Below are 57,671 nucleotides of genomic sequence, written 5' to 3'. Positions count from 1 at the left end.
AGCTCGCGCATAGAAACAAGCGCTACTTCTTGCGGATACTCCAATATGTGTCGAGCAGCTTGTTGCAACTGCTCAGACATCTCGTCGAACCGCTCAATGATTAAAGCGTGCAATGGACCTTTTTGCAACATTTGCCTCACATACGATGTCATAATTCACCCGGACCATCTCTCTCGGGAACAAAAAAGTCAAACAGTTGAAGGCCAATCCTTAGCAAAGACGCTTCAGAAACACGGCTGGAGAACGTTGAAAACAAATGCGTCAAAACCTATTGTATAAAACGGTTGTTGCATATTTTGGTGAAACCTGCAAATCAATGGTTGGAAACGTACGAAAGCCGAACGGATAAGCACCGAGATCACCATGACCAAAATTCTCCATCGAACGATCGGCACAATTCTGCCCACCGCGGCAGCAGGGGAAGGCATCTTCATCGTGGACCGCGACGGACGGAGCTACCTGGACGGATCGGGTGGCGCCGCGGTCAGTTGCCTGGGGCACAATCATCCAGAAGTCCTGGATGCGATGAAGGTGCAGATGGGCCGGATCAGCTATGCCCATACGTCGTTCTTCACGACCGATGTCGCCGAGCGGTTGGCAGGGCAATTGATTGAACTCGCACCGGAAGGTCTAGATTATGTCTACCTGGTTTCGGGCGGTTCAGAAGCTGTCGAGGCTGCGCTCAAAATGGCGCGCCAGTATTTCGTCGAAATCGGTCAAGCGCAACGACGCCACATCATAGCGCGTCGGCAGAGCTATCACGGCAACACTATCGGTGCTCTCGCCACGGGTGGCAATGCTTGGCGCCGCGCACAATTCAAACCAATTCTGCCTGAGACACATCACGTTTCTCCCTGCTATGCTTACCGCGACCTGCAGTTAGGCGAAACGCTGGAGGCTTATGCCGAGCGGCTTGCGGCGGAGCTGGAAGTTAAAGTCCTTGAACTCGGAGAGGACGAGGTAATGGCGTTCGTCGCCGAGCCGGTCGTGGGAGCGACGCTCGGCGCAGTGGGGCCGGTTGCTGACTATTTCAAACTGGTTCGGCAGGTGTGCGACAAGTATGGCATCTTGCTGATCCTCGACGAAGTCATGTGCGGAATGGGGCGTACCGGCACGATCTTCGCTTTGGAACAGGAGGGGATTGTCGCGGATCTAGTGACCATTGCAAAGGGCCTGGGCGGCGGCTTTCAGCCGATCGGAGCCGTGTTGCTCTCCGAGAAGATCTACCGTGCGTTCGCAGACGGATCGGGTATGTTCCAGCATGGGCATACCTACATCGGACATCCGATCGCAGCGGCGGCAGCAAGTAAGGTGGTTGAAATAATCACGCGCCCCGAGATGATGACAAACGTTCTCAAAATGGGTGATCGCCTGCAGGCCGGACTCGACGAGGCGCTGGGACAATCGCCGTATGTCGGTGACATCCGTGGCCGCGGTCTGTTCCGAGGCGTGGAGATCGTATCGGACAAAGACACCAAGCAACCTTTCGATCCAGCCCGCAAGATGCATTCACGGATCAGGAAGGAAGCAATGCTCCGTGGTCTGATGTGTTACCCAATGGGCGGCACAATCGACGGCGTACATGGCGACCATGTGCTGCTTGCCCCCCCTTATATTATTAAGCCTGATGAGGTGGATCTGATCGTTGAACGGCTTTCCGACGCGATCCGCGCCGCAGTAGCGGACTGAGTTTCAGTGAAATGATGAGATCGTCCTGCCCGCCTATTACTGATGACAACTGGCCTGCAGATATTGCGGATATGAAAACTGGTTTTGCCGGGGCGCTCAACGTCTATCGCACCATGGCTCATCATCCCGCGCTCCTCCGAGCGTGGGCCCCTTTACGGCAGCACATCGTCAAAGACAGCGCGTTGGGTGCGGTCCGCTCCGAGCTCGTGATTCTGCGGGCGGCTCATCGGATGGGTTCCGCCTATGAGTGGGCACATCACGTGAGCCGCGCTCGTGCGCTTGGTATTTCCGATGCACGAATACTTGCGATGGCTGGCACTCCGGATGGAGAGGATGGATTGATTGCGGGCGCCGTCGATGCGCTTTTTGATGAAGCGCGCCTGCCTTCGCATCTCGAACGAGCAATTTCTGCCGCCATGGGCCAGCAAGCCGTATTCGATCTCATGGTCACGGTCGGCTTCTATTCGGTGCTCGGTTACGTGTTGCTGACTTTCGACACACCCATTGACCAAGGCGTTGCTGACGAGATTGCCAAGCATCCTCTATGAGAAGCCAATTTCCGCGAATCCCTGCTGAATTGTCAGTCTTGGGATAGGGAGCCCGCGCAACCTCTGCGATACATTTGTATCATTTCAAATAATATAAAACATTTGTTGCAAAATGCCGCAGTTTGATGTAGATGTGCTAATTTAACGCACATTGCTCACTGGGCGATTTGCTAGAGTTCCAAAATGAATCTGCGGGCAGTGACGTGCTCGCGGTTAAAAAGCAGGGGAACATCGCATGAAAAAGATAAACACCCATATCGCAGCCGGCTTGTCCTTGGCTCTGGCCCCTGTCGCCTTCTCTGCATCGGCGTATGCCGGCGAAGTTCTTGATCGCGTGCTTTCGAACAAGACGTTGACAGTCGCGGTCGGGACCGACTGGGGACCAATCTCGCACCTGGACGAGAAGCACGAACTTGTCGGATACGACGTGGACGTCGCCAAGGGCATCGCAAAATATCTTGGCACGCGAACCACTTTCGTCACTCCCGGCTGGGATATCATTACAGGCGGCAAATGGCAGGGACGTTGGCACGTCGCCATGGGTCAAATGATACCGACAAAGGCACGGGCGGAAGTATTCGATTTCCCGGCACTCTATATCTGGGGGCCGAACGTCGCCGTCGTCCACAAGGACAGTAAGGCGACCAAGCTTTCCGACCTCGATGGGAAGGTGATTGGCGTTGCGTCCGGCACTGGCGCGGAGGCCTATGCCAATCAGAAGTTCCAGCCGGCTTGGGAAAACGCTAAGCCTGTGGAATATCCCTTCAAGGCGGGCCAGGTAAAGACCTACACGAGTACCAATATTGCGTTCGATGATCTGCGTCTCGGTGACGGCGTGCGCATCGATGGGGTCTTAACTGACGAAACGATTGCCCGGGACGCGATCAAGGCTGGCTATCCATTGAAAGTCCTGGAGCCTGCTCTGTTCTCCTCTCCGGCAGCCATCGCGATCCTGCCTGGTGACAAGGACTTTCACGACAAGGTCGCGGCAGCCTTGAAGGAGATGAAGGCAGATGGCACGCTCTCGAAGCTTTCGATGAAGTGGTACGGCGTCGACTATACCGTCGAGAAGTAGGTCGGAAAAGCGTGAGCGGCCCAGGGATGCTTGGGCCGCAATAACGTGGAGGATTCCCCATGCTTTATCAGGATACTGTCGAATCCGAGGTGCTCGTCCATAAGCCTTGGTTTGTGGCGTCGATCTTCGCACTCGTGCTCGCGTGTTTTTTCGCGTTCAATCTAACAGGCACCGCAATGGGCGATCTCATGCGCCCAGTTATTGGCGATCCAGCACAAAGCGGGCTTTATGGCCGTTTTGCCATCGCCTTTCTGATCGCAGTTCTCTTCTGCCTGAACATTGTGCTGATCGGGTTTGCTTCCTTAGCTTTTCAGATCGCAATTGTTTGGTTCCAACTGCTGCTGCTGTTCCTCGCCTTCTTTAAGTCGTTTAACCTCAGTATGCCGTTCATCTGGGAGAACTTGCCCTATTTGATCACGCAAGGGGTCGTGACCACGATCTATGTCTCGACGGTTTCGCTGATCTTCGCGTCGATCCTCGCGATCCTCGCGGCAATTGCCAAGCTTTCGAGCAATGGTTTCGCCTACGCCATTGCCAGCTTCTATACATCCTTCTTTCGCGGCCTGCCTCTTCTCATGCAGATCTATCTGATCTATCTCGGGCTGCCGCAGTTGGGCATCGTCCTCGACGCGGTTCCTTCCGGCATCCTTGCTCTGTCATTGTGCGTTGGCGCCTACATGACGGAAATCTTCCGCGCGGGCATCCAAAGCATTGACCGCGGTCAATGGGAAGCATCTCGATCCATCGGGTTCGGATTTGGCCTCACCATGCGCAGGATCATCTTGCCGCAGGCGCTGCCCGTCATCATCCCTCCCATGGGAAACACGTTCATCTCGATGCTGAAGGACAGCTCGCTCGTTTCAGTGCTCGGTGTGTGGGAGCTAACCTTCCTCGCTCGCACGATCGGTCAGCCAACCTTCCATCACATGGAGATGCTCATAACGGCGTCGCTGATCTACTGGATCATGTCGGCATGCCTCGAAGTCCTGCAATCGCGCCTCGAGCGCCACTTTGCCAGGAGTAAAGTACGATGACCGCAAGCAATCTACTGCACGCGCAGCGACTTTCCCCTCAAGCGTATTCCAATCAGAAGCAGGTCCCAATGAGTGCGGACAAGATTATCGAAGCGACGAACGTTTCCAAGTGGTACGGCTCCTTCCAGGTCTTGTGCAACATTAATCTCACGGTCCGAAAGGGCGAGCGCATCGTCATCTGCGGCCCGTCGGGCTCGGGTAAGTCGACGCTTATCCGCTGCTTCAACCGATTGGAGGCACATCAAGAGGGCGAGATAACCGTCAATGGAATCTCGCTGCATAACAAAATGCGCAACGTCACCGAAGTCCGCAAAAACGTCGGCATGGTGTTCCAGCACTTCAACCTTTTTCCACACATGACGGTCCTGATGAATTGCATGGCCGGCCCAATGTGGATCAAAGGCGTGCCGGAGGCCGAAGCGAAGAAGACGGCCCTGAGATTTCTTGAACGTGTGCGCATTCCCGAACAGGCCAATAAATTTCCCGTTCAGCTCTCCGGTGGGCAGCAGCAACGCGTCGCGATCGCCCGATCACTATGCATGGAGCCTGCCGTGATGTTGTTCGACGAGCCCACCTCCGCGCTCGACCCGGAAATGGTCTCCGAGGTGCTCGAAACGATGACAGGCTTAGCGCGCGACGGCATGACCATGGTCTGTGTCACCCATGAAATGGGTTTTGCCCGGGCCGTGGCTGACAGGGTGATCTTCATGGATGCCGGCCGGATCGTTGAAGAAGCTGCACCGAACGAGTTTTTCACAAACCCGCAGCACGACCGTACCAAGCTCTTTCTCAGTCAAATCCTGAAACATTAGGGGCTCAGTTTCGTACGCAACCCAATTCAGGCTGCGTCAAGCTGACTTGCTCAAGAATACAGGACATTTGTTGATGGCAAAACTACCGACTAGCTTTCCAGATTTCGGACTTACGCCGGAGGAGAGGCAGTTCGCGCAGCGGCAACACTTCTACGAATTCGCCGGCATGGACAGCGCGCGAGGCGAGATCTGGTGCTACAGCGATAAGTTCTCCTATCAACCGGGCGAAACCGTCCGATTGCATGTCAGCTCGACGGCGTCGTCATTCGCCATCGAGGTCATTCGCGACGGCGGCTCTTGCGTGACATTTCTCGAGAAGACAGGGATTTCCGCTCGCTGGCAGGACACTCCGGAGCATTGCTCCGTCGAAGGCTGCCGATGGGACACTGCCTATGAATTCGAAATCGGCGCGGATTGGCCGTCGGGCGGTTATCGCGTGAAGCTTGCGGCCGAAGGGCGGGACGGCCGGCCGATACATTGCTACCACATCGTCATTGTGCTCCCGAAGACCGGCCGCAAGCCGGGGCGAATCCTGCAGGTGGCGGCAACAGGGACATGGCTTGCCTACAACACGTGGGGCGGCTCCAATCATTACGATGGCATAACCGGACCAGACCGGAACCTTTGGTCGCCTATCGTTTCAACCCAGCGGCCGTGGGGACGCGGCTTCGTTGTCCTGCCGCCGACTGCACCCCGTGTGCCGCTCGAAATGATGATGCCGCCCAAGACAGCGCCGCGCCATCCCCACAAGGAATGGGCCTATGCAACCGGCCATTCGAAGAAGTATGCCTCTGCCGGCTGGGCAACCTACGACAGCCACTTCTTTCGTTTCGCCGAGCGTGCCGGTTACAGCGTTGATCTTGCCAGTCAGCACGAACTGCACTTCTCTCCCGAGATATTGTCCGACTATGACTGTGTCGTGTTCGTCGGCCATGACGAGTATTGGACTTGGGAGATGCGCGACGCCGTCGACGCCTATGTCGATCAGGGCGGTCGAGTGGCGCGTTTTGCGGGCAACTTTTGTTGGCAGACGAGGCTCGAAGACGAAGGGCGGCGGCAGGTTTGCTACAAAGCTCGTGCCCGCGCAGAGGATCCGGTCTACAAGACCAGCGACACCAGCCGTACGGCGACCCTATGGGAAACGCCGGAGGTAGGCCGGCCGGAAGCCTATACGTTTGGCCTCAATTCCACCAAGGGCATTTATGCCGGATGGTTGGGCTGTGCACCACGCGGCGCCCGTGGCTTCCCCATCTATAGACCGGAGCATTGGGCATTCGCCGACACCGGCCTTTTCTACGGTGACGTGCTCGGTGCCGAGAGCCACATCTTTGGCTACGAGGTGGACGGCCTGGACTATGAGATTCGCGACGGGTTGCCATACCCTACAGCGACAAGCAGGGCGCCGGAAGGAACGGACATCCTCGCGATCGGAATGGCGGCACAGATGGAGTGGAGCGCCGACTTGACGCGTGAAGAGTTGGCGCTGGACGACTCCGAGGTGCGCCAGACCGCGGAATTGCTTTTCGGCGAGGCAACAAGAGAAAATATCGAAAAGCTCAAGCGCGGCAATGGAATGATCATAAATTTCAAGCGCAACGAGGGTGAGGTGTTTCATGCCGGAAGTTGCGAATGGGTTGCCGGATTGCTGAGAAACGATCCGATGGTCGAGCAGGTCACCCGCAACGTGATCAACCGGTACCTGTACCCTAAATAGGCGTCGCGCGGCGCATCTGAAACACACTCGAAAAGCCCGCGCGTTGGCAGACATCGTCCGCGCGCTCCGATCAAAGCTTCGCAGCAGTCGAACGTCTTACGTGGAGAACAAGGTGATAAAGGAACTACACTTCGAACTTGGCGAGTTCGAAACTCGTCTGGCGGCAGTCAAAAAGGAAATGGCGAAGAGAGGGATCGATATCCTCCTCCTCTCGGAACCGCCCAACCAGAACTACCTTACCGGCTACAATGCCTATTCCTTCTACACGCCCCAAATGGTGATTGTGGCACAAAACCACGCAGAGCCGATCTGGATTGGACGTTTCATGGACCGAGTTTCCGCCTCCATGACCACCTATCTTGCCGAGGACAACATCCGGGCCTATCCGGACACCTATGTTCAATCTGCAACGCTCTCGGCCTATACTTTCATGGCCGATATCGTGAAGGAGCTCGGAGGGGAAAAGGCGCGTATCGGCGTCGAGATGGGGGGATATTACTATCCGGCCCGCGGCCACGCAGATCTCACGCGAGCCTTGCCGCATGCCGAGTTCGTCGACGCCGATCTCATTGTTGGATGGATCCGGCTCGTAAAGAGCCCAGCCGAGGTGGCCATTATGCGTCAAGCTGGCCAGCTTGCGGACGCCGCCATGACGCGCGTCATCAATATGGTGAAAGCCGGGGTCCGTGAGTGCGATATTGCTGCTGCGATCTATCATCAGCAGATTTCGGGCACGTCCGAGTTCGGTGGCGACTATCCTTGTTGCCCTCCCGATTTATGCATTGGCGAACGCTCAATCGCGCCGCATGCCGCCTGGACGGACGATCCCCTGCCGGAGTCCACCATTGTCAACCTGGAACTGAACGGTTGCCGGCATCGCTACCAGGTCAACCTTGCGCGCACGATCGTCGTCGGCCAGCCTTCATCCGCTTTCCTGAACCTGTCGGAAATCGCTGTTGAGGCCTTGAATGCCGGGCTGGAAGCAGTTCGACCCGGGCGAACCTGCTCAGAGGTCGATGGCGACTTCCGGAAGGCCCTTGCGCGGAACGGGATCGAGAAAGAGTCTCGCATCGGTTATCCGACCGGCATTGGGTTCCCTCCGGCCTCTGGCGAACGCACTGCGAGCATTCGCAAGGGCGACGAGACCATGCTTGAGCCCGGCATGGTGTTCCACATGATGCCCGGCCTGTGGCTCGACAATGTCGGCATCACCATCACACAGAGCTTCGCGGTCTCCGATACGGGTTACGAGCCACTGACAATGACCCCGCGTAAGTTGTTCGTGAAATAGAGACTAAATTCGGTGCATACTCATCTGATTCCAGCATGTCTGCTTCGCTCTCGAAATGGCGTGACCAAGTCGGATGACTATCTGCGCCGCAGACCGAGGAGCGACAGAAGTTTGCGAGGCCTCATTGGCCTCGCAGGCGTCCGCGGCGCCTCCCCAGTTTGCATCCTTGGGGAGGGCAGATGATGGTCGAACTCGATCGCGCGGACATCGCACTTCTCCAAGCGGTTCAAAAGAATAACCGGCTGACCTCGGAGGAACTCGCGGGCGTCGTTCATCTCTCTCCAACGGCTTGCCAACGACGCTTGAGGCGGTTGCGCAACGAGGGTGTGATCGAGGGCGATGTTTCCATTGTCTCACCTAAAGCCGTCGGACGCCATATTACCATGATCGTCATGGTGTCCCTTGAGCGAGAAAGGGCTGACATCGTCGACAGATTCAAAACGGCGATACGAAATACCCGTGAGGTGATGATGGGCTTCTATGTAACGGGGGATGCCGACTTCATGCTCGTCGTCACCGCCAAGGACATGGAGGATTACGAACATTTCACGCGGCGGTTCTTCTATGAAAATGCAGATATCAAAGGCTTCAAGACCATGGTGGTGATGGATCGCCTCAAGGCGAGCTTCGCGATCCCTATCGAGGCGTAGCAATGGTGATCCTTTCCAAATCGCGCGCCACCGCCGTTTTGCAGGAACACTGCGAGATCTGCATTCAAATCGACGGGTTTTGCCGCTCACATGCTGCTAGCCTCGATGCCAGACAACCATGAAAAGACCATGAGATCACGATGAGCAACGCCACCAACAACTTACTCTCTGAAGTCGAACGTAATGCGGTTGTCGAAATGCGACACGCCATGCATCGCGAGCCCGAACTTTCCAACAACGAGTGGAAGACCCAGAAGCGGATCATCGAAACCTTGGCCGGCTTCGGATTGACCGAAGTGGCGACCTTCCACAAGACTGGTGTCTATGTGGATATCCAGGGCTTGGCCCCAGGCCCAAATCGGTCCATCGCACTGCGTGGCGACATTGACGCCCTTCCCATACAGGAAGCCCGCGAGGATCTGCCGTACAGGTCACAAGTGCCAGGCATCATGCATGCGTGCGGTCATGACATGCACGGATCAATCGCCTTGGGAACGGCGCTGGCCTTCCATCGCATGAGCGAAAATTTCTCAGGAAAGCTGCGGGTCTTCTTCCAGCCAGCCGAAGAAGCGGAGCCGCTTGGCGGCAGGACCGTTGTCGATGAAAAGTTGCTCGAAGGATTTGATGCAGCCGTCGGATTTCATGTCCGCACCGACATTCCAGTCGGCTCATACGGCGCTCGTGCGGGCGCTGTAACGAAATCTGCCGACCAGTTCTCGCTCGAATTCACCGGGACCATGGCGCATGGCGCCAAACCGCATCTCGGCGTGGACGCAATTGCGATCGCCGGCGCCTTCATCAATGAAGTGCAGAAAGTCGTGTCGCGTGAAATGCCGGTAGACGACGGCGCAATCGTCACCATCGGAACCATCCGTGGCGGGGAAGCGACGAACATCATCTGCCAGACCGTCACGATGACCGGAACGATCCGGACAAGCAGCCCCGAGCGGAGAAAGCTGTTGGTCCAGCGTGTTCGCGAAATCGCCGAAGGGGTTGCTGCCATGCACCGCGGACGGGCGGAGTTCAGTTCGCATGCCGGTGAACCTCCTGTGGTTAACGACAGCGCAATGGTCGCGCTGTTTAAGCACATCGTGGTGCAGACTGACGGTGAGGACAGGTATGTTGAAGGCTCGGCGAGTTCCGGCAGCGACGACTTCGGCTTCTATGCCAGCTGCCTGCCATCGATTTATTTCTGGTTCGGCAGCAAGGAAGCCGGAAACGAGTCCGGTGTGCACACGCCCATCTTCGCCGTCTCGGACAAGACGCTAATCCCGACAACGGAACTGGCTATCCGTTACTGCTGGGAGCTGTTCCAAAACGCGTGATGACTGGTTTCGCGCCGAGGCTGACCCGAATCCTTCTCAAGGCGGTAACAGCCGTTTTAACCAATGGAGCTTCATCTTATGTCTTTGCAAACCAACCTCACTCTCGGAATTCTTGAACTCGATGAAGGCCTGACGGCAGACAGCCCGCCTTTCGCTCCACGGGAAGGATCGCTCTTCCACCCGGGGACTTTCAACCGACCCGTGATCACAGAAATGGTTGAAGGCGCTCTGGCGGAGGTGATCATTCCTGGCGCTGCATCGCTCGAAAGTGCCTGTATAGCCGCCGCCGAGCGGCTGGTCGCCCGAGGTGCTGGCGTGATTACCGCAGACTGCGGTTTTTTTATCCGTCACCAGCAAGCAATCTCAGCGGCCGTCAATGTGCCGGTGGTGACTTCCAGCTTGCTCCTTATTCCGGCTCTGCTGCGGCAACTCGCGCCTCAAAAGAAACTTGCTGTTTTGACCGCCGACTCTCGACATTGCAGTGAAGACCTACTGGGCATCGAAAATCCCGCGGATCGAAAGCGCGTGGTCGTCGGGGGAATCGAAGGTGGCGTTTACGTGCGCAATGCTTTGGCTCGCCCCTTCGTCCGCACCGACGTTGGCCAGATTGAGAGGGAAGTTGGTGACCGCATAGTCCAACTTCGCGGAGACCATCCCGATATCGCAATGATACTCTTCGAGTGCACAGGCTTTTCCACCGTTGCAAGTGCCCTGCGATCGAAGACAGGGCTGCCCATCTACGACATCACGGACCTCTGCCGGCTGACTCTCGCCGCAGCGACCAGCCGCATTTGACGTAAATTTCGACTTCAATGGGAGGATCTGACGTGGACGGCGAAACGCTACGGTTCGAGTTGTTCGAATACAAAAATCGCCTCGAAAAGGCCCGCGGGGCAATGGAGCAGGCCGGCATCGACTTGTTGGTCGTAACCGATCCTGCAATATGGGCTGGCTGACGGGTTACGATGGCTGCTCCTACTATGTGCCTCAATGCGCCGTGGTGTCCAAGGACAAGGATCCGCTCTGGTTCGGCCGGCGCATGGACGCCAACGGTTGCCGCAGGACGGCCTATATCGGCGAAGACCGCATCAAATGGTACGGTGACGAATATGTCCAGTCCGATACCTCGCACGCAATGTCGGCCCTGGGGCAGATCATTGCAGACGAGGGTCATGGCTCGGCAACGATCGGTGTCGAAAAGGATAGTGCCTGCCTGTCGGCCCGATCTTTTGAGGCGCTGTCCGCGTCGCTCCCCAATGCAAAATTCAGGAATGCCGACAGACTGATCAACGGGCAGCGCTTGGTTAAGTCCCGGCGAGAAATCGAGTACATGCGCGGCGCTGGCAAGATCGTCGAAGCGATGTATCAGTGTGTCGGCGAAGTGCTGCGACCGGGAATAAAGCAATCTGACGTGATTGCCGAACTCACATATCTCGGCACCCGCGGCGTCGATGTCTATTGGGAAGATTATCCGGCCTGCTTCCCGAACCTTGGCGCCGGGGCAGATGCGTCAGCCCCGCATCTGACCTGGACGGACCGGCCTATACGCGCCGACGAGAGCATTTTCTTCGAGCTTGCCGGCGTTCACAAGCGGTATCACTGCCCCTTGTCGCGCACCTATTACCTCGGGCGACCTACGCAGCGGATATTGGACGCGGAAAAGGCCGTTCTCGACGGCATGCACGCAGGGCTCGAAAAAGCCGTTGCCGGTAACCTCTTCGAGGATATCGCCAGAGCCTATTCAGGAACTTTGGCGCGATACGGCTTTGAGAAGACAAGTCGCTCAGGCTACCCGATTGGATGGGTTATCCGCCAGCATGGGGCGAGAACTCGGCGAGCTTCCGGGAGGGCGACAAGACGGAGCTCCGCCCGGGAATGACGTTCCATTTCATGTCCGGTCTCTGGTACGGCGATTGGGGCATCGAAATCACCGAGAGCATCCTAATCACCGATGGCCAAGTCGAATTTTTGTGGAACGTTCCCCGGAAGTTGTTGGTCATCGACTGACCAACACCGGGAACTGCGAAATCTCATGTCTCGTGGGCGATGTGTCGTTGGAGCTTGCAGATTTCAGCTACTGCAAGCGGGGTTAGAACGGTCTGATCCCCGCTTTGTCTTTTCACTCACGTGTCGGCAACCGCAACTGCTTCACAAGCCGACCGTTACGGTAAATCTGCAAGCCCGCACACCTAATAGCGAAATACTGCATTAAGCAGAAAAGTTTGCAGGAAGGCTGCGCCATCCCGGAGCGAAATGGTGCGATTTAGCTCGCACTTGAAGGCACTATCATCGGAGCGGGTCGGGCAAGCGAAGCTGTCCTAAACTCAAGTTTTGTACTCCTGCTCGATCTGGCCCAGTTCACAAATACAAAAATTCACAGCCGAGATGCGGCGGTGGAAGGGATTGAAATGACCATCAACATCAAAGACATCGCTGAGAAAGATCGCAACTCGGTCCTGCATCCGTTCACGCAGTTGAAGGATTTCGCAACCGGCAAGCTCGGCGAACCGACGATCGTCGAGACGGGCAAGGGGATCCGCATCCAGGATGCGCATGGCAACCAGCTGATCGACGGTTTTGCCGGTCTCTATTGCGTCAACGTCGGTTACGGCCGTACCGAGGTCGCCGAGGCGATTTCGCGCCAGGCGTATCGCCTCGCCTATTACCATTCCTATGCGGCACACACCACCGATGAGCTTGCGATCCTTTCTGACCGCCTGGTGAAGATGACGCCCGGAAAGATGAGCAAGGTGTTCTACGGCATGTCCGGTTCGGACGCCAACGAGACCCAGGCCAAGCTCGTCTGGTACTACAATAACCTGCGCGGCAAGCCGACGAAGAAGAAGATCATCTCGCGTGAACGTGGCTATCACGGCTGCAGCGTGGTGTCCGGCTCGATGACCGGAATGAGCTTCTATCACGACCACATGGATCTGCCGCTGCCGCAGATTGATCATGCCGGTGTTCCGCACCACTATTGGGGTGCCAACCCCGGCGAAACCGAACGCGAATTCTCTGCACGCCGCGCCGCCGAGCTCGACGAGATGATCGAGACGCTCGGACCGGACAATGTCGGCGCCTTCATCGCCGAGCCGGTGCTTGGCACCGGTGGCATCACACCGCCGCCGGAAGGCTATTGGGAGGCAATCCAGGCTGTGCTCAAGAAGCACGACGTGCTTCTGATCGCCGACGAAGTCATCACCGGCTTCGGCCGCACCGGCTCGATGTTCGGCTCGCAGCATTATGGGATCGAACCCGACCTGATCACCGTCGCCAAGGGCCTGACTTCGGCGTATTTCCCGCTGTCGGCAGCCATCGTCGGCGAGAAGGTCTACAAGGTCATGGAAGAGGGGGCCGACAAGGTCGGTGCTTTCTCGCATGGCTACACCTATTCCGGCCACCCGATCGGCGCGGCTGCCGCCAATGCGGTGCTCGATATCGTCGAGAAGGAAAACCTGCCGGGCAACGCCCGCGAAGTCGGCGCCTATTTCCAGGCCCAGCTCAAGGAAAAGTTCGCACAGCTGCCGATCGTCGGTGAAGTGCGTGGTGTCGGCCTGATGGGCGCGATCGAATTTGTTGGCGATCGGGAGAACAAGAAGCGCTTTGACCCGTCCCTGAAGGTCGGGGCCCGCGTTTCCAAGGCTGCTCGCGACCGCGGCCTCATCGCCCGGGCCATGCCGCATGGCGACATCCTCGGCTTTGCGCCGCCGCTCGTGACCACCAAGGCGGAAATCGATGAGATCGTCTCGATCGCCGAAAAGGCCGTGCGCTCGGTGATGGACGACCTCGTCCGCGACGGTCAGAAGGTCTGACGAAAAGGCGGTCGACGGTACCGACCGCAACCAATCACATCGATCGAATTGAGAGCAGGGCAGGGATTTTTTCCTTGCCCTGACCGACAAACTCAACCGTCGCGCAGATGGCGCATCCATCAGGGAAGAGGAAGCCGGCCAATGACCGCCGCCAAACTTCATATCACCACCAGCTTGGCTCCGATCACTGTTCACAGCCCCTATGACGGGTCTGTGCTGGGAACGATTGAGGCCACTGATGCAAGCGAAATCGGCGAACTCCTCGCTCGCGCCCGTCGCGGGGCTGAGCTTTCAGCCAAGCTGCCGAGACATGAGCGCGCCAGCATCCTGGAAGGGGCCGCGCAAATCATCGAGAGCCGTAGTGAAGCGTTTGCCGAAACCATCGTGCGCGAAGCCGGCAAGACGATCGTCCAGGCGCGCAAGGAGGTGCTTCGTTGCGTCAACACGCTGAAGCTGTCTGCCGAAGAGGCAAAGCGCAATGCCGGTGAGATCGTGCCTTTCGATGCCTATGTGGGATCGGAACAGCGCCAGGGCTGGTTCACGCGCGAGCCGCTCGGCATCATCACCGCCATTACCCCCTACAACGATCCGCTGAACTTGGTGGCCCACAAGCTCGGTCCAGCGATTGCCGGCGGCAATTCAGTGCTGCTGAAACCATCGAACCTGACGCCGTTCTCCTCGATCAACCTAGTCGACGTGCTGAACGAAGCGGGGCTGCCACCGGAGATCATTACCGTCATTCACGGCGATCGCGAGATCGTCACAGCTTTGATCTCTGCGCGGGACGTCCGTATGGTCTCCTTCACCGGTGGCTTTGCTACCGGAGAAGCCATAAGCCGTAAAGCGGGCCTGAAGAAACTCGCGATGGAGTTGGGTGGCAATGCGCCGGTCATCGTCATGAACGACTGCGACTTCGACAAGGCGGTTGAAGGCTGCGTCTCCGGCGCCTTCTGGGCCGCCGGCCAAAACTGCATCGGCGCCCAGCGCGTTCTGGTGCAGGCGGAGCTTTATGAACGCTTTCGAGATGCCGTTGTGGCCGCCACGAAGAAACTCACCGCCGGCGATCCGCTGAAGGAGGAGACAGATGTCGGCCCGATGATCTCGAAGGAGGTCGCCCAACGCACCGAAGCAGCGGTCAATGACGCGATTGATGTTGGCGCGAAGCTGCTTTGCGGTCACAGGCGCGAGGGGTCGCTCTATCACCCGACGGTGCTGGAGGGCACGCCGGTCACCTGCCGCCTGTGGCACGAGGAGGTGTTTGCGCCTGTGGTCATGCTTGCGCCATTTGCCACGCTCGATGAAGCGATCGAGCTGGCCAACGAACCCGAATACAGCCTGCACGCGGGCATCTTCACCAGCAACCTCAATGTCGCACTTGAAGCCGCAGGCAGGATCGAAGCCGGCGGAGTGATGATCAACGACTCCTCGGACTATCGCTTCGATGCCATGCCGTTCGGCGGTTCCAAATACGGCAGCATGGGCCGGGAAGGCGTGCGCTTCGCCTATGAAGAGATGACCCAGCCGAAGGTCGTTTGCATCAATCGTGGGTGAAGAGACCTAGCAGCCGTTTGGTACCGCTGCCGGACTTTGGAACCCAAGTGAATGAATCCAGGCGGCGCCTCGTCGCCGCAACAGACGAACCTAACGGGGGGAGAATGAACAAAATCTTCGACAATCCGCCGTCGGCGCTTGAGGGCTTGCTGTTCGACGGCATGTTCATCGCGGCGGGTGGCTTTGGCCTTTGCGGCATTCCGGAACTGCTGATCGATGCGATCCGCCAGGCCGGCACCAAGGACCTGACGATCGCCTCGAACAACTGTGGCGTCGATGACTTCGGCCTCGGCGTGCTGCTCAAGACCAAGCAGATCAAGAAGATGATCTCCTCATATGTTGGCGAGAACGCCGAGTTTATGCGGCAATATCTCAGCGGCGAACTCGAGCTCGAGTTCAATCCGCAGGGAACACTCGCCGAACGCATGCGCGCCGGCGGCGCCGGCATTGCTGGCTTCTATACCAAGACCGGCGTCGGCACCGTCGTTGCGAAAGGAAAGGAACTGAAAATCTTTGATGGAGAGGTCTTCGTTCTGGAGACCGGCATTGTCGCCGACCTGTCGATCGTAAAGGCCTGGAAAGCCGACTCGTCGGGAAATCTCGTCTTCCGCAAGACCGCCCGCAACTTCAATCCGCCAGCCGCCACCTGCGGCAAGATCTGCGTCGCCGAAGTCGAGGAGATCGTGCCGGTCGGCACCCTCGATCCCGATCACATCCATGTGCCGGGGATCTATGTGCATCGCCTGATCCAAGGGCAACACGAGAAACGCATCGAACAGCGCACGACGCGCGTGGCTGCTTGAGGGAAGGGGACGAGACATGGCCTGGGACAGAAACCAGATGGCGGCACGTGCTGCCCGCGAACTCGAAGACGGCACCTACGTCAATCTCGGCATAGGCATTCCGACGCTGGTTGCCAATTATATCCCTGAAGGCGTCCATGTGACGCTGCAGTCGGAGAACGGTCTGCTCGGCATCGGCCCATTCCCGACGGAGGATCAGATCGATGCCGACCTTATCAATGCCGGCAAGCAAACGGTAACGGCATTGGCGCATTCGGCCTTCTTCGATTCAGCGCAGAGCTTCGCGATGATCCGCGGCGGCAAGATCGCCATGGCGATCCTCGGCGCCATGGAAGTGGCCGAGAATGGCGACCTCGCCAACTGGATGATCCCCGGCAAGCTCGTCAAGGGCATGGGCGGCGCGATGGATCTGGTTGCCGGCGTCAAGCGTGTGGTCGTCGTCATGGACCACACCAACAAGTCCGGCGAATCCAAGGTGCTGAAGGCCTGCACCTTGCCGCTGACCGGAAAGGGCGTCGTCGATCGGATCATCACCAATCTCGGTGTGCTCGACGTCGTCGATGGCGGACTGAAGGTGGTCGAGCTTGCCGAGGGGGTCACTGACGGCGAGATCCGCAGCGCCACAGAGGCGACCATCGTCAACTAGGCCCGAAGGCTTATTGTCGAAACGCTGGAGCCGGCCTTTGCCGGCTTACCAGGACCATAGAGGAGACTACTATGAGCACCCCATCGATCGTCATCGCCAGCGCCGCCCGCACTGCGGTCGGCTCCTTCAACGGCGCGTTCGCCAATACGCCGGCGCACGAGCTCGGCGCTGCCGTCATCAAGGGCGCGCTCGAGCGCGCCGGCGTCGAAGCGGGTGAAGTCGACGAAGTGATCCTGGGCCAGGTTCTGCAGGCCGGCGAGGGCCAGAACCCGGCGCGCCAGGCGGCGATGAAGGCAGGTGTCCCACAGGAAAAGACCGCCTGGGGCATGAACCAACTTTGCGGTTCCGGTCTTCGCGCCGTCGCACTCGGCATGCAGCAGATTGCCACCGGTGATGCGAAGATCATCGTTGCCGGCGGCATGGAATCCATGTCGATGGCGCCGCATTGCTCACATCTTCGCGGCGGCGTGAAGATGGGCGACTTCAAGATGATCGACACGATGATCAAGGACGGCCTGACCGACGCCTTCTACGGCTATCACATGGGCGTCACCGCCGAGAACGTCGCTCGCCAGTGGCAGCTCAGCCGTGAGGAACAGGACCAGTTCGCGCTCGCCTCGCAGAACAAGGCCGCGGCTGCACAGAAGGCCGGGCGGTTCGTCGACGAAATCATTCCCTTCATCGTCAAGACCCGCAAGGGCGACGTCACCGTCGACCAGGACGAATATATCCGCCATGGCGCAACGCTCGACCAGGTGACCAAGCTGCGGCCCGCCTTCGACAAGGAAGGCACGGTGACGGCCGGAAATGCCTCCGGCCTTAACGACGGCGCCGCCGCGACCCTGCTGATGACCGAAGCACAGGCATCGAAGCGCGGCATCCAGCCGCTCGCCCGGATCGTCTCCTGGGCGACGGCAGGCGTCGATCCGCAGGTCATGGGCACCGGCCCGATCCCGGCGTCGCGCAAGGCGCTGGCGAAAGCCGGCTGGGCGATCGGTGATGTGGAACTCGTCGAAGCCAACGAGGCCTTCGCCGCCCAGGCCTGCGCGGTCAATAAGGACCTCGGCTGGGATCCCAGCATCGTCAACGTCAATGGCGGCGCGATCGCCATCGGCCATCCGATCGGCGCTTCCGGTGCCCGCGTGCTCAACACGCTGCTGTTCGAAATGAAGCGCCGTGGCGTTTCTAGGGGCCTTGCAACGCTCTGCATCGGCGGCGGCATGGGTGTCGCCATGTGCGTAGAAACGCTTTGAGGGGAGGGCAGGGTCATGACCTCCGCCGAGTACCGTCTCTGCGACGTATCGGTCGACCGGTCCTTCGGTGGCCGGGACGCAAGAATTGAACGGGAGCAAGCGCTCGCGGTCATCGACCTCTTGGAATCCAATACATTCATGCCAGTCGGTCACGACGGCGGACCTTATCGCCTCAGGATCGAAGCGGTTGACGGACGCCTGGCACTGCATGTCACCGCCGACCATGGCGAACATGTTGTCAGTCATTACCTGTCGCTAACGCCCTTCCGCCGACTGCTCAAGGATTACACCCGCATCTGCGAGAGCTACTACGAGGCCGTCCGGCACCCTGGGCCTGAGCGCCTTGAGGCAATCGATATGGGTCGGCGTGGCCTCCACAACGAGGCTGCCGAACTGCTGAGAAGCCGATTGTCAGCGAAAGTGAACATCGACAACGACACCGCCCGCCGGCTGTTCACGCTGATCTATGCTTTGCTTGTGCGCAATGCGGACCAAAGAATTTTGTTGAGCTGAGACAGCACAGCGCCTGAGCTACTCGAGCAAGGAGAACCTCCAGTGAATGCAATACCACAACGCAACGTACAGGACGGGGAAACCAGCTCCGCTGGCTTTCTGGACAGCGTTGACCAGAACTTCCGCCATGCCATGACTTTCCTCGACCTGCCGGAAGGACTGTCAGAGCGGATCATGCAGTGCAACTCGACCTATACGGTTCGTTTCGGCGTCCGCCTGCGCGGCCGCATGTACAGTTTCATCGGCTGGCGTTCGGTCCACAGCGAGCACTGCGAACCGGTGAAGGGTGGCATTCGCTATGCATCGAATGCCGATGCCGAAGAGGTCGAGGCGCTGGCAGCGCTGATGACGCTCAAATGCTCGCTGGTCGATGTGCCGTTCGGCGGCTCGAAGGGGGCGCTGAAGATCGATCCGCGCGAATGGACGCCGCAGGAGCTCGAGCGCATCACGCGCCGCTTCACCCAGGAGCTCAACAAACGTGGCCTGATCGGCCCCGGCGTCAACGTTCCGGCGCCCGACATCGGCACGGGCGAGCGGGAGATGGCCTGGATGATGGACGAGTTCCGCCGTGCCAATCCGACCGATGTCATCAACGCCCGCGCTTGCGTGACCGGCAAGCCATTGTCGAAGGGCGGCATTGCCGGGCGCACCGAAGCAACCGGCCGAGGCGTCCAGTTCGCCATCCAGAGCTATCTCCGCGATCCGCGCACTGCCGGTCTGAACGGCAAGCGCGATCTGAAGGGTACTGCGGTTATCGTTCAGGGCTTCGGCAATGTCGGCTACCATGCGGCAAAGTTTCTCTCCGAAGAAGACGGCGCCCGGGTTACCGTCGTCGCTGAACGGGACGGTTATATTGCCAACGCCGATGGTCTGGCGATCGAGGCGCTGAAGCAGCATCAAATCAAAACCGGCAGCATCCTCGGCTTCGTAGGCGCCACCTCGTTTCCCGGCGATATGACGGGCATCGAGCAGCCATGTGACGTCCTTATTCCGGCGGCGATGGAAAATGCCATCCATGCGGGGAATGCGAAACGCATCGAGGCAAACCTGGTGGTCGAAGCGGCCAACGGCCCGGTGACCTTCGAGGCCGACAAGGTTCTGCGCACCCGTGGGCTCACCATCCTTCCCGATCTCTACGTCAATGCCGGCGGTGTCGTCGTCAGTTACTTCGAGTGGGTGAAGAACCTGACGCATATTCCCTTCGGCCTGATGGAACGGCGTCGGCGTGAGCGGCGTAACCAGACGATCGCCGCAGCACTCGAACGCATGACCGGCAAGGATTTTCCGGCGGACATGCGCGAGGAGTTCCTCGAAGGCGGGGCGGAGATCGATCTCGTTCGCTCCGGACTGGAAGACGTCATGCGAAGCACCTGGGGGCGCATTGCTGACCTGATGGAGCAGCAACCGGAACTCGCTGACTACCGAACCGCCGCCTATGTCGCGTCAATCCGACAGATCGCCGATGCCTATGAAGCGATAGGTATCTGATCGGCGACACGTACGAAAAGGGCTTCGTTTAGGGGATCAGTCGCTTCAGCTTTGAATTCGCCTCCCAAGCGACGTGGCTGCCGCCGAACAAGTTTCGACGGCAGCCTCTTTTTTGTGAGAGACTGGTATCAACAGCGTCAAATCGCGGGAGGTCGTAATCCGCGTCAGAGGCCACCCAGGCAAAGGTACTTCATTTCAAGATAATCCTCGAGGCCGTGACGAGACCCCTCACGTCCAATGCCTGACTGCTTGATCCCTCCGAAGGGTGCAGCCTCCGACGACATGCGGCCGGTGTTGATGCCGACTATCCCGTATTCCAGCGCTTCGGCCACACGTCAGACCCGCTTGAGGTTCGAAGCATAGAAATAGGCGGCGAGGCAGTAGATCGTATCGTTAGCGTCTCGCACGACTTGCTCAGGGTCGTCGAAATGGATGATTGGTGCCAGAGGACCGAAAGTCTCTTCCTGGGCGATGCGCATTGAGCTGACGACATTTGTAATCACGGTCGGCTCAAAAAATGTTCCGGACGTGCCGATCTGGCGCCCACCACATCGCACTATTGCCCCTTTTTTGACAGCGTCGTCGACATGCGCTTCGATCTTTGTCAGAGCATGATTGTCGATCAGAGGCCCGATCGCGGTGTCCGGTTCAAAGCCGTCGCCAATGCGAAGTCTTCGCGCGTGCGCGGTGAACTTTTCAGCAAATTCGTCATAGACGCGTTTTTGGACGTACAGCCGATTGGCGGACACGCAGGTCTGCCCAGCATTGCGAAATTTGGCTTGGATCGCGCCATCGACGGCGGCGTCGATATCAGCGTCGTCGAAGACGATGAAAGGCGCGTTCCCGCCGAGTTCGAAGCTGATGCGCTTAATCTGGTCGGAGCACTGGCGCATCAGCAATCGGCCGACTTCGGTCGACCCGGTGAAACTGATCTTTCGCACCTTTGGGTTTGAACACAATTCACGACCGATAGCGTCACCCTCTGACGCATAGACCAAATTGACAACGCCCTCCGGGAAACCAGCTGCACGCGCGAGGGCGAACATGGCCCCGGCAACCAGGGGCGTTTGCTCGGCGGGCTTCAAGACAACGGTACAGCCAGCGGCAAGCGCCGGCGAAATCTTGCGCGCTACCATCGAGGCCGGAAAGTTCCAAGGGGTAATGGCGCCGACAACACCGATTGGTTGCTTGATCACCAGCATACGCCTGTCATTGGAGGGCGCTGAAATGGTCTCGCCGTAAATGCGGTTAGCCTCTTCGGCGTACCATTGAAGATATGCCGCCGCGTGCAAGACTTCCGACTTCGCCTCTCCGAGTGGCTTTCCCATCTCGGCCGTCAAGATCACCGCAAGATCGTCGCTATGTTCGAGGATCAGCCGATGCCAGTTCCACAGTATGTCGGAGCGCTCCCGGGCGGTGAGTCCAGCCCAACGCCCCTGGGCAGCATGCGCCTTGTCAATGGCGACGGAAACCTCTTCAGCGCTCATGTCCGGCACCTCGGCCAGCAGGTCACCGGTGGACGGGTTAAAGACTGCAAAGCGCTTCATGGATGTAGCCGTGTGCGTGCTCGGCTCGGAGGTTAGGCGGAGGAATTGCTCCGGATTTTTCAAATGCCTCGTTAATGCAGCAGTGAGCGTCATCTCCGTTTTTCCTCTTCCGATCGTCAACGTCTACAGCTTTGTTTATCTGAACGTTTATGCTGAACGGGGACGCCGGAGCAATGGTTGTTCATGATCGTTGCGGTCCAGGTGGCGCGCAGCTTGGCTGAGGGCAATCAAGGCATCGATTTCCACTTTTGCACCTTTCGGCAACTCCTCAGCCTACCAGCAGGGGTAGGGGGTCTCGAGGGGCAGCATGATACGATTGACGTCGGCGAAGTCGCTGAGTTCAAAGAGCAGAACGTGTGCTTTCAACGTCTTGGCATGCCAGCGCTAGACCTTCGCAATTGAAGCAAGATTCGTCAGGCACATTGGGCCAGTTCGACGACTTTTGCATTCGGCACTTGCTAGGTCGCGGCCAGCATTGGGGAGCCGGGCTTTCGCTTCGTCAAGGATGTCGTTCAGCGCTTGGAAACCGGAACGTATTCGCGCAGCGGTGCGCCGGTATAGAGCTGGCGCGGGCGGCCGATACGCTGATCCGGATCTTCGATCATCTCGTTCCACTGGGCAATCCAGCCGACGGTTCGGGCAAGCGCAAACAGTACCGTGAACATGGTCGTGGGGAAGCCGAGCGCCTTCAGCGTGATACCGGAATAGAAGTCGACATTCGGGTAAAGCTTCTTCTCGATGAAATAGTCATCGGTCAGCGCGATACGCTCCAGTTCGATCGCGATGTCGAGCAGCGGATCGTCCTTGATGCCGAGTTCGCCGAGGACCTCGTGCGCCGTCTTCTGCATGATCTTGGCGCGCGGATCGTAGTTCTTGTAAACGCGATGACCGAAGCCCATCAATCGGAACGGATCGTTCTTGTCCTTGGCGCGGGCGATATATTCCGGAATGCGGTCGACCGTGCCGATTTCCGTCAGCATGTTGAGCGCAGCTTCGTTGGCGCCGCCATGGGCCGGCCCCCAGAGGCATGCGATGCCGGCGGCGATGCAAGCAAAGGGATTGGCGCCGGAAGAGCCGGCAAGGCGAACCGTCGAGGTCGATGCGTTCTGCTCATGATCCGCGTGCAGGATGAAGATGCGGTCCATGGCGCGGGCAAGCACCGGATTGACCACATATTCCTCGCAGGGCACGGCAAAGCACATGCGCAGGAAGTTCGATGCATAGTCGAGATCGTTCTTCGGGTAAACGAAGGGCTGGCCGATATGGTACTTGTAGGCCATGGCGGCAAGCGTCGGCATCTTGGCGATCATGCGCAGGCTGGCGACCATGCGCTGGTGCGGATCGGTGATGTCGGTGGAGTCGTGATAGAAGGCCGACAGAGCGCCGACGCAGCCGCACATGACGGCCATCGGATGCGCATCGCGGCGGAAACCGGTGAAGAAGCGGGACATTTGTTCATGCACCATGGTGTGATGCACGACCCGATAGTCGAAGTCCTTCTTCTGGGCTGCGGTCGGCAATTCGCCGTAGAGCAGCAGGTAACAGACTTCGAGGAAGTCGCCGTGCTCGGCAAGCTGTTCGATCGGATAACCGCGATGCAGCAGAACGCCTTCGTCGCCATCAATAAAGGTGATGCTGGACTCGCACGACGCAGTCGAAGTGAAGCCAGGATCATAGGTGAACATCTTCGTCTGCTCGTAGAGGGATCCAATGTCGAGGACGTTCGGACCGATCGTGCTTGATCGAAGTTTCAATTCGGCACTATGGCCGTCGACTAAGACACAAGCATTGTTGTTATCCATGATATTTTTCCTCAGGGCTCGCTAGCTGGGAACTAACAGCTGCCGAATGAACTGATCGGTGTTCTCAATTGTCTTCCCGCAGAGGGGGTTCGGAACGCAACTCTTCGAGCGCAATTGCAACGCGCGATTACAAGAGCTGCGATCTTAAGATATCCGGCCGAGCCGGTGATGCAGGTTTGAGTATTTTACTGCCACTGGCTCGTTTTTCACCAGATGCAGATAGTGGGCGACAGCTACCCGGATGAGCTCAAAGTCCTCTTGCGAAAAGACAGCCCGCGGTCGCTCCAGCAAGATCGGTTTCTTTTTCTCTTCGTCGTTCGACATTTCTTCCTCCGATAAGGCAAAGGAACGCAGGCCTGCTGCAGGTCCCTTGCAAGGTAGGTCTGCATCAGGCCGCAAACTGGTTCATGGTGTTATTAGCTCCGCCGGCCTTAAGCGCCGCTTCGCCGGCAAAATACTCTTTGTGATCGTCGCCAATGTCAGAACCAGCCATGTTCTGGTGCTTCGCGCAGGCAATGCCCTGGCGGATTTCCTTTCGCTGGACGTTGGCGACGTAACCGAGCATGCCCTGCGCGCCGAAATATTCTTTGGCGAGATTGTCGGTCGAGAGCGCCGTGGTGTGATAGGTCGGCAGCGTGATCAGGTGATGGAAGATACCGGCGCGTTTGGAGGCGTCATGCTGGAAGGTCCTGATTTTTTCGTCTGCTTCGCGCGCCAAATCGCTGTCGTCATATTGTTCGCTCATCAGCTTGGCCCTGTCGAACCCGGAGATGTCCCTTCCTTCGCTCTGCCAACCATCAAAAACCTGCTGCCGGAAATTCAGCGTCCAGTTAAAAGAGGGCGAGTTGTTATAGACCAGCTTGGCATTGGGGATCACCTGCCGGATGCGGTCCATCATGCTCGCGATCTGTTCGACATGAGGCTTTTCGGTCTCGATCCACAGCAAGTCGGCGCCATTGTTAAGCGCATTGATGCAGTCAATGACGCAGCGGTCGGCGCCTGTGCCTTCACGAAACTGATAAAGGTTGGAACGCAGCCGCTTCGGCCGCAAGAGCTTCGAGCCGCGCGTAATCAACACGTCGCCGTTGGAGGGTGGCTGGCCGGTGACATCGTCGCAATCCAGGAAGCCGTTGTACTGGTCGGCGATGTCGCCTTCGCTGACGCTGAAGGCGATCTGCTTGGTAAGGCCTGCGCCGAGTGAATCGGTGCGAGCCACGATGATGCCGTCGTCGATGCCGAGCTCGAGAAACGCGTAGCGGCATGCGCGGATCTTGGCGACGAATTCCTCGTGCGGAATGGTCACCTTTCCGTCCTGATGGCCGCACTGCTTTTCATCGGAGACCTGGTTCTCGATCTGCAGCGCGCAGGCGCCGGCTTCAATCAACTTTTTCGCCAGCAGGTAGGTTGCTTCGGCATTTCCGAAACCTGCATCAATATCAGCAATGATGGGAATGACGTGGGTCTGATGATTGTCGACCGCCTGAACCAGCTGCTGTTCCCGCGCTTGGTCACCCTCCACCCGGGCTTTGTCGATTTCCCTGAACAACATGCCGAGTTCGCGTGAATCTGCCTGGCGCAAGAAGGTGTAGATCTCCTCGACAAGGGCCGGCACGCTCGTTTTTTCATGCATGGACTGGTCGGGGAGCGGACCGAACTGCGACCGCAGTGCCGCAACCATCCAACCTGAGAGATAGATGTAACGGCGTTCCGTCGTGCCGAAGTGCTTTTTCAGCGAGATGACTTTCTGTTGGGCAATAAACCCATGCCAGCATCCGAGCGACTGCGTATATTTGCTCGGGTCTTGATCATAGGCGCCCATGTCCCGACGCATGATCGCAGCGGTATAGCGCGCAATGTCTAGACCGGTTCTGAATCTGTTCTGAAGGCGCATGCGAGCGACAGCTTCGGCAGTGAGGCCGGACCATGCGTGGTTTTCGGCAATCAAGGTTTTGGCTCCTTCAACACTATCTGAATACGACATTTACTCCTCCAAGGGTCGGCCAGTTGTGTGCACTGCAATAGCGGGTCGCCGTTTTCTTTTCAGCCGGTGCCTTTGTGATGTTGTCAAACTTTACAGTGATCCTTTGTAATGTTGTAATCGGCGTATGGAAAAACTCGGCGTTTATCTCGGTCCGCGACTTCGACGGTTGCGGAAAAATCTTGGCCTCACTCAAGCCGACATGGCATCTGACCTCGATGTCTCCCCTTCTTATGTCGCGCTCATGGAGGGGAATCAGCGACCGGTTACGGCCGAGATTCTTCTGCGACTTGCGAAGACCTACAGGCTCGACATGTCGCTCTTTGCCGACGACGGCACGCCCGAAATCCTTGCGCGACTACAATCGACCATGAAGGATCCAATATTCAGTGGCATAGAGATATCACCGCTCGAAGTCGCAGACGTGCTCAGCAGCTTTCCGGGGTTTGCAGAAGCGATGCTGCGGCTCTACACCTCGTACAAGGAGGAACAAATTGTTCTTGCCGATCAACGACAGGCCGCCCTCGACGGAGGGATCGATGAAGGAGCAGATCCTGTTGCGGGCGTGCGACGGTTCCTCGCAGCTCGACGTAATTGCTTTCCTGGCCTTGATGTTGCGGCAGAAAAGTTGGCGGCGGCGGTGAAGGAGGCTGGCGGGCTTCCATTCTATCTTATGCAACGTCACAATCTTCGAGTGAGACGATTACCAACGGAGATCATGTCAGGATCGGTCCGCCGACTGGACCGACACAGGCATGAGGTTCTACTTGACGACTGCTTGGATCTGGCAAGCCAAAACTTTCAACTTGCACAGCAACTCGCCTATCTTGAATCCGAGGGCGATATTCAAAAGTTCATTCAAGAAGGCAATCTTGCGACAGAGAGTGGGCGACGATTAGCGTACCGGGCGCTCGCAGGCTACTTTGCAGCAGCCGTCGTCATGCCCTACACGCAATTTGCCAAAGCGGTTGAAGCGCGCCGCTATGATGTCGAAGCGCTCTCGCGTCAATTTGGCACCAGTTTCGAACAGACGGCACATCGGTTGACCACACTACAGAAGCCCGGACAAGAGCGGATCCCCTTCTTCTTTATCCGTGTGGATTCTGCAGGCAACGTGTCCAAGTGCCTCGACAGCGCAAATTTTCCCTTCGCACGACATGGCGGTGGTTGCCCCCTTTGGACGTTGCACCAGGTTTTTACAACGCCGAGGACGGTGGTAACGCAGTGGCTAGAGTTGCCGGATGGCCAACTATTTTTTTCGATCGCTCGAACCGTAAGTTCCGGGGGAGGTGCCTTTGGACTTCCGCGCGTCGATCGGGCCGTGGCGCTGGTTTGCGAAGCCAGCCACGTCGAACGTCTGGTCTATCATAAGGACAACACGTCCGTTGTGCCAACGCCGATCGGCATTACCTGTCGTCTTTGCCAACGCGATAGCTGCACATCCCGGTCGGAACCGCCAATCGGCCGACAGATCTTGCCTGATCATTACCGGCGCACGGACGCGCCATTTGGGTTTTCCGACTGAGGATGGGGCCGCAGGAGGTGCGCCCTCGTGTTGTATCGGCGCCAAGATGGAACGAATTCGGATCGGCTCCGCCGTTCAATCCGGGATCGTGGCATGTCACTCCTAAAGTGACGCTCTCTTAGTCCAAAAGCTTCCCGCCAAAGGGCGTCAACCTGTCTATTAATGCAGGTTTCCTGTTCATCAACGTTGTCGGCACCGCTGAATAAATCCTACGTTTCGCGCCATCTGGCCCGCCAATCAGTTCTCCAGTCTCGGCCGGCTAATACAAGCGGTTGCGATCAGTTGGCTGATGGCGACCCTTTCGACCTCGGATGTGATGGTCGCATTGGTCCAGGCGTCTTCAACGTCACCTGCATTCATTCTGGCCATTTTCGTCGGGGCGATCGCTGACAACTTTAGCTGACGTAAGGTGATGATCATTGGCCGAAGCCTTATGATGACCGCATCCGCCATGCTCACGCTTTCCGTTGCTTTCGGCGAAACTGATCCGTGGATCATTCTCGGTTTCAGTTTTCAGGCTGGCTGCGGCATTGCTCTCCACGATCCCGCCTGGTAGGCATCGGTCGGGGATATCGTCGAACGGTCCCACCTGCCGGGTGCGGTCACGCTTATTTCTGTCGGGTTCAATACTGTTCGCAGTGTCGGTCCCGCACTGGGAGGGATCGTCGTTGCCTCAGCGGGGCCCCTCTCTGCCTTTGCGATTGCGACATTTGGTTTTGCAGTTCCGCTGATCACCTTGTGGCAAAATAAATGGAAAACGCTTTCCTCATCCTTGCCGCGTCAGGCGATGTTTACAGCTATCTGTGATGGCTTCACCGCTGTGTCCTCAGAAATCAAGGGAACGGTTGCACAGAGCCACTCGCTTTCGGTCGCATTTGGCTGCTCCACGGGCTGGCTGAGTGCCGGGCCGAAATCAAGTGGATCGATACCTAAAGGAACTGGACGCTTTGAAAACGGCCAAGGCAGGAACCATAAACATGATGACCCAAGATCAAGAAATTGCCGTGCATCGCGTCGCCGAGGTTATGCGCGGTTCCAATTCGGCTGTGGGAGGCCTTGGCCGCTGGCCCGAAGGCTGTCGCCGCAGCTCAGCGTGGTTTGCAAAAAGCGCCGGCGTCTCCCATCATCCCCCAGCTCGACTTCAGCTGTTTGCAAGACATCGGTTCGCATCGGCAAATAGCGTATGGTAAATCAATCAGTGGTAGAGCTTCGTGCTACAGCTATTTCAAAGTGACCGTTGCAATATCAAAATTGCAATTCTACTATGGCTTAGGCGAATTTTCCTTTCATTCGCCAAAGGTGGCTGCACGAGCAGTCACCTTTGGGCCACCAATCGCCCCTTCGAGGCGGCCCTTCCTTTGTGAGACGTCAACGGCATTTCGAATATTGGAACGAAAAGGATTCACATCGGCAAAGTGTTAGCCGCCGTAACCGGCAAGGTCGCCATCAAACCACGCCTCCCTGGCTCCTCTGCGATTCGGTGCCAGACAAGGAATCACGAGCGTTTCCTGCTACGGCAAGAGGGCAAATCATGAAAGCACTCACTGGAATAAATGTGGTAATTGAGAACCTGGTCGAATGGATACTTGGTTTGGGATGTCGTGCGCCGGGGGCTCGAAAGCGAAATTCAGTGCAACCCTCTGGTGTTTGGATGCCAGCATGGCTACAATCTCAATCGTACGGAATGGGGAGGCTGCACTGACGTGAAACCGCAAAACTCTCACACCTCGTCCCCAGAGAAAACTCGCCGCAGTGCGATCGAGCTCGATCCGACATTCCGTCCATATCTCGCAGTGGCTATTGTTCGGTTCAGTGCGTCGCATCCAGATACAGAAATCGAAATATCGCAAACCATCAGCCTGTTGGATAACGGCGTAGCGCCGAGTGATCTGCTCGTTCGAGAGTTCCACCACTGTCTGTATCGCGAGAAAATTTATGCCGAGACGCTTCCGCTCAGGCGTGCCCTGGTCGACGGTGTCCTCGGGCGATGACCGTATTTCCCCTTAAGTTCAAACCGTTCGGCGCCGGCTATCTTTTTGCGGATGATGCGGGCGGTTACTTCAAAGCCGACGCTCACTTTCTCAATCGCTATGCGACCGGAAAGCTGACGGCACTGGATAGGGGCTTTTTTGAAGCAAATGGTCATGCGTTCAATGAGATCGACGATCCAGCCTATATGGGATTTGCCTACCGGTGGGCCCAACGGTTGCACCGTCCTCAAGAGCTGAATTACGTCATTCTCGTTCCGACCCTCCGTTGCAATTTGGCATGTGCCTATTGCCAGGTGTCTCGGGTGAACGAGAGCACTCCGGGCTTTGATTGGACGGATGAGACGCTTGAGCGCGTTCTCCGATTTCTCGATGCCATGACGTCCGCGAGCGTCAAAATCGAATTCCAGGGTGGCGAGCCACTGCTCCGATTAGACCTATTGGAGAAGGTTCGTGATTTCGCTCGCCGCAAGTTCCAAGAAGTTTTCTTTACGGTATGCACCAATCTGCAATCAGTATCGGAAGAAGCTTGGGATTTCCTGGATGCCTCGGACGTCTTCGTGAGTACGTCACTTGATGGCGAATTTTCGACGCATGAGCGGCAACGAACCGTAAACGCCAAAGACACGCAGCAATTCGTATCGAACCTCAGCTATGCCATCGAGCGCTTGGGGCAGGGAAAGGTCTCGGCTCTCCCGACGCTAGACATCAACCAGTTGCCGAGCGTTTCCGAGATCACTGATACGTTTGGTCGGTTCGGATTTCGGTCCATTTTCCTTCGACCAGTTAATCATCAGGGTTTTGCCAGAAAACGGTTTCAGACCACCGGTCTCGAAGACAAATGGAATGCCTACCATGCCGATTTTATCGACGCTCTGATCGAGCACAATTGGACCGCTAGGCAGCCGGTCGAGGAGTTCTATTTCACACACTGCCTGCGCCGGGTTCTGCGTGGCGGCCACAATCAGCAAGTCGACCTTCGTAATCCGAATATTCTCGGCCGAGACTACATCGTTATTGACTACGACGGCACCTTCTATCCGACGGATGAAGCCAGGATGGTCACGAGGGTCGGACAGGTCGATCTTAGCATTGGCAATCTTTGTGACGGCATCGACCAGTCCAAGCTAGACGTGCTAAACGAAAAGTCTTCCAATTCATTCCATCCCGACTGCATCCATTGTCCATACCAAGCCGCGTGTGGTGCGGACGTTGTTGACGATCTATCCCGTTATGGGCGCATCGATCTACCGAAGGCCGACACAGCCTTCTGTCGCCGTCATACCGCAATCTTCGACAAGATCTTCGAGCTGCTCTATTCGGCTGACGAGAAAGTCCAAAAGAGCCTTGCGATCTGGGCCGGAATTCCGGAGTTCGATCCGTCACTGGCGCCGGTACACACATGATCGATTTGCGGCTCAAGATCGATGACGTCCCGATCGACAATCCAAGTATCGTTCGCTTGCGCTCGGACGCGGTGGATAGTGAATATGATGCACTCCTGATCGACAGAGATCAGGAAAGTCAAACCTTCGATCTCGCGGGTTACTCGCTTCGCGTCCACTGCGGTCCCGAAACCGATCTTGACGGTGACGTCCTGCTTCTAGTTCCTGGGCGAAGGTCCGCGCATCGATTGGTGCGATCCCGGTCGAGACACAACACTTTCTTGGTCACCGAGCAATGCGACCAGCTCTGCGTCATGTGCTCGCAGCCTCCAAAGAAATATCACGCCGACCTCTTTGACCAGTTCACAGTCGCCGCCACCTTAGCGCCGGAAAACGCTCGAATCACCATATCTGGCGGCGAACCGCTGCTGCACAAAGGAAGGCTGTTTCAATTTCTTCTAGCAGCCGCGAAAGCCCGGCCGGATGTCTCATTTCATGTTCTGACCAACGGCCAGTTTTTCGAACCGGGCGACAGCGCGCTGCTTGATGAAATTGGACGAGATCGCGTGTTGTGGGGCATTCCACTGTATGCGCCTTATGCGGGACTTCACGACAGCATTGTTGGAAAATCCGGAGCCTTTGAAACGCTGTCGTTGAACTTGACGGCGCTGATGAGGGCGGGGGCAGCGGTCGAGCTTCGTACGGTTGTCCTCCAGCAGAACTGGGATGTGTTGCCACAGCTTGCGAACTATGTCTCGACTCGGCTTCCGTTCATTGACGTATGGGCGATCATGCAACTGGAAAATATTGGCTACGGCAGAATGAACTGGGCGCATTCGTTCAAGGATACGTCGCTGGATTTCGGCCAACTCCGCATGGCCATTAACCTCGCGATTGGGCGCGGTATTCAAACTCTTCTTTATAATTTCCCTCTTTGCAGTGTCCCTCCAGGGTACCGACATCTGGCACCAGGAACGATTTCAGATTGGAAGAACAAATTTTTGGAACAGTGCAGGGGATGTTCGCTGCGCTCTACTTGTGGTGGATTTTTTGAATGGTATAAAGCTGATCAGGGGTTTGGGGGACTCTCACCACAATGAAGAAGCGCAAGATCTACCTGGTGCCGTCGTTGATCGCGGCCGGTTTCATGCCATCGAAAGGTGACGCTGCGCCGATCACCGGCCTTACCGAAAAGAAGCCGGCCACCACCTTGTTCGAACGGTTGCGGGTCAAGCAGGTCTATACCCTTGCCGGCCATAGCTCGCATTCGAGCCACGCAAGCCATGCCAGTCACGCAAGCCACGCATCCTCAGCTGGAGGTGGATACGTCCCACGGGGCGATTATGACACTGCTTATCCATCGCCCGATCCGACACCGCGCTATCAGCCCAACCCGGGGCCGGTCATCAGAAGTCTCCCAACCACTCCAAACTTACCGGCGACGACGTCAACTGGCACCTATTCGACGCAATCCTCTTCGACGAGCGCGCAGCCAGTGCCACTGAAGACGTTGCCAGGCAACTCGGACAAATTTCGCCGTATCGTCATACAGGTCCAGACCGCTCTGATCGCCTTTGGTTATTTCGGCGGCCCGATAACAGGTCAAGTCGATGCCGCCACGAAGGGCGGGCTCAGTAAAATGCAGGACGCGTACGGTCTCAAAGTCACCGGCACCATAACTCCGCAGGTCCTGTCGGCCCTGGGGATCGCGACGAACTAAACCGCCATGCGAATGAAACGGCGTTTCCTTTATACGATTATCACAATTGTTTTGTCTGTTTCGGTTTCGATGGGCGCCGCGACTGCTGCGGTCTCCTACCGTCATCTCTCCACGACGAATGGGACCACGATCCTTCTTGTTGAGGGCAGCTTCGAGACTGGCGATGATCCTCAACGCATCGCCTTAGAACTTGCTGCGAGCCCGGCCAAATACATCGCGTTTAATTCGGCGGGTGGCGATCGATCAATCGCGATGGCTTTCGGGAAGGCAATCCGCAAGACCGGCCTTCCGACGCTCCAGACAAAAGGCTCCCCTTGTCTCGAAACCTGCCTTTTGGCTTTTATGGGTGGCCTTAATCGTTATGCCGAAGATGAGAGCATAGGCATATCTGTAGAGACGTTTGCGACATCTGCGGAATCTGACGGTCGTCTCAATCCCTTAGTGTCAGCAGCCCTCAAAGACTACCTCGGCACGATGGGTGTAAGCGCTTCGCTTCTGGACGCAGCGTTGTCAATGCCGCTGGGGCAATCGAAAGAATTGAATCTTGTCGATATGGCGGGCTATCAGCTGGTAACGGCGCAGCTCAATGGAGAAAGCGCTTCGGCAGATGAAGTGCAGGACATTCAGCCTACCGATCAAGCAGGGGCAGTGGAAGTGTTCAATGAGTTCCAGCGGGTATGGTCGGGCTCGAGCAGCGAGGCGGTAGCCTTTCTTCGCAACGTCTATGCCGACCGCATCCAGTACTACGGAAAAGACCTTTCGCGAGAAGATGTGCTTAAGGAGAAGAGCGCTTTCGTGGACCGATGGCCGACAAGAATCTACACAGCGCGGCCGGGTTCAGTTCATGCGCTTTGTGCAGACAAGTGTTCAGTCTTCGGCGTTGTCGACTGGTACGCGTTCAGTGCAACCAGAAAAAAGGGTGCTTCAGGCGCAGTCAACCTGGCGCTGACTTGGGACCCGGTTAGTCGAAGGATAGTCAGTGAGACGGGCAGGGTCATTGAGACCGACAAAGCAGTCGCCGGGCCCGATCGTATAATCCGCCGTTGGATTCTCGACGCTACCGCCTGCTCGATTGGGAACGCTGTCGACGCGGAAGTATGCAAATCGCGCTCGATCCTGGAGGCCGATTTGAATAGCTCTGGATGGTGTGATCAGCGGGGATTGGGCTGGAGGCAGTGCGCCAGCCCGTGATCAACTACAACTAGCGGCCGCCCTCGCGGCGTGGAGTTTCGACTGACCGTGCTGCAGGAGTCGGTTTGCGAGCAACAGAAAGCACGGGACTGGAGGAAATCGTCCCAGGAGGCACCCAGCCAATGGCGTCGCCGGCGCTAACGTGGGTCCAACCCGCTTCTTGCTCCATAAGAGATACAAGGGCGTTCTGCCCAAGACTGCCGACAACGATGTACTTAGGACCAGGGCCGTCTCTGAGTTCAAGAGGTAGCCGAATGTAAGCGAACCTCGCGGCAGGGGGCGGGGTGGCCTTATCGAAAGGATCGACTGCAGGCGCGATGGTGGTCGCCTCCGATTTCTCGATGGAGGCGATCAATCCATCGAAGACGTAGGAATCAGGTTCAGGGGCGCCGCTCGTGATTGGCTGCGTGATCGGAAGCCCAGGGCTCGAATCGGTGCTTTGAGGCGTAGGTGCGGAGAAAGACGGAGCCGCTTCCGAAACGGATGTCGCATTCGCTGTACTGGAAGATGTGGGCGACGGCTCTGCACTGGCAGGAGTCGCGGTTACCACCGAAGTTTGAGACGCAGGAAGCGCATTTTCCTGAGCGCGTGTTGGGGTAGTAACCGGCGCTGTCACGATCTGATTGCGAGAGGGAATAAGTGACGAAACAGGGGCGTGAGACGCCGTTCCCGGCTTTGACGTCGTATTCGCTGCGAAGACAGCGCCCCCGATCATTGCCAGCATTACCCAGAAGTCTCGGTATGCTCCGGCCACGCGCGTCACCGTTACCCTATATCCATTTGGACTTGCTTAAGTCGCACATACGCTTCAACCAATTGCGGGGGCGGGTTCCTTCGCAGTTCGGAGGCAGTATCCAGAAGTTCCTTGAGCTCATCCGGAGCACGCCTCAGCTCTCCTTCCAGGTCAGCCCTCTGACGCGCTATGTCCGTTTTGACCTCATTGATAGCCTGCGGATCGGTGGCAATGTGACTATTGAATACAAATTTCTTTTCAACAGACGACGACCAATTCGCAAGGGCGTCGGCTTTTTTGGGACCAATGCCGGGAACGGCTAAAACCGAGCGAGTCTTCACATCCCACGCGCTGTCAAAACCAAACGACGAGAGCGTTACCGTCCTGCTCTGTCCAATGCCAGCGATTTTTGCGCGGGAGATCAAGTGCCCCTGCATGTGGCTCCTGAATTGAAGGTCTCTTTTCTTTCGCTCGAGCTCGGCGAGCCGTTCGCGTTCCTGTTCCGGAAGTTTGCCATGAGCCGAGGCCAGGGACAGATAGTGGCTTTTTCGTTTCAGGAACACGGCAGGCCCGGCGTGCTCTTCCCAAATTTTCTTCTTCTCCTCCCATGCTGCGGTAGCCGCCTGCAGTTCGACCCTAAATTCTTCCGCAGGACGGCGGGATCGGATCATCATTATGATTGATGCGATAACCAGAGCTGCACCCCAGAAGCCATTCAACTGGTTTGCAAGGAAAATACCTATCAGCAGTCCCGCAACCGAGGCGAAAAACGCCAGCTGCTTTCCACGTGAGAAGGATACCGCCACAGGGCTGCGGGTGAGATACGGAACCGCAATGATGCTTTCAGGTGCTGGGGGTTGGTTTGGTGGAGCGGGACGGTTGATCAGAGCAATGAGGTCACCGATGTTCAGTGTGGAAACAGTGCTTGAAATCTTCGCGGCGAAGAGGCTCCTGCCCATCGATTTCTCGAGGCGGCACCAGGGACACGACGAGCTCCGAAAATACGCATGCGATTTGTCAGCAGAGCACTCCAGCAAACCCTTCTCGACCTTGCCGAGGATTTGGACCCACGAGGTCGCATTCGGTCGACCGCCCGGAAGATCACCACTCTTTCCGAAAGCGGATTCGAATGCGTCGGAAACCTCCTTACCAAAGTCACCCAGCGCTGGTGTTAGCGGCGGAGGTTCCATACGCGTCTCAGCCCTGCATGCGCTATAGGCGAAACGGTGGTCGCCTATAGCGGTCGGGATGTCTATGTCGCCAAGACCGAGATGCTTCCCAGCAAACGGATGTCTCCCAAGAAAAAGCAGCTGAAAGATGAGGACGGCTAGACCAAAGTTGTCGTGGTTCGCCATCCGAACCACTTTTTCGAAGTCCGCGCCTCTCAGCTCAGGCGGCGTGTAATCCGGCACGCCTACGGCGCAGCGATAGACCTCTGGCCCCTTATTGAACTGAAACGAGTCGCTATCGATCAGAGTTACCATAGCCTGGTTTGAAACGAGGATGCCGGAGTGGTTTACGTCGCCGACCACGCAGCCCGTGCTGTGGATTGCAGCAAACGCGTTCGCAAGATTGAACGCGCTGCGCACCAGGAACCGGGCGTCGGCAGAAGGAAATTCCGTCCGCCTGCTGCCAGGCCCATAGAGTTCATGGATATTCTTAAAACCTGCGACCTTCTTCATGGAAAACCCCATGAACATTCCGCTCTTGTCACTGACAGTGTCGATCGGGAAGGCGACGATGTCGGTTGTCTTGTGGAGTGCGGCCGACGTCATGGCAAGGATTTTTGCTTTCCTCTCGAAGGCCCTGCCGGGATTATAAATCTTCACCGCCAAATCGCCCGCCTCGTGGACGTGGTAGACCGCGCCTTCGCCGCCTTTTCCTAGCATCCCGCCAAGCGTCAGCTTCCTCCCATCCGATCCGAATACGATAGTGCTCATTTGCGCACACCGAGTACGAGCGTCTTGTCGTCATCGGTTCTTTCGCAAACGGACGGGCTTTCAAGATATTCTCGCAGCGCCATCGACAGAGGAAGGTTCCTGCCGGCTTCCTCCGAAAGAGTCAGCGGCGTCAGCATCCGATTGAAAAATGGCTCATGAGCCGAACGATTTGCGCTATTGAGGACTAGACGTTCGATGCCGTCGGAGAAGACTGCAAATCGATCGACACGACGGTCATTTCGAACGAAAGTGAGATGCGGTTGGGGATCATCGGTGATGAAGCTGGTTGTCGATGCATATTCGCCTTGATACGGCCAAGACGGCACATCCCAGGCTTCGTCTCCTTCGTAGCGTACGACAGCCGCGCCATCGCCGATGTGAAAGATCACAGTACCGTTTTCAGACATGAGAGCAGCAACGCTTGTGGCCGCGAAATCGCGTCGCTGTGTTCCAGAGCGACTAGCCTTCGCGCTGATGTATTCGCGGATATCGTCTATCCAGCCCCAGACCATTTCTTCACGAAGCTGGGAGAGGGAGTGATTTGCGAGATATCCACGGATGAGCCGAAGCAGACCAATGCAGACTGATTTTGAACCAATCTGCGCCAGTTTTGCGCTTCCCGCACCATCTGAAACGATCACTGCCATGACGGTTTCATCGACGCTGGCTAAAGTCTCACTCAATGCAAAATCCTGACATGGCAAACCCGTCTTCACATGGGAGGTGCCACGAGCACGGGCCGCAGCCCATCGCCAGCCGTCGGTCATGCGATTGAGGCCCATCCGTCGGGCGTTGCAGGATTAGAGAGAGGAACGGCGTCACCGGGATTGGATTGCGAGACCGAGCTTAGAGAGCTGGAAAGCCACTGGAACAGATCTCGAAACCTGAGTTCCTTCAGCGCCAAAGGCTGGCGCACGCAGATATGGGAAAGCGTTTCGAAATTAGCGCCGTCGACGCCGACAGCAAAAAAGCTGAAGGCCTTTTCAACTTCTCCAGCCTTGACCTGCGCCGCCGCACTCTGCCAGGCGTCTGTTGGGGCTCCGTCCGTAATCAGGAAAACCCACGGGCGATAGTATGAGATTCCGTTTTGGCGATAGGAGTTCTTCCGGTCGCGCAGGAGCCGGAGGCCCTCCTCGATTGCATGGCCCATTGGCGTATCTCCCTGTGCGGCCAACTCGGGGACGATCCAGTTTTGCATGCTTGTAAAGTCGTTCACGATGGTCACGGGGCCGAAGGAGACTATGCCTATCTCAACGCGCTTAGATGCGAGAGAGTCCGCATAGAGTTCGTCTTTGAACTGGACGAGACCTTCATTGAGTTCCCTAAGCGGGCGTCCCCGCATCGAACCAGAAACGTCTAGCAATAAAAGGCAGGGACAACGCGGTTCGGGATTGTCCACGAACTCCGCGCCATCAAAGGGAATTTGCTCAAATGGATTTGGCATGTGGTTCTCCTCAAGCTTGTGAACAATGCATAGCAGCTCTCGCCGGCGCTGCATTTACAAAAGAGCGCTCAAAGATATTTTTTCGCCGGCTGTGGCTTTTGGGAAAAGCACCGGAACCGCGACTCTCGGGCTCGAGATGGCAGCATCGAGGTGTTACCGAAGTGCGCCGTGCAAAAGTGCAAGCAGCCAGGCGACGACTAGCACCCAAAACACGGCCGAGTACATTATTTCGCAAGTGCGGCTCCGATAGCGGCGCCCAGTAGCAATGACATTGCCGAATTTAGGAAAGTGATACTGAAACCATAAGATGGCCTTCCCGGGAAATAGAAATACCATCCACCAGAGTCGCGGCCGAGTGCTCGAGCCGCTTTGTGGTGAGGGGAGCTGGTGCATTGCCATCGCGATCTCGTTGCCTGCGGACTAAGATTCATCAGGCAGCATATACGAGTCTCTGGGAGAAGCTACCCAGGGTTTTTCTCACGCCGACGTTATACAATCATGATGTTCGATTTAGCTCGTGGACGCTGCCAACAGCAATCTTCTTCCCACCTGGGTTCGTATTGGTCGTTGGCGACCGCAGGGCGGTGAATCAGGCGGAGAACGCCATCGACACTTCCAAGCGTGCTCTCCTTTTTGATCACGGCGTGGAAGTGCCGAACAAATGGGCGGCGATCTCCGAATTTACGCGGACCAGGAGACTCCGAACCTCAAGCTAACAAGGGAGCCGTTGCGGAAGCCGCGGCCATTGCGCCTGGCCTATTTTGGAAGACCATTCGAAAGGATTGCGGTTTCGATGAGACATTGGGACGAATGGATGACTGAGGCCGGCATCTGGATCTCGCGCCGGAACGCAAGAAACGGGTTTTCCAGCCGCGTGGCCGGCGCGACTGCTTTGGCGTACTGGTGCAGATCGACGGGTCGCATCACTGTTGGTTCGAGAACCGCGGCCCCAAATGCGCCCTGCTCGTCTATATCGACGATGCCGCCGGAAAGCTTCTGCATTTGCGTTTGCCGGATCGGAGGACACGTTCGACTATCTGCTGCGACGAAGGCCTATCTGCAGCAATGGGGCAAGCCGCTGGCTTTCTATAGCGACAAGCATGGTGTCTTTCGATCGACACATCCGTGAAGAAGGACCGGACGAGCGGCCTGACGCAGTTCGGCCGGGCGCTTTATGAGCTGAACATCGACATCATCTGCGCCAAAACCCCCGCGGATCCTCCGATCCGACCAGGGCGGCGCGTCCCGACCTCGATCCCCACCATCCGTCGATGCCTGACTGCGGCCCTGGCCAACCGCCTGCAACGATGTCCGTGCTGTACAAGGGCCATGGACAGCCCGCGGCAAATCCGCAATTTATGACGCAGTAAGACTAGACGACCCCATCAGTCTGAATTCCCGGGTCGCTTCTCAGCAGAAATCAACAAGTCATCCTGGCTGGCGAGCCGCTTCTCGTAGAAAATCACGGCATACCCATGCAACATCCCCTCACCGCGGCGACTATAGCCAGACGTCTCATACATCATTTGAGCCCCGACTTGGATGGTTGTTGTTTCGAGCATTATGCACTTGAAACCTAGGGCAGCGGCGCGCAGCTCCAATTCACTAAGTATTCTCCTTCCAAGCCCTCGTCGTTGAAAGGCGGGATCGACCCGCATCCGCTTCAGCTCTGCAACATCATCTTCGGCAGGTTTCAGTCCACCCATAGCGACGAGTTGGCCGCCAATATGAGCAACTACAAAATCTCCGCCTGAGGCTAGATATACGTCCCCGACATTACGCAAATCATCCTCCCATGCCCCTTCCGGCCCATGTACACCAACAGCGTCGGATGCGCTTCGATGCAACCGCCATACATCGTCAGCATCTCCTACCTCGAATCGGCGAAAGACCACTTCGTCTTGAGACATTGACCATTTTCGCCTGATGTCGGAGATATGCTTGATCGAGGAAAATGCCGCCTCTAGCTTTGGTGCGCTCCCTAACAGCCGCTGCGACAACACATCCTCAATCCTTTCCGACATATCAACTCCAACAATTGGGAGACCCGGCCCTACCGTATATTTCAGGGCCGCACGACGATGCATCCGGGTAAACCGATCCAGCGCACAAACACAGGACGCGTGCAGCTCTCGGATTTCGCTGCTCTGGCGCTCCACGATGGACGAGACCGTTGCGAGCTTAGGGAAAGGCGCTTTCCCTTCAAGCCAGCTTGGCTGGGTTCTCGCGCGCACCTTGTCTGGCGATAACCAGCGAAATACGTCGTCAATGCATTTTTGAGGATAATATTCCGACAACCGATATACATCCTTGTAGAATTGCGGCTTCTGGCGCAACAGCTCTTCGCCGATCAGAAGAACCGAGACCGCCACGATGCGGGCAGAGAAACGACCGCTTGGGCCAAGCCTATCCTTGTAAGGGTTCTTTCCGTAAAACATGCGAAATTGCTCGAAAAGATCGTGCGACATATGTTCATAAAAACGTTCCAAAACATAAATGGCTGACTCCAGCGACTTCATGCACAGCGATAGACACTTGCGTGCATCTGCCGCGACCGTGTCTCGCAACTTAAGCAGAGCTTCTATTGCCGACTGTAAGTCACCCTCAATAAGTTGATGGCCGAGGCAAAAATCGCGCTCCTCGACCCCAGCTGAACCGAGGCAATATACGCGAGGATCCCTCTCCACTGGGTTGGTGAGGATCATGTCTTCATAGGAGAGGACATCAATGCTAGGCTGCCGCTGACGACTTAATTGTGCAATACGCATCAACGGTTCTCCTACCGCCAACTCCGCATCGACGGGACTGAGGCCGGCAAACGCGGACATCTGATAAGCACAATTGACGAGATACTGAATGTCTGTCTTAGCCACTCCGAAGTCGGACTGGGGCAGATTTATTAGCTGCGCCTCACAGTCTGTTCCCCGTATCATTGCGTTGATGCTCTGCCCAAGCGCCTTAACCGCTTCATCTGGCCGTTCATTCCCTTTGATCTGCGCAATATGGTGCGGGAGTTGCTCGGCGACGAAATCGCTGACAATCCCAAGCGGGCGTTTTGCCTGGCTGCGGTCGATGCTGTCGACCAGGTGAGAAAATATCTTTCGCGCCTGATGGGCGGGTCGATCTGGGATGGAAAAGGACGAGGTAAAGGTCATTGACGAGGTCCCCCGACTTCACCGAAACACAGCGTGCATTTTCGCACTTGAGCCGTACCGTCCCGCTGGCGAGTAATCGTGCTCTTCCAAGACGTCGGTCTTCTTGTCCCTATCCTGCTATCGTTGTAGGCGACCCGGTCAAGCACCTGGTCCGAGAAAAACAGCAGAGACACAGCGCCTGAATTGATGATGCCGGCGGAAGTCAGAGAAAGTACGCCGTCGTTAGAGATGAATACCAGGTCGGTCTCCTTCAAGATTTCAAGCTCGCGGGGAAAGTATTTTTCGAAGGGCACCCCAAACTCCCGTGCGAAGCGGGATAACAACACTCCGCCGCTTCGCAACGCAAACATTACTGTCCTGCGCATCAGATCGTCCTCTAACAGTGCGACACCTTTCCAAATCGGTTTATCGCCCGCTTCAACTCTAGTCAGATACCGATCAAAATCGGCCTCAATATAGAACTGGCACTGGCTCATGTAGCCAAATCCGCCAACCCCAAACGGCACAAGATTATTGTCGCTCCAGGAATCGTACTTGCAAGACTGTCGAAAGGAGTGCGATTGCGACGCCTTCGTCCATAGAAAATCGGCCCGTGACGATAGCCAAGTGCGGTGAGGATGTGCTCCGCCATAAAATGCATGATTATCCATTCCTTGGAGGCAAGATGGGTCTTGCAATCGTGGGTCGTGGGAGTTCAACAAACCCATTTATTCCAGTCCCTTTAATTTTGCCGAGCGATCGCTTCGCTCCTACCCGGCACGCAACTTCGTCGGCTCTCAACGGCGGGGCAAAGTTCATGCCAATTTGTATTTTGGCGCTAACAAATAGATTGTAGATTTCCTTTCAGTTACTTAGCGAAAACTTCGAGGAGGCCGGCTAAACAAGCCTACGTCCTAAATTCGCCAAAACAGCCATAAATTGTCGGACACCGTCGAAGGCCGCTGAGCCTCATCGTCGGGGACGAGTTGATCGCCGAGCCATGCCGCGAGGTGGGCCCGGCCGAGATGAAGCAGATCGTCGTTGAAGTCACCGAGCTGCGGCCGCAACACCAAGGCGAGGATCCCGGACTCGCCTGCTGGCTGAGACGTTCGATGCCGTGCCGGCCGGCAGAGTCGGCATCGGCTGCGATGTAGAGGCGACGGCAGCCAAGCGGAAGTCCGGGCCGGCGAGGTGATTGGCCGAGGTGGCGGCGGCCACCGGCAGCGCCGGCATCACCACCTTAAGCGAAGCCATCGTCTCGAAGGCCTCGCCGGCGGCCATGACCGGGACGGGCGCACCGGGCTGGTGGCCTAGCCAGATGCCGTTGCCAAGAATATCCCCCAGCGAGCGGCGTGGATCCGCGAGTTGCGCCTTGCCCTGACCCGAAGGATCAAGCCAGGTGCGCTGCAGGCCGGTGACAGCGGCAATTGGGGCAGGAAGAGTCTGCGTCTCGCCCGTAACGAGATCCCTGTAGTAGCAGCCGGGATGGAAGCGCAGCGCGCGCTCATGCGGGGAGAGCAGAATGCCGCGACCGGCGAGGTATCGTTCGGCAGCGTGCCGGCGATCGGCTGAGACATGGCGAACAGTCGACGCGCGGCCTTCGGGGAGCCGCGTTTCGCCGCTGGCTGGCGCTGCGCGCCTGGGAGCTGGGGAGGTGGCAGCGGCATGGAGAGGAAGCGACGTGCTTCATCCGCGACTTCGCGGAAGTCGACCAGACCACAGCTTTCGCGGATGACATCGAGCAGATCGCCAAATTCGGAGGTCGCCTCGGCTCGTCTCCACTGCACGATACGCTCGCATCACGACGCCCGCGAACATCAAAGCGGCACTGCCACCCAATCTGCCCTCGTACGCTGAAGTACGTGGGGCACATTCGATGGCAACTTTTCAGTGAACGAGCATGGAAGTGTGCATAGCCCTGAAGCCCAGAAGTGGCGCTACGAGCAGATGAAGGCCAATCTCGCGATCTCCGGCATGGAAGTCGATCCCGAGCTAGAAGCCATCACTGAGGCATGGGAAGCGAACGGTCAGGGGCCTGATTGCGCGTGCTGCACACTACCGACCGATCTCTTCGGAGAAAACCAAGATCAGGGCCATCTTGCTGGGGGTGGCCTTTTTCTTTGTCCGATGAGTCGGAACCTTCGACGGTGATTCGTCTTGAGCCGCGAATCACTTTTCGGAGGTATTGCGTCACACATGGCCCGAGATGTCGAAATTTATGCTCAGAAACCGTTCTCTAAACTCCCTGTCGATCTGCGGAAGGAAGTTCTGCAGGAGCTCTCGAAGCGGCTCCATTACGTCGCCCTGCTTGCCCGGGCGTGATGGACGATTTGTACCGAGACATGATGTCCGAGTCCCGGCATTAAGGGCGTCAGGGCAGTCGCTTCAAGAACCGAAGCCTGTTTCCCGGCGCAAACTCGATGACCTTGTCCTGCTCCAATGCGACGAGCACAGCCATGATCTCATCTTGCGTAAATCCTGCCGCGGTGAGTGGAACCCCGATGTCGAACAGGTTGATCATCATGTCGGGCTTCAGCTTCAGGGACCGAAGCTTATCCGTCAGGGCTATTTCGGTTTCTTCAAATCGGCTCATATCAGCTTCTTAACGCTTTTCCGGCTGGATTAGCACCATGTCCAAGCCTCCGCGTTCGAAACCGCTCCTCCAAGACACTGACGGTCCGGCCCGGTCGAAGCCACGGCGTCGTCGCCATCCCGCACAGCCGAACCTTCTGCTCGACCCTATGCCTCGCAGGATCCAACCTTGTCTCGCATTGCTGAAGCCCCGGCCGCCGGAGGGCGAGAATTGGACATACGAGATCAAGTGGGATGGCTATCGTCTCGCAATCCATATCGAGCCGCCGGGCATCAGGATCCTGACGAAGGGCGGCCACGACCGGATCAGTCGTTTTCCGGAAATAGAAAGAGGAGTGCGGGATCTCGGGCAGCGTCTGCGATCATCGACGGGGAGGCGGTCATGTATGACGAGCTGGGCCGATCCGATTTCAGTCTCCTTCAATCATCGCTTGGCGGCCGAGCCGGGAAGCAGGTTTCGAACGCGCAGTTCATGACCTTTGACCTACTCTATCTCGACGGACATAACCTCACCGAGACCGAGCTCCGCGTGCGCTGTCATCTCCTCGAGGAGCTGATCGCTGGCAACGAAATAGCTGCCATCAAATTCTCGGAATCCTTCGACGCGTCCGGAGCCGATATCATCCGGGCGGCGTGCGAACACGGACTCGAGGGCATCATCGCGAAGAAGCTCGACAGCGTCTATCGCTCCGGCCGACTTGGCGACTGGATCAAGGTCAAGTGCATCGCCTCGGAAAGCTTATCGTCGGCTGCGAGCGATCGACGGGAGCCAGCTTCCGTTCCCTCATGTTGGGCGCGTATCGCGGCGACCAGGTGGTCTACGTCGGATCGGTCGGGACGGGCTTCAAAGAGCGTCAGGCTGCGCAGCTTCAGGCGACAATGGACAAGCTGCCGTGGAAACGAAAACAGCCTCGTGTCCTCTACTCCGGAAAGCGCGATGTCGCATGGATCCAGCCGACGCTCATTGCGGAGATCGAATATCTTGGGTGGACTAGCGACGAGAAGCTGAGGCACGCCAGCTTCAAGGGACTGCGCGAGATCCAAGACAACGCGGGGGTCTATCGTCTCGATATTTATTTACACGCCCGTTAGCCCGCATTTCTCACAGCGTCTTCGGTTAGTATTGGCGCTGTGGTCTGTCGCAGCGCTCGATGCCGCGGACGCGAGCGGTCACTGCCGCAGTGATGCGGCGTTTTTTGGCCGGGGCTGTATCCTGTGTCGTTGGCGGGAAGGGTTCGGGTCCGGCGGCATCATCGGGCCGCAGTGCCTATTCGGGCATGGGCCAGGGCAAATTCCGCGGCATAGGGACAGGCCGAGGCAATCGCCACCTTGATGCGACGAACCGAGACGCGGACCTGTGCGCCGATCTTCAGGAGCTTCAGGCGGATCGTGCCGCAGGTCGCCTCGGCAAGCCGGGTGTGGGCGAGCCCGAGGCGGCGTAGCGCGCAGAGCAGCACATAGGCCAACGAGGCGAACCACAGCCGTAGCTGATTGGCGCGCATGGTGTGGGCGCTGGTGCGGTCGGCGTAGAGATCGAGTTGGCATTCCTTGATCCGATTCTCCATGTCGCCGCGGGCGCAGTAGAGGTCCTCGTAAAGCGCCCGTGCCGCCCAATGATCGAGCTTGAGCGAGGTGACGATGAAGCGCGGATTGGCGCCTTGCGTGGTCCATTCGGCCTTGGCGACGACGCGCCGGCGGCGCGCCCAGCTGCCTTTCGTCGCCCACATGAAGTCGTGGAAGACACGCGCCGCCTGACCGGTTTCGCCGGCGGCGCGGCAAGCTTTCGCCAGGCTTCCGGCGATCTTCCTTTCCAGCCGCTTGTTGCGGGCCAGGCCGAAGATATAGTCGACGCCGTTTTCCTCGCACCAGGCCATCAGTTCCTCGCGGGCAAAACCGGAATCGGCGCGCAGGATGATGCGGACCTTCGGCCTGCGCGCACGGATCTGCTTGACGATCCGCTCGATCTCCTCGACCGCGCCGGCGCTGGCATCGATGTTGGAGCGCCGCAGCTTGGCCGCCAGCAGATGCCGGCCGCAGAAGATGTAGAGCGGCAGATAGCAATAGCCGTCATAATAGCCGTGGAAGAACCGCCCTTCCTGATTGCCGTGCAGCGGATCGTCGGTGGCGTCGAGATCGAGCACGATTTCGTTCGGCGGCCCGTCGTGGGCGTCCAGGAACACGTCCACAAACAGCGATTCCAGCGCGCCTTGGTCATACGCGATCTTGTGATAGCGCGTCGGTGCGTCGGGGCGGCCATGCTCCAGCCGGTTCAATGTGGATTTGCCGGCAAGCACCGCGCAGTCTTGCCGCTTCGGCATCAGCCGCTCCGACAACAGTGCGAGCACCGGGTCCTGGCGCAGCGTGTCGTGGTCGTCGACATCCTCGTAGCCCAGCGCGATTGCCGCAATGCGCTGGCCGATCAGCGTGCGCACGCTGTGGACCGTGCACTTGCGATCGCGGCCATCGACGAAGCAGGCGGCCACCCGGTCGAACAACCCGATGGCCCCGTCGACGTGGCGAAGCAGCAGCGCACCGGCATCCGAGGTGATCGCGCCGCCGTCGAAACCGGCGACCACTTTGTGGCCGTCGAAGCCTTCAAATTCGAACTGTGCGGAGATACAGTGTGTTTGCATCGGGCCTCCTTAATAAATCTGGTAAGCCTTTGTAGCAAAAGCAGTTTCTCAGATTCTCAGGCTCGATGCACCTCTTACTTTGAGATATTCGGGTTAGAGGGACGGATCCTTGTGCTTTGGCCGCTGTTGATATCCTAAGTGGTCTTTGTTGCCATCGGGAATGAGACGTAAAATGACCCCAACCGCAAGGATTCCGATAGACAGCCAGAAAGCCTTTGGGTCGTAGGCTGTCGCGCCAAAGGTGTTGGCGGCGTTGCTCACCATGCCGCAGGCTCCGCCAAGCGTGTAGATGCACTCGCTAGGCAGACTCCCACGAGCACCAAGGAACTCGGAGACCTGTGTGTAAAATGAATACCACCAGAAGACGGAACCAACGACCCCGACCCCGCCGACTACGACAAACAGATTTGAAAGAGTTTTCGACATTCGCCCCCCGATGTCATCGCACAACCTTGGCGACGATAGCGTGTTACTGCGCAAGTGCAACTCGGATTTGTTTGGGACGACAGCAATTGACAGCGAAAGCGTGTTCTAGTTTCGTTCTCGACATGAGGCACCGCAAGGGCATCCAACTGGTGAGAAGCGAGGACGACGTGCAATACACCGCGCCGGAGCCGCCAGGCACGGGCCATCCATACCGAATAGAGGTCTGGGACGACCCGCCTGAATCCGGCGGCTCTATCGTTGAAGTCATCGCCTCCTCGACGAGCTTTCCGGTCTCGGTCGCCGCGCTGAAGGCCGCTATCCGGGAGCGCCCCGGCAAATACATCGTCCACATGAACGGAAGGCATCGCATGAGCTGCGAGCTCGCGCCCGATCCTCCGGCTCCATTGTCGCCGCCTCGCACAAAGATCGGGCCAGATCCGTATCCGGAGATTCTCAAAGACCAGAAGTGGACATTCGCGAACCTCCCGGAATGGAACACGCTCGCGATTCGCTGTAGGAGCTGTGACCGCGTTGCCCCTGTCGACCGATGGGAGATCGCGCGGAAACATGGCAAGCAGACGGTCATCGCCAACTTGCTGCCGAAGCTCCGCTGCGAGTGCGGGGTGAAAGGCGACTGCGAATGGAAGTCGGGCAGGCTTCCTCGGTAGCGTCCCCGCTCTTACAGGTTCTTAAGAATCGCAGGCGAAGGAGTTCCCGGCATTTTATCCGACCAGAGTTGCGGCGGCACCTCGAATGCCTTTTCTCCGCTTCCAGGCACCGCTGGCCGAACCTCGAATCGAGCGATCACGTGATCGTTTTCGTCAAGCAGGGCGGCCATGAAGGGCGGCTTCTTGCCTTTATCGCCGAACCGCGCATAGCCTCGCAAGCTTCCTCCTTCATTTCGCCGATATCGTCCCCGGTCAGCGGGATATCCTTGTATTTGGTATCCCCGAACTCCGCTCGATAAATTTTCATCAGATTCCCTCCGTTCGGATAAACATATGTACCAGACGGAATTTCGGTCGCAATGGCGGTCGAAGACGCGCTTGGGGCGAGCGCCGAAAAGTCATTAGGGCGGATTAATTTGCGGACCTCCGGCGGATAGCAGTTTCCTCCACCGATGTAGTCTCTGAACGTCGCGCGAGCTTGCGCGTTCGTTAGGACAAAGAAGGTTGGCGACATCGTTCTCAGGTCGAGTTCGATGAAGATGAAGTCAGCAACGCCCTTTGTCTCCATGTCCATAGGCCACCGCGTGATCTCTGTCGGCCGCCTGAGGAACTGCCGTGTCTTTACTTCGACTGACCGTAGCTGTCCGTCTGTTACGACCATCACATCGTGGCCGGGTGCGCCTTCCGGACTCATGTATGCGGCAAGCCCCAGAGTATTGAGCTTCGCTAAGTCAACAGCTCGCCCAGCGTACCTGCTTGTTGAGATGAGAGTTTATCCAGGGCCATCGCTCCTCAGTAACGAAGCAAAAGAGATGCTTCACTTACATCGCCAGCTCTTTTAGCATCAACAGCCGATTTTCAGACACGCCCACCAGCCTCCGATCCGTTCGTCCGCACAAAGTCGGATTCATGGCAAGTTCCATAATAGAACTTATCTGATTTTTTCTAACTACATGAAATTGCTGCATAATGGATGGACGAAGTTCATCGTGCAATATTTCGGGAGTCTTTGGTCGCCTTCTTAAACGGATCCATGATTGTGACGCCGCGCTCCTGAAAATCAGCGACGTTGCGGGTGACGATGACCAGACCATTCACCAGCGCCGTCGCGGCTAATCCTGTGTCGTCAATGTTCTTGTCGGAGTGTCCGAGCATCTGCCCCCAGCGGCGAGCGACAGCTTCATCGACAGGAAGGATACGGCCATCGTAGGCTGCGAAGATGGCATCGGCCGCCTTGGCGATCTCGTTAGCCACAGCGTCGTCGGTTTTCCGCTTTTTTCCGATGCCTTTCGAGATCTCTCGGACCGAGATCACGCTGATCGCGAGATCGGTATCGTCAACCGTATCGAGCCAAGCCGCCACATTTTCGTGCGGCACGGGTCGACCTATCTCTTTCAGAACATTGGTATCGAGCAGATATTTCAAGCTCAATCATCCAGCGCACTAAGATCGGCGGCTCGCATGGCGGCCTTTGCCGTTTTCTTCGGATATGGCCTGCCTGCCTTCGGATGCGCCTCCACATAGACTCGCGCTGCAACGATCTGTTGTTCCTTCAGAGAGGGATAGTCGCGCATGACATCTTTGACAGTCGCGCCGGCGTCGAGGAGAGCGGCGATCCGATGCGCCTCGATTTGCGTTCCCCGGATTAGCGGTTCCTTGCCGGATAGGTCGATTTGAGCACTGAGCTTGTCGAGTTCCTTCAGCTTACGCTCGACGAAGACCAAGTGCTGACCAATGTCGTAACGCTGTTTACCGAACACGACCTCCTTCGCGAGACCGCGTTTGAGAGAGCTTCGCAACGCCTCGTAGAATTCGGACTGGCTCTTGGGTGTCAGCGCTTGTTTGAGTTCGTCATAGGCATGGAGAAACACCAGCTCGGCTTGACCGAATTGCCTAATATTCCGACCGCCTCGCTTCACGAGTTGCGGCTTGATCGGCGCGCGCTCGACAACCTTTTTGAAAGTGTCTAGAGGCGCACCAACCACAAAAGCCGCTTGTGCCGTTGTCAGATGTTCCATCCTATTGCCCTTTCTAATTCACCTCCAAACATAGGGGCGAATTAGAGAGAGTGCAAGGCCCGGACCGACGTGAGCCAAAGACTACGATTGACGCCGCACTTCGTCCACCAGGGTCAGAGTCCCGAGGCGATCAAGAAGCTGGCTTGCTTTCTTTTCACCGAGCAGTTCAGGTGCCATTGTCGGCCAATGCTCCAGCGCAAGCCTGACTGTCGCCACGACCTCGCGTGTGATCAGCTTCGCGTCCAGACGAAGAAAACTCGCGACCCTCTCAAAGCGATGCAGGTTCACGCTTTCGAAGCTGTGGGTTTTGATGAACCTCAGCGCCATAGTGTCGGACGGCATGTAAAGAACGGTCGGGACGATATCGTAGGCCGGCGACAAACGGATTTCGCCAGGTGCCGGGAAACGGAAAGACCAGTTCTTGAGATGGTTGTCGCCATTTCCTAAAAGCACGTCTGCAACGACCCTGCGGATAGCTTCCAATATGTCATCACGATGGTCGGTGCTGAAGCGGCGCACCATGTTGATGATGGTCTCGGTCGTCGCCATCGTATATTTTCGATCGCCTATCGCTCCCAGAATTTGGGCCGCGTCTTCGATGTGGATGCGACGATCATCGTCGGCACGGTCGAAGCGATCGACGACGAGAACGCGCTCACCATGAGCCAACAGTTCCGCAGGGACGCCGTTGATAGCGGTGCTGGAGACAAGCCGGCAGTTTGCTGTTCGCACGCCGATCGTCCTTGCCATCTGCATGGCCGCATGTTCAGCTTCCGGCAGCCCTGGGTATCGCTCGCTTGCCACCTTGATGATGCAGCGGCCGGTGTTACCGCGACCGGGAACCGTCAATCTGTCGCCCTCGACGTTGGCGGTGAACTTGAGCTGCACACCAGCGAGCGAGAATTTGACCGCGCCGTCGGGCAGCGCGACATCCACGCCATGTACCTTTTCGATGGTGATTGGCCCAGCTGACGCTGGGATCGCGGTTTCCGGTACGACGAGGATTGCGCCAGGGAGATCGCCACCAAGGCGGGTCAGGACGTCGAACTCGTCGTGATCGCCAGGCCCCATTTCGTTCAACACGAGATCCCTGAGGGCGCCCTCGGGAAGCAATCCTGAAAACCATGGGGGCAATGTGCCGTGAAGCCCAATTTTGTCGCCACGTCGCGCCAGACGATTGCGTGTGCCCTCGTCATCGTCAGGATCGAACCAACCCAGGCTGAAAATTGGCCGCCTTGCATCTCGCAAAAACGTTTCCGCAATGACAAACGCGACCGCGCCGTCACTATCGCGCGTCAGGGTCCCTACCCTAACCTTCCCGAGTGTCTGATCGAGAAGATGGACGCCGAGGATCGCCGATGATTTCGTCATTACGGTTCCCCATTGTCGTCTTCATCGAGATCGATGAAAAGTTCCTCAAATGCGCTCACCGCCGTACCTTTATTCAGCTGGTCCCCAGCATCGCCAATCAGCTGCCTTACTTCCCCGATCCGGGACTTTGGCAGCAGGACCGGCACAAGGTCGAGGGCATCGCAGATTTCGGCAAACAGCGTCAGTCGGTCCCTACCCCGACGATCGGTCGCGAGGTCGCGTTCGAGTTCCGATATTCGCGCCCGGTCCCGGCCGAGCCTTGTCGCAAGTGCAGGCTGGCTGAGACCGCGTTGTTTACGAGCGGCCAGCAGTTGCTCGCCAAGGGTGTTGAAAATCGTAGTGCCCATGCGGAATATCGCTCATCTACTGGCGGGTGTCCGGAATTTCGTACGGCCCTAAGATAAAGGAGAATGCGGAATTCCGCAACAGGACACCATAAGGAGCGAAATGGCGCATGGAGCTCGCCGCTGGCCTAAGCGGTTGCGCCAAGTCTGCTCCGACGTTTCAGCATTCGATGTAACGCTGGCGCAGCGTTCCCTCGATATAACCGCAGCAAATTATATATTCCGACACACCGGAAGAATTAACAGGAGGCCCACATGCCCGCAGTTGCGGAAATGCTGAAGCGAGCGAGGCTGCCGTTGTCTCGCGCGTGAGCCTGCGCGACGTCAATCGCGTTATCGACGAGCACATCTTGCCGGAAGCGTTCGTCTCCCTCGACAACGGGCGTCATGTCCTGGCCGGAGCCTGTTCGCTCATCGCCTTTTACTTCGAAAGCGCCCGCCGCCTCACCTCGGAAGAACGCCTATTTACTATCCGGACGGCAGAGGCCCGGCTCGCAAGAGCCCGCACCCTCCCGTGGTCCCCCCCTATTGCGTGAAGACTGGACCGTGCACCACAGAGTTTCTGACGATCGATCTCATGCCCTTTATGAGGGGCGCGAGCGAGCGGCTGGACGACCTTGCCGCGGCGCGAGAAGCCGTGACATCATCGCCCGACATCCTTGGCGGGACGGCCGTCATTCGAGGCACCCGCATTCCGGTCTACGATATTGCCGCGTCCGTGGCCGCAGGCCATTCAACGGAGCGCATTCTCGAAACCTGGCCTAGCCTGGACAGAGAGAAGATCAGGCTCGCGACGATCTACGCGGAAGCTAACCCTTTGCGTGGGCGGCCGCGTGTCCTGGGAGATCTTCCCGAAGGAACGGTCATCGTGACAGATCGTCGCGTCCCCCGTCGTAGGAAGGCTGGATGAAGTTTCTGATTGATGAGTGCCTCAGTCCTGAACTGGCTAAGATGGCGCTGGAAAAAGGTTATGGTGAAACGAGCCATGTCGTCTGGATGAAAACTGGGTGGCCTGAAAGACTGGGAGCTCAAACCGATCATTCTTGAGGGCGACTGGACGTTCGTCACGAATAACTTGGTCGACTTCCGCGGGCCCAAAGACAAGCCCGAGACGAATGGGCAATATGCCGACGTTGCCATCCATGCCGGGCTGATCTGCCTAAATGGCCCGTCCGGTATGGACCTCGAGATGCAGATCGAGCTGTTCGAACAGGCTTTGGCCGAACTCGACGACGACGATGATTTCGTCAATCGTGTGTTGGAAATTTCCCTCAACGATGAGGAGGAACTGCGCGTGCTCCGGTACGCACTTCCGAAGGAATAATCGTTCAGGAAGGAAAAACGGCATACAGGCTCAATAATAAGCCAGCAACGTGCTAGAACTAATCGGACTGGCTGATACACTCCCGCTCAACGCAGGGTTCCTGCGCCAAGAACCTCGATAACGCCGGAATTCGTATCCGAGTTGCGGATAGTCTGTGGCGTCACCGTGTCGATGCGAAGCTCAGAGCCATCAAGAATGCAGATCGAAGACGTCACCGCGCGCGGCCCAACCACCCTTGATCCGCTACGCAGTATAGCATTCCGTTCGATCTGGAGTTCCACGCAAGTCGCCAACCTGGGATGGCTGGTGCAAACCGTCGCGATCAGTTGGCTCATGGCGACGATCTCCGCTTCGGATCTGATGGTCGCGCTTGTGCAGGCTTCAACGACGCTTCCGGCATTCATACTCTCCATTCCCGCCGGAGCGATCGCCGACACCTATAGCCGCCGATTGGTCATGATCACCGGGCTCTCATTGATTGCGCTCGCTTCCATCGTACTGGCGATTGCTGCCGCCTTCGGCTTCGTCAGTCCCTGGCTCATTCTAGGTCTGGGATTTATCGCAGGCTGCGGCTTTGCGCTGAATGACCCCGCTTGGCATGCCTCCGTGGGCGATATCCTCAACAAGCGAGATATTCCGGCTGCGGTGACGCTTATGTCGGTCGGATACAACATGACGCGCAGCGTTGGACCGGCTTTGGGCGGGGCCATTCTCGCGTTCCTCGGTCCGTTGGCGGCCTTTCTCTTTGCCGCCTGCAGCAACTTAGCGCCTCTCGGCGCGGTGTTGCGCAACAAGTGGCACGTCCGCAAGTCTCCGCTGCCTGCAGAGCGAATTTCAACAGCAATCCATGACGGAATGCGGTTCACGGCGCTTTCTTCCGACATCCGGGCGGCGATCATACGTGCCACCCTCTTCGGCCTTGCCGCTATTGCCATACTTGCCCTTCTGCCGCTTGTCGCCCGCGATCGTTTGGCCGGCGGCCCAATCATCTACGGCATACTGTTTGCTGGTTTCGGAACAGGCGCTTGCATCGCCGGGCTGACCAACCGGCTCTTAAGGAGATTGATTCCTCAGGAATGGCTGATGGCGATCGCTTCCATCGCTTGCGCGTTTTGTTGCATCTCACTTGCCCTCACCTCCTCAGTACCTTTGGCGACACTTGCGCTTGTCATCGGAGGCGCCGGCTGGGTCATCACCTGGACCGGGTTCGACGTCTGGGTGCAATTGGCAAGTCCGCGCTGGGTCGTCGGCCGTACGCTCTCTATCTATTACGCATTCCTCTCCGGCGGCATGGCAGCCGGCAGCTGGATCTGGGGCACCGTCGCCCAGACCTATTCGCTTGCATCTTCTCTCGAACTTGCCGCAGCGGCCCTGTTACTCGTCGCCGCATCAGGGTTCGTCCTGCCGGTGCATCTGGCGGCCGAGGCAGATCAGCAGGGCTCGGTTTATCCGGCGCCAGCTGTGGCGCTTGATCTGAAGCCCCGAAGCGGCCCGATTGCAGCGAGGACGGAATATGCCATAGACGACAGCGACCTGGACATCTTCCTCGATCACATGCGCACTCGAAGATACGCCCTGGCCCGGGCAGGCGCACGTGACTGGACGCTCCAGCGAAATCTTCGAAAGCCTTCCCGTTGGACAGAAACATTCCGCACGCCGACCTGGATGGATTTCCTGCGTTTGCATCATCGTCTCTCCCCGTCGGATCAGGAAGTCGTACAGCTTCTCGCCGCTTTGCATATGAGTGACAAGCCTCCGGAAACTGATCTTGTGATTGAGCGCACAACAGACGCGCGACGGACCCGGAGCCAACCGGTCGCGCGCTTTTCGCGTCCATGAGGTGATCTTGCGATGAGGCCATTTATCGAGCAGCGGCAACGGTCCCATAATGGCGTCGGCCAGAAACAAAACCTCACGGTTCAGACTGTGGAGACTAGCCGCAAGCCGAACACAGCTCCTGGCCTGGGAGTGGCATCAACCCCTGCCATCCAGGTTCGCTCGGCTGTCGTCGATCCCTGCTCGACGACAGCCGCTTTTCCCTCGGTTTTCGATTCCGGCCTTGCCGCCACGCGTCGAAACCTGGCCCGCGAACTCTTGGACAAAGCGTCGACTGGGCAGGCGACAAATGATGGCAGACCGAAGTACGACTCCTTTCCCTCATCGCCGAATGGCGCCCGTCAAGCACGGCCGAAGTGACCCGCCCGAAAGAGACTGAATGACATGCCTTCAATAGAAGAGACAGCATCCATAGGGTTATTGGCGCCACTGAAGAATTCGACTTTCCGTTCGATTTTCTTCGCGTCGCAGCTTTCGAGCCTGGGCTGGCTGATGCAGACGGTAGCGCTCAGCTGGCTCATGGCCACGGTTTCGACGTCCGATGTCATGGTTGCCCTCGTTCAGGCCTCATCCACGCTGCCAGCCTTTTTTCTTGCGATCTTCGTTGGCGCGATCGCCGACAACTACAGCAGGCGCATGGTCATGATCGTCGGTCGCAGCCTGATGATGGCGGCCTCGGCGATGCTGACGATCCTCATGGCCTTCGGCATCACCGATCCATGGATGATCCTGGCGTTCAGTTTCCTTGACGGCTGCGGTATCGCACTCAGCGATCCTGCCTGGCGCGCTTCGCTTGGCGATATGCTGGAGCGCCGCCATCTGCCGTCGGCCGTGACACTTCTTAACGTCGGCTTCAACACGGTCCGTAGCGTTGGTCCCGCCCTCGGCGGCATCATCGTTGCTGTATTCGGGCCGCTCGTCACATTCGCGCTCACCACCCTCGGCTTCGTCGCGCCCCTCACCGCCCTGTGGCGAAACACGTGGACCGTGAAAGCGTCGCCCCTCCCCCGGGAAGCGCTTATGACGGCCATCTATGATGGCCTGCGCTTCACCGCGATATCCTCCGAAATCAAGGCGACCATTGTCCGCGGGACGCTCTTCGGGCTGACCGGAACCTCAATGCTGGCGCTCCTGCCGCTCGTCGCGAGAGACCTTTTGAAGGGCGGGCCGATCGACTACGGTATTCTCATGGGGGGCTTTGGCGCCGGCGCGCTGGTCGCGGGGCTCGTGAACCCACCACTCAGGCGCGCGGTCACGCAGGAGCTGCTGATCGTTCTGGCATGCGTCGCGTGTGCGGCATGTGCCATCTCACTTGCTCTGACGTCCTCCCTTATCATCGCAACAGTCTGCCTTGCCTTCGGGGGCGCAGGCTGGGTGACAGGATGGTCGGGGTTCGGCGTCAATGTGCAGTTGGCAAGCCCACGTTGGGTCGTGGGTCGCACGATTTCCATCTACAGCGCCTTCACCTATGGGGGGATTGCCGGGGGCAGTTGGCTCTGGGGAATTATCGCGGAAAATCATTCCCTCTCCCTGTCCCTGGCATGTTCTGCTGCGTCCTCCTTGGTTGTTGCGGCACTTGGGCTCAAGCTCCCGATCAGCAACCGCCTGGAGTCGGAGCTCGAAGCCTCCGGCGCTTTCGATGCGCCTGTGCCGGCACTTGATCTGAAGCCGCGAAGTGGCCCGATCCTGGTCACGACAGAATACGCTGTGGCGGACGAGAATGCTGACCTTTTTCTTGAAATCATGCGCAGGCGTCGGCTGGTTCAAAGCCGCGTCGGTGCACGCCAGTGGACACTCACGCGCGACGTTCAGCAGCCTTCGCGATGGCTCGAGAGCTTCCGGACGCCGACCTGGACGGATTACCATCGCCTTCATCACCGCCTCAACGAAGCGGACAAGCGCCTGGACGACGAGCTCAAAGCGTTGAGCGTGGCGTACGATCTCCCGCGAACAACCATTCTGGTGGAGCGCCCGACGGCTGCGCGCAAGTCCGCGCCCGTGCCATACGTTTCGCAGAAGTAGGGATGTCAGCAGACATCTTCCCAACGGGGTTTATATTGGTGGCCATTCTTCTTTGGAAAGCTTCGAGCGTCACCGGAAAACCGCTCTCCAGTTTCTTGTTGCTGGTTACGCCACAGCTTGTTGTTGTGCACTATTCGCAATTGACCCTCGCCGATCGGCGGCGCCTGCATCATTTAGTCGAGCGCAAGGTGCCGATCAACGAGATGGCACGTAAGCTCGGCCGTCACCGATGTCCTCACATCGCCGCCGCGCATCCATCAGCTCCAAATCGCCACAAAGCGAGTGAATCACGACAAGGGCCTATGCGCCAGGGCCTTTTTCAACGGCCTGTTAATCTTACTGCGTCACAAATTTGTGGATTTTATCGATCCTTCATCCGGGAGCAGCATGGACATCGCTGGAGGTTGCGACTGAGTGCGACGGTCAAGTGCCTTCGGATTGTGGCGATCGAATTCGACACGTGTCGCTCGGGTCGGATCGGGGGCTCCGCGGGGTCGATAACCCTGGGGAAGGCCAGATTGCGGGCGGTTTTTGGTTTCGGGCGGCGCTGAGGGGGGAATCGTCTCCCTTTGGGAGATGAGGAATCCGTAAGCGGCAATGCAGAGGCTTGCATGATGATGGAAGCCGCGCCAACCGCGTCCCTCATAGTGGCCGAGCCCGAGTTCCTGTTTGAGTTCCTGATAGTCGCGCTCGATGCGCCAGCGCAGCTTGGCGGTGCTGACGAGCTTTGCGAGCGAAGCGGCGGCCGGGAGAGTGGAGAGCCAGTATTTGAGTGGTTCGGCATCACCCTCGGGCCATTCGATCAGCAGCCATTCCTCGGCGCGGGGCTCGGTCAATTTGTAATCCCTGGACGCGGGCCTGACGCGCACGGCGGCGAAGCGAGAGTTGAGGTCAGTGTTGGTTCCTTCCCGCCAGCCGATGATCTGCCAGGCATCTTGCGGCAGTTCCTGCGCCAACGCCTTGGCCGATATCGGGCTGTGCTCGGGGCTGCGGCGCATCAGCGAGGTTGGCCGCCCCTTTCCGCGCCAGGGCTCGGGTGGCAATGGTCCCTCGCCGGGTCGCCAGACGCTGAGTGTCGGCTGCACGCCCACGACATAGTCGAGGCCGAGTGCCGACAGGCCGGCGCGGAATGCGCCGTCCACGCCATAGCCGGCATCGGCCAACACCACACCGGGCGCCACTCCGGCTGCCTGGGCGGCTCGGATCTGCTCCAGCGCGATGGCCGGTTTGGTCTGGAATGCGACGCTGTCAGGGATCTTCGCCTTGCGCCGCCGCTCGGCATCGTCGGCCCAGATCTCGGGTAGATACAGCCGGTAGGCAATCGGCAAGCTCGCTGCGACGTTGGCGATCGACAAGCTGACCGCGACTTGGCAGTTGTCCTGCTTGCCGAGTTGGCCACAATACCGCGCCACCCCGACCGAATGCCTGCCCTTCTTGGGAAAGCCGGTGTCATCTACAATCCACGCCTCGATCGGCCCATGTCGCTCGATCAGCGGCAGCACCAAATCGCCAATCCGCCGCAGAAGCGCCTCGTCCGACCACGGCGCCTGACCGACGAAATGCAGTAACGACTGATGCTTGGACGAAACCCTCGCCGGTGCCGTTACCGCTGCCAGAGGCTCGACACTCTTGCGCTCCACCGGCAGCATGAGGCCAAGGCAGTAATCCTTCAGCGGCTCTGCCCGATCGGCATGGCCGATCACATCGACAAGCCTCTCGACATAATCCGCAAAGTCTGATTCACTTCTTCCGCTCAGGCCATTCATCTCAGCTTGCTCCTGCTGACCACGAATCGCCACGCTAGCACATCATCGCAAACCGCGAATCTCCCGTTTTTTGTGACTCA

Annotated in this window: 47 protein-coding genes and 8 pseudogenes (1 of these 55 running past the window's edge); 34 read left to right on the top strand and 21 right to left on the bottom strand. The window is 57.8% G+C overall.

Features of this window, described 5'->3' with window-relative positions; genetic code table 11:
• Positions 1-131, bottom strand: partial view of a MurR/RpiR family transcriptional regulator gene (locus PH547_RS30540; RefSeq protein ID WP_184805991.1) — the beginning only. Its footprint begins 754 nt before the window's first position; 131 of the gene's 885 nt are visible here — the first part of the coding sequence; the start codon lies at positions 129-131; its stop codon lies beyond the left edge, outside the window.
• A gap of 232 nt (positions 132-363) precedes the next feature.
• Between PH547_RS30540 and PH547_RS30535 the strand changes: the two genes are divergently transcribed.
• From PH547_RS30535 to PH547_RS30450, 18 genes and pseudogenes are all read left to right on the top strand, one after another.
• Entirely contained in the window at positions 364-1,689 is a 1,326-nt protein-coding gene (locus PH547_RS30535) for an aspartate aminotransferase family protein (RefSeq protein WP_184805988.1), read from the top strand.
• Between the two features lie 71 nt (positions 1,690-1,760).
• A complete protein-coding gene (locus PH547_RS30530; RefSeq protein ID WP_246802361.1) occupies positions 1,761-2,237 on the top strand; it encodes a carboxymuconolactone decarboxylase family protein in 477 nt (158 codons plus the stop codon).
• A 235-nt stretch (positions 2,238-2,472) separates the two neighbouring features.
• Positions 2,473-3,312: a transporter substrate-binding domain-containing protein gene (locus PH547_RS30525; RefSeq protein WP_184805982.1), complete on the top strand. Its 840-nt coding sequence runs from the start codon at positions 2,473-2,475 to the stop codon at positions 3,310-3,312.
• A 59-nt stretch (positions 3,313-3,371) separates the two neighbouring features.
• A complete protein-coding gene (locus PH547_RS30520; protein WP_184805979.1) occupies positions 3,372-4,346 on the top strand; it encodes an amino acid ABC transporter permease in 975 nt (324 codons plus the stop codon).
• Positions 4,343-5,158 carry an amino acid ABC transporter ATP-binding protein gene (locus PH547_RS30515; protein ID WP_425516146.1) on the top strand — a complete coding sequence of 272 codons (816 nt, stop codon included), beginning with the start codon at positions 4,343-4,345 and terminating at the stop codon, positions 5,156-5,158. Before PH547_RS30520 ends, PH547_RS30515 begins: the two co-directional genes overlap by 4 nt.
• 73 nt (positions 5,159-5,231) lie before the next feature.
• Positions 5,232-6,872, top strand: a complete 1,641-nt coding sequence (locus tag PH547_RS30510; protein ID WP_184805976.1) for a N,N-dimethylformamidase beta subunit family domain-containing protein — start codon at positions 5,232-5,234, stop codon at positions 6,870-6,872.
• 112 nt (positions 6,873-6,984) lie between these two features.
• Positions 6,985-8,163, top strand: coding sequence for a M24 family metallopeptidase (locus PH547_RS30505; RefSeq protein WP_184805974.1), 1,179 nt, complete (start codon positions 6,985-6,987; stop codon positions 8,161-8,163).
• A 182-nt stretch (positions 8,164-8,345) separates the two neighbouring features.
• Entirely contained in the window at positions 8,346-8,813 is a 468-nt protein-coding gene (locus tag PH547_RS30500) for an Lrp/AsnC family transcriptional regulator (RefSeq protein WP_120764339.1), read from the top strand.
• Between the two features lie 140 nt (positions 8,814-8,953).
• A complete protein-coding gene (locus PH547_RS30495) occupies positions 8,954-10,138 on the top strand; it encodes a M20 family metallopeptidase (RefSeq protein WP_184805972.1) in 1,185 nt (394 codons plus the stop codon).
• A gap of 78 nt (positions 10,139-10,216) precedes the next feature.
• Positions 10,217-10,933 carry an aspartate/glutamate racemase family protein gene (locus tag PH547_RS30490; RefSeq protein ID WP_184805971.1) on the top strand — a complete coding sequence of 239 codons (717 nt, stop codon included), beginning with the start codon at positions 10,217-10,219 and terminating at the stop codon, positions 10,931-10,933.
• Between the two features lie 32 nt (positions 10,934-10,965).
• Positions 10,966-12,145: pseudogene (locus PH547_RS30485) on the top strand (M24 family metallopeptidase).
• A gap of 401 nt (positions 12,146-12,546) precedes the next feature.
• Positions 12,547-13,950, top strand: coding sequence for an aspartate aminotransferase family protein (locus tag PH547_RS30480; protein WP_184805969.1), 1,404 nt, complete (start codon positions 12,547-12,549; stop codon positions 13,948-13,950).
• 141 nt (positions 13,951-14,091) lie between these two features.
• Positions 14,092-15,501: an aldehyde dehydrogenase family protein gene (locus PH547_RS30475; protein WP_184805966.1), complete on the top strand. Its 1,410-nt coding sequence runs from the start codon at positions 14,092-14,094 to the stop codon at positions 15,499-15,501.
• Between the two features lie 104 nt (positions 15,502-15,605).
• Positions 15,606-16,304 carry a CoA transferase subunit A gene (locus tag PH547_RS30470; RefSeq protein ID WP_184805964.1) on the top strand — a complete coding sequence of 233 codons (699 nt, stop codon included), beginning with the start codon at positions 15,606-15,608 and terminating at the stop codon, positions 16,302-16,304.
• A 16-nt stretch (positions 16,305-16,320) separates the two neighbouring features.
• Positions 16,321-16,950, top strand: coding sequence for a 3-oxoacid CoA-transferase subunit B (locus PH547_RS30465; RefSeq protein ID WP_184805962.1), 630 nt, complete (start codon positions 16,321-16,323; stop codon positions 16,948-16,950).
• A 71-nt stretch (positions 16,951-17,021) separates the two neighbouring features.
• The gene (locus PH547_RS30460; protein WP_184805960.1) at positions 17,022-18,203 is read left to right on the top strand and encodes an acetyl-CoA C-acetyltransferase; all 1,182 of its coding nucleotides are present in this window, start codon (positions 17,022-17,024) and stop codon (positions 18,201-18,203) included.
• Positions 18,204-18,218: 15 nt separating this feature from the next.
• Complete coding sequence (locus tag PH547_RS30455; RefSeq protein ID WP_184805957.1) at positions 18,219-18,716, top strand: UPF0262 family protein; 498 nt, start codon at positions 18,219-18,221, stop codon at positions 18,714-18,716.
• Positions 18,717-18,758: 42 nt separating this feature from the next.
• The gene (locus PH547_RS30450) at positions 18,759-20,204 is read left to right on the top strand and encodes a Glu/Leu/Phe/Val family dehydrogenase (RefSeq protein ID WP_425516144.1); all 1,446 of its coding nucleotides are present in this window, start codon (positions 18,759-18,761) and stop codon (positions 20,202-20,204) included.
• Between the two features lie 164 nt (positions 20,205-20,368).
• On the opposite strand, the pseudogene PH547_RS30445 reads toward PH547_RS30450, so the two are convergent.
• The 4 genes and pseudogenes from PH547_RS30445 to PH547_RS30430 all read right to left on the bottom strand — a co-directional run bounded on the left by PH547_RS30445 (position 20,369) and on the right by PH547_RS30430 (position 25,534).
• Positions 20,369-21,844: pseudogene (locus tag PH547_RS30445) on the bottom strand (NAD-dependent succinate-semialdehyde dehydrogenase).
• 419 nt (positions 21,845-22,263) lie between these two features.
• Positions 22,264-23,553: a citrate synthase gene (gene gltA / locus PH547_RS30440; protein ID WP_184805953.1), complete on the bottom strand. Its 1,290-nt coding sequence runs from the start codon at positions 23,551-23,553 to the stop codon at positions 22,264-22,266.
• A gap of 144 nt (positions 23,554-23,697) precedes the next feature.
• On the bottom strand, positions 23,698-23,877 hold the full coding sequence (locus PH547_RS30435) for a hypothetical protein (RefSeq protein WP_184805951.1): 180 nt from the start codon (positions 23,875-23,877) through the stop codon (positions 23,698-23,700).
• A gap of 64 nt (positions 23,878-23,941) precedes the next feature.
• On the bottom strand, positions 23,942-25,534 hold the full coding sequence (locus PH547_RS30430; protein ID WP_184805949.1) for an isocitrate lyase: 1,593 nt from the start codon (positions 25,532-25,534) through the stop codon (positions 23,942-23,944).
• Positions 25,535-25,658: 124 nt separating this feature from the next.
• Between PH547_RS30430 and PH547_RS30425 the strand changes: the two genes are divergently transcribed.
• From PH547_RS30425 to PH547_RS30395, 7 genes and pseudogenes are all read left to right on the top strand, one after another.
• Positions 25,659-27,056, top strand: coding sequence for a helix-turn-helix domain-containing protein (locus PH547_RS30425; protein WP_184805945.1), 1,398 nt, complete (start codon positions 25,659-25,661; stop codon positions 27,054-27,056).
• A gap of 202 nt (positions 27,057-27,258) precedes the next feature.
• Positions 27,259-28,236 (top strand): annotated as a pseudogene (locus PH547_RS30420) (MFS transporter).
• 523 nt (positions 28,237-28,759) lie between these two features.
• Entirely contained in the window at positions 28,760-29,047 is a 288-nt protein-coding gene (locus tag PH547_RS30415) for a hypothetical protein (protein ID WP_245462489.1), read from the top strand.
• Positions 29,044-30,450, top strand: coding sequence for a His-Xaa-Ser system radical SAM maturase HxsB (hxsB, locus tag PH547_RS30410; protein WP_184805942.1), 1,407 nt, complete (start codon positions 29,044-29,046; stop codon positions 30,448-30,450). The genes PH547_RS30415 and hxsB overlap by 4 nt, the downstream gene beginning before the upstream one ends.
• Positions 30,447-31,529, top strand: coding sequence for a His-Xaa-Ser system radical SAM maturase HxsC (gene hxsC / locus PH547_RS30405; RefSeq protein ID WP_184805939.1), 1,083 nt, complete (start codon positions 30,447-30,449; stop codon positions 31,527-31,529). Before hxsB ends, hxsC begins: the two co-directional genes overlap by 4 nt.
• Entirely contained in the window at positions 31,526-32,149 is a 624-nt protein-coding gene (gene hxsA, locus PH547_RS30400; protein ID WP_184805936.1) for a His-Xaa-Ser repeat protein HxsA, read from the top strand. Before hxsC ends, hxsA begins: the two co-directional genes overlap by 4 nt.
• A 12-nt stretch (positions 32,150-32,161) precedes the next feature.
• The gene (locus PH547_RS30395) at positions 32,162-33,340 is read left to right on the top strand and encodes a hypothetical protein (protein WP_246802359.1); all 1,179 of its coding nucleotides are present in this window, start codon (positions 32,162-32,164) and stop codon (positions 33,338-33,340) included.
• 765 nt (positions 33,341-34,105) lie between these two features.
• On the opposite strand, the gene PH547_RS30390 is transcribed toward PH547_RS30395, so the two are convergent.
• The 3 genes from PH547_RS30390 to PH547_RS30380 are packed head-to-tail and all read right to left on the bottom strand — an operon-like array spanning position 34,106 to position 37,457.
• A complete protein-coding gene (locus tag PH547_RS30390) occupies positions 34,106-36,013 on the bottom strand; it encodes a protein kinase domain-containing protein (RefSeq protein ID WP_120764214.1) in 1,908 nt (635 codons plus the stop codon).
• Entirely contained in the window at positions 36,010-36,780 is a 771-nt protein-coding gene (locus tag PH547_RS30385; RefSeq protein WP_245462488.1) for a PP2C family serine/threonine-protein phosphatase, read from the bottom strand. Before PH547_RS30385 ends, PH547_RS30390 begins: the two co-directional genes overlap by 4 nt.
• A complete protein-coding gene (locus PH547_RS30380; RefSeq protein ID WP_004122927.1) occupies positions 36,777-37,457 on the bottom strand; it encodes a vWA domain-containing protein in 681 nt (226 codons plus the stop codon). Before PH547_RS30380 ends, PH547_RS30385 begins: the two co-directional genes overlap by 4 nt.
• Positions 37,458-38,265: 808 nt before the next feature.
• On the opposite strand from PH547_RS30380, the pseudogene PH547_RS30375 reads away from it, so the two are divergent.
• Positions 38,266-38,669: pseudogene (locus PH547_RS30375) on the top strand (transposase family protein); the annotation flags it as partial.
• A gap of 173 nt (positions 38,670-38,842) precedes the next feature.
• Here PH547_RS30375 and PH547_RS30370 read toward each other — a convergent pair.
• From PH547_RS30370 to PH547_RS30355, 4 genes and pseudogenes are all read right to left on the bottom strand, one after another.
• Positions 38,843-40,612 (bottom strand): GNAT family N-acetyltransferase, encoded by a 1,770-nt coding sequence (locus tag PH547_RS30370; RefSeq protein ID WP_285170279.1) that lies wholly within the window; start codon positions 40,610-40,612, stop codon positions 38,843-38,845.
• Entirely contained in the window at positions 40,609-41,088 is a 480-nt protein-coding gene (locus tag PH547_RS30365) for a coproporphyrinogen III oxidase (protein ID WP_246802373.1), read from the bottom strand. Before PH547_RS30365 ends, PH547_RS30370 begins: the two co-directional genes overlap by 4 nt.
• A gap of 417 nt (positions 41,089-41,505) precedes the next feature.
• Positions 41,506-42,384 (bottom strand): annotated as a pseudogene (locus tag PH547_RS30360) (DUF7146 domain-containing protein); the annotation flags it as partial.
• Positions 42,385-42,962: 578 nt separating this feature from the next.
• Entirely contained in the window at positions 42,963-43,184 is a 222-nt protein-coding gene (locus PH547_RS30355) for a hypothetical protein (RefSeq protein ID WP_120764208.1), read from the bottom strand.
• A 37-nt stretch (positions 43,185-43,221) separates the two neighbouring features.
• On the opposite strand from PH547_RS30355, the pseudogene ligD reads away from it, so the two are divergent.
• A pseudogene (gene ligD, locus PH547_RS30350) lies at positions 43,222-44,275 on the top strand (non-homologous end-joining DNA ligase).
• Between the two features lie 158 nt (positions 44,276-44,433).
• On the opposite strand, the gene PH547_RS30345 reads toward ligD, so the two are convergent.
• Positions 44,434-45,816: an IS1380 family transposase gene (locus tag PH547_RS30345; protein WP_184806185.1), complete on the bottom strand. Its 1,383-nt coding sequence runs from the start codon at positions 45,814-45,816 to the stop codon at positions 44,434-44,436.
• A 93-nt stretch (positions 45,817-45,909) separates the two neighbouring features.
• Positions 45,910-46,242: a hypothetical protein gene (locus tag PH547_RS30340; protein WP_120764207.1), complete on the bottom strand. Its 333-nt coding sequence runs from the start codon at positions 46,240-46,242 to the stop codon at positions 45,910-45,912.
• An 86-nt stretch (positions 46,243-46,328) separates the two neighbouring features.
• Between PH547_RS30340 and PH547_RS30335 the strand changes: the two genes are divergently transcribed.
• A complete protein-coding gene (locus tag PH547_RS30335) occupies positions 46,329-46,910 on the top strand; it encodes a hypothetical protein (protein WP_162949303.1) in 582 nt (193 codons plus the stop codon).
• Between the two features lie 136 nt (positions 46,911-47,046).
• Here PH547_RS30335 and PH547_RS30330 read toward each other — a convergent pair whose 3' ends face one another.
• The 5 genes from PH547_RS30330 to PH547_RS30310 form a co-directional block, all read right to left on the bottom strand.
• Positions 47,047-47,484 (bottom strand): hypothetical protein, encoded by a 438-nt coding sequence (locus PH547_RS30330; protein WP_184806187.1) that lies wholly within the window; start codon positions 47,482-47,484, stop codon positions 47,047-47,049.
• 410 nt (positions 47,485-47,894) lie between these two features.
• Positions 47,895-48,335, bottom strand: coding sequence for a type II toxin-antitoxin system VapC family toxin (locus tag PH547_RS30325; protein ID WP_184806191.1), 441 nt, complete (start codon positions 48,333-48,335; stop codon positions 47,895-47,897).
• Between the two features lie 2 nt (positions 48,336-48,337).
• Positions 48,338-48,928 (bottom strand): DUF433 domain-containing protein, encoded by a 591-nt coding sequence (locus tag PH547_RS30320; RefSeq protein WP_184806200.1) that lies wholly within the window; start codon positions 48,926-48,928, stop codon positions 48,338-48,340.
• 81 nt (positions 48,929-49,009) lie between these two features.
• Positions 49,010-50,299 carry a type II toxin-antitoxin system HipA family toxin gene (locus PH547_RS30315; protein ID WP_184806203.1) on the bottom strand — a complete coding sequence of 430 codons (1,290 nt, stop codon included), beginning with the start codon at positions 50,297-50,299 and terminating at the stop codon, positions 49,010-49,012.
• On the bottom strand, positions 50,299-50,646 hold the full coding sequence (locus PH547_RS30310) for a helix-turn-helix domain-containing protein (RefSeq protein ID WP_184806206.1): 348 nt from the start codon (positions 50,644-50,646) through the stop codon (positions 50,299-50,301). The genes PH547_RS30315 and PH547_RS30310 overlap by 1 nt, the downstream gene beginning before the upstream one ends.
• Before the next feature lie 252 nt (positions 50,647-50,898).
• Here PH547_RS30310 and PH547_RS33885 point away from each other — a divergent pair.
• The 3 genes and pseudogenes from PH547_RS33885 (at position 50,899) to PH547_RS30295 (ending at position 51,967) form a co-directional block, all read left to right on the top strand.
• Positions 50,899-51,553 (top strand): annotated as a pseudogene (locus PH547_RS33885) (DUF433 domain-containing protein).
• On the top strand, positions 51,550-51,690 hold the full coding sequence (locus tag PH547_RS30300) for a hypothetical protein (RefSeq protein ID WP_246802375.1): 141 nt from the start codon (positions 51,550-51,552) through the stop codon (positions 51,688-51,690). The pseudogene PH547_RS33885 and the gene PH547_RS30300 overlap by 4 nt, the downstream one beginning before the upstream one ends.
• 28 nt (positions 51,691-51,718) lie before the next feature.
• The gene (locus PH547_RS30295) at positions 51,719-51,967 is read left to right on the top strand and encodes a hypothetical protein (protein WP_246802376.1); all 249 of its coding nucleotides are present in this window, start codon (positions 51,719-51,721) and stop codon (positions 51,965-51,967) included.
• Positions 51,968-52,053: 86 nt separating this feature from the next.
• Here PH547_RS30295 and PH547_RS30290 read toward each other — a convergent pair whose 3' ends face one another.
• On the bottom strand, positions 52,054-52,302 hold the full coding sequence (locus PH547_RS30290) for a hypothetical protein (RefSeq protein ID WP_285170284.1): 249 nt from the start codon (positions 52,300-52,302) through the stop codon (positions 52,054-52,056).
• Between PH547_RS30290 and PH547_RS30285 the strand changes: the two genes are divergently transcribed.
• From PH547_RS30285 to PH547_RS30275, 3 genes and pseudogenes are all read left to right on the top strand, one after another.
• Entirely contained in the window at positions 52,220-53,806 is a 1,587-nt protein-coding gene (locus PH547_RS30285; RefSeq protein WP_285170283.1) for an MFS transporter, read from the top strand. The two genes, PH547_RS30290 and PH547_RS30285, sit on opposite strands and share 83 nt — an antisense overlap.
• 381 nt (positions 53,807-54,187) lie before the next feature.
• The gene (locus PH547_RS30280) at positions 54,188-55,825 is read left to right on the top strand and encodes an MFS transporter (protein WP_184806213.1); all 1,638 of its coding nucleotides are present in this window, start codon (positions 54,188-54,190) and stop codon (positions 55,823-55,825) included.
• A gap of 125 nt (positions 55,826-55,950) precedes the next feature.
• Positions 55,951-56,055: pseudogene (locus PH547_RS30275) on the top strand (helix-turn-helix domain-containing protein); the annotation flags it as partial.
• A 114-nt stretch (positions 56,056-56,169) separates the two neighbouring features.
• Here the strand turns inward: PH547_RS30275 and PH547_RS30270 are convergent.
• Complete coding sequence (locus PH547_RS30270) at positions 56,170-57,591, bottom strand: IS701 family transposase (RefSeq protein WP_285170278.1); 1,422 nt, start codon at positions 57,589-57,591, stop codon at positions 56,170-56,172.
• Between the last annotated feature and the right edge of the window lie 80 nt (positions 57,592-57,671).

Source organism: Rhizobium cerradonense (genome assembly GCF_030182455.1).
Classification (GTDB): domain Bacteria; phylum Pseudomonadota; class Alphaproteobacteria; order Rhizobiales; family Rhizobiaceae; genus Rhizobium.
This window is presented reverse-complemented; position numbering and strand designations above follow the sequence as displayed.

Bases quoted from the DNA above. Each gene is read 5' to 3' on its own strand.
- PH547_RS30345 (WP_184806185.1), bottom strand. From the start codon at position 45,816: ATGCAAACACACTGTATCTCCGCACAGTTCGAATTTGAAGGCTTCGAC.
- PH547_RS30270 (WP_285170278.1), bottom strand. From the start codon at position 57,591: ATGAATGGCCTGAGCGGAAGAAGTGAATCAGACTTTGCGGATTATGTC.
- PH547_RS30455 (WP_184805957.1), top strand. From the start codon at position 18,219: ATGACCTCCGCCGAGTACCGTCTCTGCGACGTATCGGTCGACCGGTCC.
- PH547_RS30490 (WP_184805971.1), top strand. From the start codon at position 10,217: ATGTCTTTGCAAACCAACCTCACTCTCGGAATTCTTGAACTCGATGAA.
- PH547_RS30470 (WP_184805964.1), top strand. From the start codon at position 15,606: ATGAACAAAATCTTCGACAATCCGCCGTCGGCGCTTGAGGGCTTGCTG.
- PH547_RS30525 (WP_184805982.1), top strand. From the start codon at position 2,473: ATGAAAAAGATAAACACCCATATCGCAGCCGGCTTGTCCTTGGCTCTG.
- PH547_RS30495 (WP_184805972.1), top strand. From the start codon at position 8,954: ATGAGCAACGCCACCAACAACTTACTCTCTGAAGTCGAACGTAATGCG.
- PH547_RS30435 (WP_184805951.1), bottom strand. From the start codon at position 23,877: ATGTCGAACGACGAAGAGAAAAAGAAACCGATCTTGCTGGAGCGACCG.
- PH547_RS30475 (WP_184805966.1), top strand. From the start codon at position 14,092: ATGACCGCCGCCAAACTTCATATCACCACCAGCTTGGCTCCGATCACT.
- PH547_RS30535 (WP_184805988.1), top strand. From the start codon at position 364: ATGACCAAAATTCTCCATCGAACGATCGGCACAATTCTGCCCACCGCG.
- PH547_RS30370 (WP_285170279.1), bottom strand. From the start codon at position 40,612: ATGACCTTTACCTCGTCCTTTTCCATCCCAGATCGACCCGCCCATCAG.
- PH547_RS30340 (WP_120764207.1), bottom strand. From the start codon at position 46,242: ATGTCGAAAACTCTTTCAAATCTGTTTGTCGTAGTCGGCGGGGTCGGG.
- PH547_RS30290 (WP_285170284.1), bottom strand. From the start codon at position 52,302: ATGAGCCAACTGATCGCGACGGTTTGCACCAGCCATCCCAGGTTGGCG.
- PH547_RS30460 (WP_184805960.1), top strand. From the start codon at position 17,022: ATGAGCACCCCATCGATCGTCATCGCCAGCGCCGCCCGCACTGCGGTC.
- PH547_RS30425 (WP_184805945.1), top strand. From the start codon at position 25,659: ATGGAAAAACTCGGCGTTTATCTCGGTCCGCGACTTCGACGGTTGCGG.
- PH547_RS30480 (WP_184805969.1), top strand. From the start codon at position 12,547: ATGACCATCAACATCAAAGACATCGCTGAGAAAGATCGCAACTCGGTC.
- PH547_RS30380 (WP_004122927.1), bottom strand. From the start codon at position 37,457: ATGCCAAATCCATTTGAGCAAATTCCCTTTGATGGCGCGGAGTTCGTG.
- hxsB (WP_184805942.1), top strand. From the start codon at position 29,044: ATGACCGTATTTCCCCTTAAGTTCAAACCGTTCGGCGCCGGCTATCTT.
- PH547_RS30500 (WP_120764339.1), top strand. From the start codon at position 8,346: ATGGTCGAACTCGATCGCGCGGACATCGCACTTCTCCAAGCGGTTCAA.
- PH547_RS30385 (WP_245462488.1), bottom strand. From the start codon at position 36,780: ATGACCGACGGCTGGCGATGGGCTGCGGCCCGTGCTCGTGGCACCTCC.
- PH547_RS30390 (WP_120764214.1), bottom strand. From the start codon at position 36,013: ATGAGCACTATCGTATTCGGATCGGATGGGAGGAAGCTGACGCTTGGC.
- PH547_RS30320 (WP_184806200.1), bottom strand. From the start codon at position 48,928: ATGGAACATCTGACAACGGCACAAGCGGCTTTTGTGGTTGGTGCGCCT.
- PH547_RS30430 (WP_184805949.1), bottom strand. From the start codon at position 25,534: ATGTCGTATTCAGATAGTGTTGAAGGAGCCAAAACCTTGATTGCCGAA.
- PH547_RS30280 (WP_184806213.1), top strand. From the start codon at position 54,188: ATGCCTTCAATAGAAGAGACAGCATCCATAGGGTTATTGGCGCCACTG.
- PH547_RS30515 (WP_425516146.1), top strand. From the start codon at position 4,343: ATGACCGCAAGCAATCTACTGCACGCGCAGCGACTTTCCCCTCAAGCG.
- PH547_RS30465 (WP_184805962.1), top strand. From the start codon at position 16,321: ATGGCCTGGGACAGAAACCAGATGGCGGCACGTGCTGCCCGCGAACTC.
- PH547_RS30520 (WP_184805979.1), top strand. From the start codon at position 3,372: ATGCTTTATCAGGATACTGTCGAATCCGAGGTGCTCGTCCATAAGCCT.
- PH547_RS30355 (WP_120764208.1), bottom strand. From the start codon at position 43,184: ATGAGCCGATTTGAAGAAACCGAAATAGCCCTGACGGATAAGCTTCGG.
- PH547_RS30395 (WP_246802359.1), top strand. From the start codon at position 32,162: ATGAAACGGCGTTTCCTTTATACGATTATCACAATTGTTTTGTCTGTT.
- PH547_RS30315 (WP_184806203.1), bottom strand. From the start codon at position 50,299: ATGACGAAATCATCGGCGATCCTCGGCGTCCATCTTCTCGATCAGACA.
- PH547_RS30330 (WP_184806187.1), bottom strand. From the start codon at position 47,484: ATGGACATGGAGACAAAGGGCGTTGCTGACTTCATCTTCATCGAACTC.
- PH547_RS30365 (WP_246802373.1), bottom strand. From the start codon at position 41,088: ATGAGCCAGTGCCAGTTCTATATTGAGGCCGATTTTGATCGGTATCTG.
- PH547_RS30300 (WP_246802375.1), top strand. From the start codon at position 51,550: ATGAAGTTTCTGATTGATGAGTGCCTCAGTCCTGAACTGGCTAAGATG.
- gltA (WP_184805953.1), bottom strand. From the start codon at position 23,553: ATGGATAACAACAATGCTTGTGTCTTAGTCGACGGCCATAGTGCCGAA.
- hxsC (WP_184805939.1), top strand. From the start codon at position 30,447: ATGATCGATTTGCGGCTCAAGATCGATGACGTCCCGATCGACAATCCA.
- PH547_RS30510 (WP_184805976.1), top strand. From the start codon at position 5,232: ATGGCAAAACTACCGACTAGCTTTCCAGATTTCGGACTTACGCCGGAG.
- PH547_RS30310 (WP_184806206.1), bottom strand. From the start codon at position 50,646: ATGGGCACTACGATTTTCAACACCCTTGGCGAGCAACTGCTGGCCGCT.
- PH547_RS30530 (WP_246802361.1), top strand. From the start codon at position 1,761: ATGAAAACTGGTTTTGCCGGGGCGCTCAACGTCTATCGCACCATGGCT.
- hxsA (WP_184805936.1), top strand. From the start codon at position 31,526: ATGAAGAAGCGCAAGATCTACCTGGTGCCGTCGTTGATCGCGGCCGGT.